The organism is Bartonella sp. AA18HLJMS, assembly GCF_042197245.1.
Lineage (GTDB): Bacteria > Pseudomonadota > Alphaproteobacteria > Rhizobiales > Rhizobiaceae > Bartonella.
In genome coordinates this window covers 76465-134135 of record NZ_JBHIRP010000001.1, presented here as the reverse complement: position 1 = coordinate 134135, position 57671 = coordinate 76465, and the positions used below count along the sequence as shown (strand labels likewise).

At 39.1% G+C, this 57671-nt stretch carries 35 protein-coding genes and 2 pseudogenes; 26 read left to right on the top strand and 11 right to left on the bottom strand.

The window, feature by feature from the left end; translation table 11 throughout:
* Positions 1-1214: 1214 nt before the first annotated feature.
* Positions 1215-2492, bottom strand: coding sequence for a ubiquinone biosynthesis hydroxylase (locus ACFINW_RS00540; RefSeq protein ID WP_375640652.1), 1278 nt, complete (start codon positions 2490-2492; stop codon positions 1215-1217).
* Between the two features lie 742 nt (positions 2493-3234).
* Here ACFINW_RS00540 and ACFINW_RS00535 point away from each other — a divergent pair.
* The 7 genes and pseudogenes from ACFINW_RS00535 (at position 3235) to ACFINW_RS00505 (ending at position 12996) form a co-directional block, all read left to right on the top strand.
* Complete coding sequence (locus tag ACFINW_RS00535) at positions 3235-5676, top strand: DNA translocase FtsK 4TM domain-containing protein (RefSeq protein ID WP_375640648.1); 2442 nt, start codon at positions 3235-3237, stop codon at positions 5674-5676.
* A 722-nt stretch (positions 5677-6398) separates the two neighbouring features.
* Positions 6399-6659, top strand: a pseudogene (locus tag ACFINW_RS00530) (DNA translocase FtsK); the annotation flags it as partial.
* A 121-nt stretch (positions 6660-6780) separates the two neighbouring features.
* On the top strand, positions 6781-7389 hold the full coding sequence (locus ACFINW_RS00525; protein ID WP_375621033.1) for an outer membrane lipoprotein carrier protein LolA: 609 nt from the start codon (positions 6781-6783) through the stop codon (positions 7387-7389).
* A gap of 33 nt (positions 7390-7422) precedes the next feature.
* Complete coding sequence (locus tag ACFINW_RS00520) at positions 7423-8238, top strand: exodeoxyribonuclease III (RefSeq protein ID WP_375621032.1); 816 nt, start codon at positions 7423-7425, stop codon at positions 8236-8238.
* Positions 8239-8299: 61 nt separating this feature from the next.
* Positions 8300-9781 (top strand): efflux transporter outer membrane subunit, encoded by a 1482-nt coding sequence (locus ACFINW_RS00515; protein ID WP_375621031.1) that lies wholly within the window; start codon positions 8300-8302, stop codon positions 9779-9781.
* A complete protein-coding gene (locus tag ACFINW_RS00510) occupies positions 9778-11004 on the top strand; it encodes an efflux RND transporter periplasmic adaptor subunit (protein ID WP_375621030.1) in 1227 nt (408 codons plus the stop codon). Before ACFINW_RS00515 ends, ACFINW_RS00510 begins: the two co-directional genes overlap by 4 nt.
* 3 nt (positions 11005-11007) lie before the next feature.
* Positions 11008-12996, top strand: a complete 1989-nt coding sequence (locus ACFINW_RS00505; RefSeq protein ID WP_375621029.1) for a MacB family efflux pump subunit — start codon at positions 11008-11010, stop codon at positions 12994-12996.
* 991 nt (positions 12997-13987) lie between these two features.
* Here the strand turns inward: ACFINW_RS00505 and ACFINW_RS00500 are convergent.
* On the bottom strand, positions 13988-14173 hold the full coding sequence (locus ACFINW_RS00500; protein WP_375640640.1) for a hypothetical protein: 186 nt from the start codon (positions 14171-14173) through the stop codon (positions 13988-13990).
* A gap of 917 nt (positions 14174-15090) precedes the next feature.
* Here ACFINW_RS00500 and ACFINW_RS00495 point away from each other — a divergent pair.
* Entirely contained in the window at positions 15091-20043 is a 4953-nt protein-coding gene (locus ACFINW_RS00495) for a DEAD/DEAH box helicase (protein ID WP_375673642.1), read from the top strand.
* A 1188-nt stretch (positions 20044-21231) separates the two neighbouring features.
* The gene (locus ACFINW_RS00490) at positions 21232-21366 is read left to right on the top strand and encodes a hypothetical protein (RefSeq protein ID WP_375611713.1); all 135 of its coding nucleotides are present in this window, start codon (positions 21232-21234) and stop codon (positions 21364-21366) included.
* Between the two features lie 19 nt (positions 21367-21385).
* Here ACFINW_RS00490 and ACFINW_RS00485 read toward each other — a convergent pair whose 3' ends face one another.
* The 4 genes from ACFINW_RS00485 to acs all read right to left on the bottom strand — a co-directional run bounded on the left by ACFINW_RS00485 (position 21386) and on the right by acs (position 26141).
* Positions 21386-22054 carry a YdcF family protein gene (locus ACFINW_RS00485; protein WP_375621027.1) on the bottom strand — a complete coding sequence of 223 codons (669 nt, stop codon included), beginning with the start codon at positions 22052-22054 and terminating at the stop codon, positions 21386-21388.
* Positions 22055-22058: 4 nt separating this feature from the next.
* Positions 22059-23012 (bottom strand): cell division protein FtsX, encoded by a 954-nt coding sequence (locus tag ACFINW_RS00480; RefSeq protein WP_375652466.1) that lies wholly within the window; start codon positions 23010-23012, stop codon positions 22059-22061.
* Positions 23005-23664, bottom strand: coding sequence for a cell division ATP-binding protein FtsE (gene ftsE / locus ACFINW_RS00475; RefSeq protein WP_273723097.1), 660 nt, complete (start codon positions 23662-23664; stop codon positions 23005-23007). Before ftsE ends, ACFINW_RS00480 begins: the two co-directional genes overlap by 8 nt.
* Before the next feature lie 533 nt (positions 23665-24197).
* Entirely contained in the window at positions 24198-26141 is a 1944-nt protein-coding gene (acs, locus tag ACFINW_RS00470) for an acetate--CoA ligase (protein WP_375673641.1), read from the bottom strand.
* A 1321-nt stretch (positions 26142-27462) separates the two neighbouring features.
* On the opposite strand from acs, the gene ACFINW_RS00465 reads away from it, so the two are divergent.
* Positions 27463-27786, top strand: coding sequence for a hypothetical protein (locus ACFINW_RS00465; protein WP_375621024.1), 324 nt, complete (start codon positions 27463-27465; stop codon positions 27784-27786).
* A gap of 131 nt (positions 27787-27917) precedes the next feature.
* Here the strand turns inward: ACFINW_RS00465 and ACFINW_RS00460 are convergent, their stop codons facing one another.
* The gene (locus tag ACFINW_RS00460; RefSeq protein WP_375621023.1) at positions 27918-28607 is read right to left on the bottom strand and encodes a YggS family pyridoxal phosphate-dependent enzyme; all 690 of its coding nucleotides are present in this window, start codon (positions 28605-28607) and stop codon (positions 27918-27920) included.
* A gap of 166 nt (positions 28608-28773) precedes the next feature.
* On the opposite strand from ACFINW_RS00460, the gene leuS reads away from it, so the two are divergent.
* Together leuS and lptE are read left to right on the top strand one after the other, a co-directional pair.
* Entirely contained in the window at positions 28774-31416 is a 2643-nt protein-coding gene (gene leuS / locus ACFINW_RS00455) for a leucine--tRNA ligase (protein WP_375621052.1), read from the top strand.
* A complete protein-coding gene (lptE, locus tag ACFINW_RS00450; protein ID WP_375621022.1) occupies positions 31403-31999 on the top strand; it encodes an LPS assembly lipoprotein LptE in 597 nt (198 codons plus the stop codon). The genes leuS and lptE overlap by 14 nt, the downstream gene beginning before the upstream one ends.
* On the opposite strand, the gene fsa is transcribed toward lptE, so the two are convergent.
* The gene (gene fsa, locus ACFINW_RS00445; RefSeq protein ID WP_375621021.1) at positions 31996-32649 is read right to left on the bottom strand and encodes a fructose-6-phosphate aldolase; all 654 of its coding nucleotides are present in this window, start codon (positions 32647-32649) and stop codon (positions 31996-31998) included. The genes lptE and fsa overlap by 4 nt on opposite strands.
* A gap of 1150 nt (positions 32650-33799) precedes the next feature.
* On the opposite strand from fsa, the gene ACFINW_RS00440 reads away from it, so the two are divergent.
* From ACFINW_RS00440 to ACFINW_RS00405, 8 genes are all read left to right on the top strand, one after another.
* Positions 33800-35995 (top strand): primosomal protein N', encoded by a 2196-nt coding sequence (locus tag ACFINW_RS00440; RefSeq protein WP_375621020.1) that lies wholly within the window; start codon positions 33800-33802, stop codon positions 35993-35995.
* Positions 35996-37015: 1020 nt separating this feature from the next.
* Positions 37016-37597 carry an ATP synthase F1 subunit delta gene (gene atpH / locus ACFINW_RS00435; protein WP_375621019.1) on the top strand — a complete coding sequence of 194 codons (582 nt, stop codon included), beginning with the start codon at positions 37016-37018 and terminating at the stop codon, positions 37595-37597.
* The gene (atpA, locus tag ACFINW_RS00430; RefSeq protein ID WP_273790513.1) at positions 37597-39132 is read left to right on the top strand and encodes a F0F1 ATP synthase subunit alpha; all 1536 of its coding nucleotides are present in this window, start codon (positions 37597-37599) and stop codon (positions 39130-39132) included. The genes atpH and atpA overlap by 1 nt, the downstream gene beginning before the upstream one ends.
* 20 nt (positions 39133-39152) lie before the next feature.
* Positions 39153-40064 carry a F0F1 ATP synthase subunit gamma gene (locus ACFINW_RS00425; RefSeq protein ID WP_375613175.1) on the top strand — a complete coding sequence of 304 codons (912 nt, stop codon included), beginning with the start codon at positions 39153-39155 and terminating at the stop codon, positions 40062-40064.
* Between the two features lie 19 nt (positions 40065-40083).
* Positions 40084-41709 carry a F0F1 ATP synthase subunit beta gene (gene atpD, locus ACFINW_RS00420; RefSeq protein WP_375613176.1) on the top strand — a complete coding sequence of 542 codons (1626 nt, stop codon included), beginning with the start codon at positions 40084-40086 and terminating at the stop codon, positions 41707-41709.
* Positions 41710-41817: 108 nt separating this feature from the next.
* Positions 41818-42234 carry an ATP synthase F1 subunit epsilon gene (atpC, locus tag ACFINW_RS00415; RefSeq protein WP_375611725.1) on the top strand — a complete coding sequence of 139 codons (417 nt, stop codon included), beginning with the start codon at positions 41818-41820 and terminating at the stop codon, positions 42232-42234.
* 23 nt (positions 42235-42257) lie between these two features.
* Positions 42258-43886 (top strand): MFS transporter, encoded by a 1629-nt coding sequence (locus ACFINW_RS00410; protein ID WP_375673639.1) that lies wholly within the window; start codon positions 42258-42260, stop codon positions 43884-43886.
* A 31-nt stretch (positions 43887-43917) separates the two neighbouring features.
* A complete protein-coding gene (locus tag ACFINW_RS00405; protein ID WP_375611727.1) occupies positions 43918-44925 on the top strand; it encodes an HlyD family secretion protein in 1008 nt (335 codons plus the stop codon).
* Positions 44926-45393: 468 nt separating this feature from the next.
* Here the strand turns inward: ACFINW_RS00405 and ACFINW_RS00400 are convergent, their stop codons facing one another.
* Positions 45394-45678 (bottom strand): hypothetical protein, encoded by a 285-nt coding sequence (locus ACFINW_RS00400; RefSeq protein ID WP_375673637.1) that lies wholly within the window; start codon positions 45676-45678, stop codon positions 45394-45396.
* 850 nt (positions 45679-46528) lie between these two features.
* Here ACFINW_RS00400 and ispG point away from each other — a divergent pair.
* The 4 genes from ispG to ACFINW_RS00380 all read left to right on the top strand — a co-directional run bounded on the left by ispG (position 46529) and on the right by ACFINW_RS00380 (position 51228).
* Complete coding sequence (gene ispG, locus ACFINW_RS00395) at positions 46529-47770, top strand: flavodoxin-dependent (E)-4-hydroxy-3-methylbut-2-enyl-diphosphate synthase (protein ID WP_375621015.1); 1242 nt, start codon at positions 46529-46531, stop codon at positions 47768-47770.
* A gap of 503 nt (positions 47771-48273) precedes the next feature.
* Complete coding sequence (locus ACFINW_RS00390) at positions 48274-49425, top strand: MFS transporter (RefSeq protein WP_375621014.1); 1152 nt, start codon at positions 48274-48276, stop codon at positions 49423-49425.
* A gap of 862 nt (positions 49426-50287) precedes the next feature.
* Positions 50288-50827, top strand: coding sequence for a hypothetical protein (locus ACFINW_RS00385; protein ID WP_375673636.1), 540 nt, complete (start codon positions 50288-50290; stop codon positions 50825-50827).
* Positions 50828-50862: 35 nt separating this feature from the next.
* A complete protein-coding gene (locus tag ACFINW_RS00380; protein ID WP_375673634.1) occupies positions 50863-51228 on the top strand; it encodes a hypothetical protein in 366 nt (121 codons plus the stop codon).
* A 1320-nt stretch (positions 51229-52548) separates the two neighbouring features.
* Here ACFINW_RS00380 and ACFINW_RS00375 read toward each other — a convergent pair.
* The gene (locus ACFINW_RS00375) at positions 52549-53451 is read right to left on the bottom strand and encodes a polyprenyl synthetase family protein (protein ID WP_375621012.1); all 903 of its coding nucleotides are present in this window, start codon (positions 53449-53451) and stop codon (positions 52549-52551) included.
* A gap of 424 nt (positions 53452-53875) precedes the next feature.
* On the opposite strand from ACFINW_RS00375, the gene rpmF reads away from it, so the two are divergent.
* Together rpmF and ACFINW_RS00365 are read left to right on the top strand one after the other, a co-directional pair.
* Positions 53876-54055 (top strand): 50S ribosomal protein L32, encoded by a 180-nt coding sequence (rpmF, locus tag ACFINW_RS00370; RefSeq protein WP_005774555.1) that lies wholly within the window; start codon positions 53876-53878, stop codon positions 54053-54055.
* Between the two features lie 1388 nt (positions 54056-55443).
* Positions 55444-56193, top strand: a pseudogene (locus tag ACFINW_RS00365) (tyrosine-type recombinase/integrase); the annotation flags it as partial.
* Between the two features lie 818 nt (positions 56194-57011).
* Here ACFINW_RS00365 and ACFINW_RS00360 read toward each other — a convergent pair.
* Positions 57012-57596, bottom strand: coding sequence for a CarD family transcriptional regulator (locus ACFINW_RS00360; RefSeq protein ID WP_273790499.1), 585 nt, complete (start codon positions 57594-57596; stop codon positions 57012-57014).
* Positions 57597-57671 lie beyond the last annotated feature (75 nt).

Below are 57671 nucleotides of genomic sequence, written 5' to 3'. Positions count from 1 at the left end.
AGGGATTTTAACTCAATATGTAAAATGATAATTTTATCAATTAATATGTTAATAAATTAGCATACTTATATTTTTGAAATACTGTTCTGTAGAACAAGCCTGATGTTATAGATTTTGTTTGGTCTTTTTTCTGTGAGATTATATATGAGGCATTTACTTTATTTATCGTTCGTTTAGTTGAGATGAGTGAGTATGTAGAAAAATGGAAAATTTCTATGGCTGTTATGGGTTTTATAGAATTTATGACATATTTCTGAGCGTTTGTGATTAAAATTCATTTATGAGCGTTTATGAATAATGAATAAAGAGCGTATTTGAAAATAAAAGGATTGGATTATTTCTATTGCAGTTTATCTTCTTTTATGGTGTGAAATAGGGGGATGATATGCGGTTTTACAATTGTGTGTGATGGTATAGAGTACGGAATACTTTGTTATATATTGGAATATTTTTTCTAAAGTCGTGTGGTATTCCACAATAAGTTAAAGAGTTTGTCTGAGAAGCAGAATGCCCCAAACGGAATACATTTATGTTTCCAATTTACGCGCTTTTTTAAAAGAAAAATTTTTCAATGCAACTAAGCTTATTTTATAGCGCTTCTCGTGAATAGTATAACGTAAAAGTCTCTATGAGCATATAAAATCCATTGTACACCACCATTTTTACTTCAATAAAAAGTATAAGCCGGTGCCATTATATACTTTACTCGCCTCCAATATTGCTAAAGTCCTTAGTTCTTGAGAGAGGGAGGCTTTTGTCGCTTTGTTTAATTGTTTTATTTATACGACACTTTCGCTTGTGATGTGCAAGCGAATGATTTTGATTGCTTCAACATGAGAGAGATTTGAAATAAGGGTATTTTATGATCTTTAGATTTCTCACTCAGTATGAGAATAATGAATTTATTATTTATAAAGAAAAGTGTTGTGTGCTAAAATGTCTTGTTTATTTTATTATGCTGTGAAATGGCTCCTTTAAAGGTGTGGTGATATAAGGCAACCTCTTTGAGACATTAAATGTTTTTTTCAGTGTATGGTGAGTATTCTTAAAATGTAGCTTGCTTGTCGAGTCTTATGTGGAGTGAAATATGGGGGGAGGAAGGCAAGAGAAAATTACTCGACAGGAATCCGGTTTGCAAACAGATTAGATGAGATAGGAATTTTTTGTTCTTTGAAGGAGGGAGGCAAAGGTTATAAAATAGTATGAATTTTTGTTTAAAGTGGGAAGCCGTGTAGAAGACGTGGGGCATTTGGAGTGAGTCCGGCAGCTTCTTGAATGAAGTATTTTTTTATTTTTGGTGCTTGATTAATGATTCCAAGGCCGGTATCGCGGAGCATCCGTAAAAGAAGGTTATCATTAGAAAAGAGTTTATTAAGCCAATCATTGCTTAAAGCCATACGGACAATTTCAAAACGTCTCCAGCTTTGATAGCGCTCTAAAGCTATGAGGGAGCCAATATCAAGACCTAGTCGTGCTGTTTCAATAATCACTTCAGCCAGCGCAGCGCTATCGCGTAATCCTAAATTGAGTCCTTGTCCTGCAATGGGGTGGATGGTATGGGCGGCATCGCCAACAAGAGCAAAACGTGGTTTAATGCATTGACGTGTTAAAGAAAGGCTCAAAGGAAAAGCTTGACGTTCGCCATCCCAAGAGAGTTTACCTAATCGATGGCCAATGCGTCTTTCGAGTTCTGTTTCAAAAATAAGTGCATCAGCTTTGAGATAATATTGCGCAGTTCTATGATCTTCATTCCACACAATAGCGGATCGGTTGCCTTTGAGAGGGAGAAGAGCGAAAGGGCCAGCAGGTAAAAAATGTTGAATTGCTTGACCATTATGGGGTTTTTCATGTTCAACTGTGCAGATGATTGCTGTTTGTTTATAGGGATGAGAAAAATTTTTCAGACCAGCTTTTTGGCGTAATTTCGAATGGGCTCCGTCAGCTGCAATAAGCAATTTTGTTTGCCAAACCTCTTCATTATTTAAAGTGACGGTTGTATGTTGATCTTCTTGATGAAAATCAATGACACGGGTGTTTGTAATAACAGGGATATTGAGACCTTTGACACGTTTTTTTAAAGTGTTGATGAGTTCTCTATGCTCTACCATAGCAGCAAAGGGTTCACCCGGGTTAATGTCGCCTTCAAAGGTTAAAAGAGTGGGTTTGACAGGATCATTTGTGCTTGTATCTGTGATGATCATTGAATGAATGGGTTGCGCATAGAGTTTTATAGGTTCCCAACATTGTAATTGTTTTAACATACGAATAGAAGCAGCAGCAAGGGCAATGGTTCGTATGTTAGAAGCAGGGGTATCTCCTTGTGGCGCAGCATCAACGATTTTTATTTTCAGATTAGGGGCTGTTTGCTTGAGTGCTATCGCTAGGGTTAAACCGACAGCTGCCCCCCCTGCAATGAGCAGATCACATTGTTTAGTTTTATGAGATTTAATTTTTTTATTGGGTTGTACGTTTTTATTGCGATTAGAACACACAATACTTCTTCCATTGTTTATAGTTTGCTTTCTTTTAAAAAGAATATCTTTTTACATTGCCTAAAATATCTTAACCTTTACTTTTCTCTCTGCTTTACAAAAACGAGGTTTCTTTTTAGCGCCAATCTGATGACAGATTGGTTTTTCAGAGTTTTTCTGCTTAATCATTTATGTGATTCATCTTACAGATTTATCGGATAAGCTTTTTTTAATATCTTCTTCAATTCTTTTTACACTTGGTTGATAAAAAAGAAAACTAAAAATAAACAAAGATGGTCGTGTATTTTTTAAGTTGTGTGAGTTACTTCAGTATGCTTGTCCTGAAGGGGGCTATTTCGTTAGTATGATAGATAAAAATAGATAAAAATTGTGGTCATTCGTGATGGTTAAAACAGTATTCATATTTTGCCGTTATCATGGTGTAGCGTAAAAAATATTATTTGTTTAGGAAGGTGCTTATAGCACCCATGTAACACTTTACACATGAGGTGTTTTTTGGTTGATCGTGTGATAAATATTCAGGGAGAGCTTTTTGTGCGCCTTATGAAGGATTGTCTCTTAGGGTGGTGGGTATATGAATGATATAAAGTGGTTAGAGGTAGAACACGCTAGATAAGAAGTCAGATTGTTTACAGGCGATTTGTTTACAAATCGGCACAGAGTTTAAGCTTCATGCTTTTTTAAGAGAGAGAGGGAGTTATAACTCTTTAAAATATGAAAGTTTTGTATTTGGAATTGATAGATGCACCGAGGTTCTTCTCCTTATGATTCATTAGAAGTGCGAAATTCTCAAGGTTCGCGTCTTATTGAGATGTTTTTACGTCAGATAGGAGTATTTATTGGGCTCGGGCTTTTGGGCTTTATTATTTTTTGTGTGTTTGCTTTGGCGACGTGGAATGTTGCGGACCCATCTTTAACCCATGCAAGTACAAATGAGGTTACAAACCTTATGGGGTGGATGGGGGCAATTTTTTCAGATTTTATTATGCAGTTTTTTGGCTTGGCCAGTCTTTCTGTTTTGTTGCCACCGTTATTTTGGTCTTTTCTCTTGTTGGCGCAAAAGAATATCTACAATTTGACTTTGCGCTTTTTTTTATGGGTGCTATCAACGATTTGTTTTTTAATTGCTTTTGCCCTTATGTCACCTGTTGCTTCTTTTACTTATTGGCCATTGCCAATGGGATTGGGAGGGGTTTTAGGAGATAAAGTTTTAAGTGTTGCTTCTTCAGTCTTTCCTCTTTTTCTTTCTCCTCCTTACACGGTGTTTTTCAGTGTTGTTTTTATTCTTTTAGGTTTTTTCACCGCTGCTTTTGCTGGTAATGTGATATGGCGGCGTCGAACAAAGAAAAGAAAAGAAAAAAGCATTCCAAAAGACGAAATCATTAATCCAGTCTTTGAGTTGGAAGAAGATACGGAATATGCCGCAGAGGAGGATCGTGAAAATCATGGTTTTTTTGCGACAACTTGTGGCGCTCTTTTGCATCTTTTTTATTTTTTACAAGCGCGTTTTTTTCGTTTATTCTGTTTCAAAAGGCGTTTTCAGAGTAAAGGGCAAGGAAAGCCATTTGATCGGATTGAGCCAACTTTTTTAGGTGAAAAAGTAAAGTGTGAGGAAAATCAAAATAAAGCCTATGTTTCTCCTGTTAAAAATCGAAAGTTTTTAACAGCTTCTTCAAAGGGTGGTTTTGTTCTTCCTCTTGTAGATTATCTTTCGGTTCCACCACCGTCTGTTAAGGATGCAAAACTTTCTCCTGCTGTTTTAAGAGCAAATTCTCAGGAGCTTGAAGGGGTTTTGTTAGATTTTGGGGTCAAAGGAAAAATTATAGATGCTTGTCCTGGACCGGTGGTAACTTTGTATGAATTTGAACCGGCTGCAGGCATTAAGTCTTCCCGTATCATTGGTTTGGCAGATGATATTGCACGCTCGATGCGTGCGATTTCGGCGCGTGTTGCGGTGGTTCCAGGACGTAATGTTATTGGAATAGAACTGCCTAATGCAAAGCGTGAGATGGTTTATTTACGAGAAATGTTGCAGGCGCAAGAATTTATTGACAGCAAAGCCAAGCTAGGACTTGCTTTGGGTAAGACAATCGGGGGGGAAGCTGTTGTTGCAGATTTAGCAAAAATGCCCCATCTTTTGGTTGCTGGTACAACAGGATCGGGAAAGTCTGTTGCTATCAATACAATGATTTTATCATTGCTTTATCGTATGACACCTGAACAATGTCGTCTCATTATGGTGGACCCGAAAATGCTTGAGCTTTCGGTTTACGATGGCATTCCCCATTTATTAACACCCGTGGTGACGGATCCTAAAAAAGCCGTGATTGCTTTAAAGTGGGCTGTTCGTGAAATGGAAGAGCGCTATAGTAAAATGTCAAAACTAGGCGTTCGTAATATTGATGGGTTTAATGCACGTCTTAGGGAAGCTGCAAGTCAGGGAGAGACAATGGTGCGGACAATTCAAGTTGGATTTGATCGTGAGACTGGTGAGCCTCTTTATGAAACGGAAACACTTGATTTTAGTCCTATGCCCTATATTGTTGTCATTATTGATGAAATGGCTGATTTGATGATGGTTGCTGGTAAAGATATTGAAGGAGCGGTTCAACGTTTAGCACAAATGGCACGTGCTGCCGGTATCCATGTAATTATGGCGACACAGCGTCCTTCCGTCGATGTTATTACTGGGACGATCAAAGCCAATTTTCCTACACGTATTTCTTTTTCTGTGAGTTCAAAAATTGATAGCCGAACAATTTTAGGCGAACAGGGGGCCGAGCAATTATTGGGACAAGGAGATATGCTCTTTATGATGGGAGGAGGACGTATTCAGCGTGTGCATGGGCCTTTTGTTGCGGATGATGAAGTGGAGCAGGTTGTTGCGCATCTCAAAGAGCAAGCACGACCTGATTATTTAGAAACAATTACGCAAGAAGTTGAAGAGGATGGTGCTGATGTTTCTTTGTCTTCTCCTTCAGAAGATGATCCCTATAGTCAAGCTGTTGCTATTGTGCTTCGTGATCGTAAGGCTTCAACCTCTTATATTCAACGCCGTTTAGGCATTGGTTATAACCGCGCTGCGACATTGATTGAGAGGATGGAAGAAGAAGGTATTATTAGTCCAGCAAATCACGCAGGGAAACGAGAAATTTTAGTGCCTGCTGAAGAAGAGCGCTTTTGAAAAATCTTTATAGTTGTTTTTTATAATACCTTATAAAATAAGTGTTTATCCTATTGTATCGTAGAAAGTCTGCATTTTCATATACCAGCTCTCAATTTGCGATAGCTCCTTGGTACTTAAGACTCCTTATGAGGGGATTCTTTATCTTATATAACTTTTATCCATACACCAACCTTGCTTGTAATGTGCAAGCAAATGATTTGAATTGATTTAATATGAGAGAGTATGTGATGAGAGAATCTTATTGTATTTGGCGTTATGATTTAAGTTAAAAAGATAAATTGTTATAAATCAATATCTTGGTATAAAATAATGTCATTGCGAGTGTAGAGGGGGTAAAAGCATGTAAGGTTTGGTATTTAAGTGTCTTTTTAAGTGCGCTCTAAATATTTAGGGCAAGGCTGATCTGTCGAGTCTTAATATAAATGAATTATATGGGGTGGGAAGCTAAGTGAAATTTGCTAAACTCCAAACTGTTTACAGAGTGGTTCGGATGAAGATTTTTATTCTTTTGGGTGGGAAGGAAGTCAAAAAAGCATTTTTGACACTTAAAAGAGCTTTCAGGTTCGCGAGTAATATGTTTAGTCCTTAATCCATTATGTCTTGACTATAATTTATGTTGCTTCATAGATTAGGGGTGGGAAAGAATATATTATGCGTTTAGAAAATCAGCAGAAAAGCAGGAAAATTTGATGATTTCGGAAACTTAAACGCAGACTGGTTATTTGGAAACGATACCGCAAGAAATAAAAAAGGATGTTTCTTTAGCTTTTTCTTTAGCAGATGATTCCTATTGTCAAGCTGTTGCTATTATGCTTCGTGATCGTAAGGCTTCAACTTCTTATATTCAATGTTGTTTAGGCATTGGTTATAATCGTGCCGCCACATTGATCGAAAGGATGGAAGAAGAAGGCACCATTAGTCCAGCTAATGATATAGGTAAGCGAAAAGTTTTGGAGACTGTCGAAGAAGAATACTTTTAAAAATCTTTTGATATTTTTTTCAAACAATATCTTTATCTTATAAAGAAGGGTATTTATTCGTCGTTGATCACTTAAGTTATGAATTATAAAGTCAATTAAGTATTGCTTGGGAGCATTTTTTATGAAAACGTCTTTTTTACTGCAAAGAAGAGTCTTTGGGTTGGTGGGAATTATTGTCTTTTGGTGTTTAACTTTTCCTGTTTTTTCGCAAGCATCTAATAAAGTGATAAAGGCGCAAAATGTTGTGAATCACTTTGCGGCAATCAAAACAATGACAGGTGATTTTATTCAGTTTAGTCCAAAGGGAAAAATGTCTCAGGGGACATTTTATTTAGAGCGCCCAGGGAAAATTCGTTTCATTTACAAAAAAATGCCTTTACAGATTATTTCAGATGGCCAATTTGTGGGTATTAACAATCGGGCTTTGAATACTTGGAACTTTTCACAACTTTCGCAAACGCCAATGAAATTTTTGTTGGATGATAAAATTGATGTATCTTCTGGGCGCTTGTTCGCATTTCGCGAAGATCCAGGGGCTGTAACGATTGTTCTGCGTGATAAAACGATTGGGGCAGGGCAAATAAGGATGGTTTTTGATTCTAAAGGCTCTGCTTTGCGACAGTGGACAATTGTTGACCAACAAAATTTGGAAACTACTGTGCAGATTATGAATGTGCGGACAGACGTCCGGTTCGCTAATGGGATGTTTGCACTTCCTTCGAAGAAATGAAGAAAGAGTGTTACGTCATTGGGATTAAAACAAATGTTCTTTCGTATTGCGACTTGGAATATTAATTCTATTCGTTTGCGTCTTGCACAGGTTTTTCAGTATTTGGAACTCTTTTCCACAGATGTTTTGTGTCTACAGGAAACAAAATGTCCAGATGCTTTATTTCCAGTGGAGGCTTTTGAAGCAGCGGGTTATAAGCATATCGCATTGAGTGGACAAAAATCTTATAACGGGGTGGCTATTGTTTCTCGTTTGCCTTTTAAAAAGGTAGAAAAACGTTTTTTTTGTCAAAACCAAGATTGCCGTTATATCTCAGTTATTGTGGAAGCCCATGGGAGAAGCTTGCGGATTCATAATTTTTATGTTCCTGCTGGGGGAGATATCCCTGATGCTGATGTGAATGAAAAGTTTCGTCATAAGCTTGATTTTTTAGAAGGAATGTCCTCCATTCGTGCGGATCAAGGCGATGGTCTTTCTTCTCTTTTGGTGGGAGATTTAAATATTGCTCCTTTGGCAGAGGATGTTTGGTCTCATCAGCAATTGTTGAAGGTTGTAAGCCATACTCCCATTGAAACCGAGCGTTTACAGGATTTGTGTTGTCAAGGTGGATGGGTTGATCTGATGCGGTTGCATATTCCTGTTCCTACCAAGCTTTACACATGGTGGAGTTATCGTGCTCGCGATTGGGCATTTACCGATTATGGGCGGCGGCTTGACCATGTTTGGTCTTCTCAAGATTTAGCCCCTTTTGTTGTAGATCTTTCGATTTTTCGTGATGCGCGCGGATGGGAACGTCCTTCAGATCATATTCCTGTGCAAACTGTATTTGATTTTTCACGTCAAGTTTGAAATAAGAGGTAAATAAAGTATTAATATTAAATAATGATTCTGAAAGAATGCGGGAGACTGGATGTATATCAGAAATCTCAAATGGGGCGCTTCTCGTGGATTATTTTTTAGTGTCTTGTTGTGTTTGCTTTTGTCAGGATGTATGGTTGGTCCTAATTACCAGAAAACATCTTTTCGTGTTCCAGCAGTTTGGGGAGAAAAATCTGCACAGACTGCAGGGCAGCCCATTGCGCTTGCCGGATGGTGGCGGCATTTGAATGATCCTGTTCTAGATGCGTTAATGGATTACGCGATTTCTGGAAATAATAATGTTGCTGTTGCCAAAGCTCGGGTACGTGAGGCGCGTGCGGGTTTAGGACAGGTTGTGGGAACTCTTTTGCCAAATGTGTCCAATTCAATTTCAGGAACCCGTAGTCGTTCTGGACAGTCTGATGCATTGTTCAACCAGTATAGTAGTGGTTTTGATGCAAGCTGGGAGCTTGATTTTTTTGGTGGGCATAAACGTGCGGTTGAAGCGGCGCGTTATGGCCTTGATGCGGCTGTGGAAGATATGCGCGCTACCATGGTGACATTACTAGGAGATGTGGCAACAAATTATGTGCAAATGCGTGGCTGGCAACAAAAGTTGTTTATTGTGCGGCAAATTGCTGTATCACAACGTAAAACTTATGAACTGATGCGCGCTAGATTAACAGCTGGTGATGTTTCTGAGCTTGATGTTTCAAATGCGCAAGCACAAATGGCAAATACAGAAGCAGATATATCACAGATGGAAGCGAATTTAGCAATGAGCGTTCATCGCCTTTCTGTCTTAACTGGTCGTGTGCCTACGGCATTGAAGGATCTTTTACAAAAAAATGCTAAGCATGCAAAGATTCCACAACCACGCTGGCCGATACCAGCAGGAATTCCAGCCGATATTTTGTTAACACGTCCAGATTTGCGACGGGCAGAGCGTCAATATGCGCAAGCGACAGCACGGATTGGTCAACGTGAAGCAGATCGTTATCCATCACTTACTTTAACAGGTAATATTTCGACAGCAGCAACGGCAATTGATCAATTATGGAAAAATTCAACGATTGGCTGGTCTTTTGGACCTGGTCTTCGTTTTCCTCTTTTTAATGGAGGTCAGGTCGAGGCTTCTATTGCGGTAGCGCGCGCGCAGCGTGATCAAGCTTTTATTACTTATCGAGCTGCTGTGTTGGAAGCTTTAGAAGATGTAGAAAATGCGCTTGTAAGATTAACGAAGGAACATCAACGCTTAGAAAAGCTAATCGTTGCGAATAAAGCTTCTCTTCATTCCTTAAAACTTTCACGGAACCTTTTTGAGAATGGAAATACTAGTTTTCTTGAATTGTTAAATGCTGATCGCTCTTATTATTCTGCACAAATGGCGCTTAAAGATAGCCGTGTTTCTTTGGTTACGCAATATATCACGTTGATGAAAGCATTGGGGGGGGGCTGGGATGGCGTTGTTGATGTATCGCGTCCAGAAGTCGTTGATAATGCACCTCGTTCGCGTGCAAAGGTAGGGAAATGAAAAAAAACTTACTCAAAAATTTCATTACAAAACACAAAAAACTTTCCTTCTTTTTAACTGCTATATTTCTCATTCTCTTGCTGTTATGGTTACGTTCTGTTTTTTTTGGAACATCTACTCCAACTTATATAACAGCGGTGGTGAAACGTGGGGATATTGAGGAAAGTGTTTTAGCTTCTGGTCTTGTACGTCCTTACCGGTTGGTGGCTGTTGGTGCGCGAGCAACAGGGCGTGTGGTGTCAATGCATGTTTCCCCTGGAAGTGTTGTGAAAGAAGGCGATCTCTTGGCAGAAATTGATCCTACAGATCAGGAAAATGATTTAAAAAGAAAAAAAGCAGCATTATCGCATTATTATGCGAGTTTGGTAGAACAAGAAGCCTATCTTTCTCTTGCACAGAAAAATTTAGAGCGTCAGAAAAAAATGATTGAAACACGGGCGATTTCACGGGCGAACCTCGATGAGGCTGCGACACAGGTGAAAATACGCGAGGCGCAAATTGAACAACTTCGTCAGCAGATTGTGCAAGCACAAATTGATGTGGAGAGTGCAGAGGTTAATTTAGGTTATACACGCATCACTGCCCCTGCAGCGGGAACGGTTTTGGCAACAGTTGTGGAAGAAGGGCAGAATGTGAATGCGGTTCAGTCGGCGCCAACAATTGTTATTTTGGGTGATTTATCAAAGATGACGATTAAGGCGCAAATCTCAGAAGCAGATATTCTTAAAGTCCGAGCTGGACAACCACTTTATTTTACAGTTTTAGGTAATTCACAGCGTCGTTATGAAGGCGTTTTAGAAAAAGTAGAGCCGGCTCCTGAAACAATTCGTGCTGATGTGAGTATTAATCCTGGTATGGTGAGTGGTTCTAGTGCTTTAATATCATCGGCTATCTATTACAATGGAATTCTACATGTTGATAATGCGGACAATTTTTTGCGAACCTATATGACTGCTCAAGTTCATATTATCTTAGGGCGCGCACAGAATGTCTTGTTGGTTCCAAGTAATGCTTTACGCGATGAGACAAGAGAGCGTAAAGCATGGGTTTCTGTTTTGGTGGGGGAAAATAAGTTGGTTACTAAACAGGTGAGCGTTGGGTTGAATAATAAGGTTATGGCAGAGATTATTTCAGGACTTAACGAGGGTGATGTCGTCGTCACCAGTTCGTCTGATGGATTGATGCCCGAGTCTTCTAACATGCATAGCGAAGACGAGAGTTAAAGCATGAGCACAAATCAAGCAGATGCTGTCTTCGTCTTGGAAAATATTGTGCGCAAATTTCCTGCGGGCGAAGCGTTTGTTACCGTTTTGAAAAACATCAATCTTACCATTAAACGTGGTGAAATGGTGGCAATTGTAGGTGCTTCCGGTTCAGGTAAATCTACCTTGATGAATATTTTAGGCTGTCTTGACCGCCCAACTTCTGGCCGTTATTGGATCTCTGGTAAAGAAATAGCTTCCCTTTCTGCGGATGAATTGTCGGCTTTGCGACGTAATCATTTTGGTTTTATTTTTCAGCGTTACCATTTGTTGAATGAATTGACAGCTCTTGGTAATGTTGAAATTCCGGCTATTTATGCGGGAAGTGCCGTGGAAGCAAGGAAACAGCGGGCACAGGATCTTTTAACACGTTTGGGCATGGGTGATCGGATAAATCATCGTCCAAATCAGCTGTCCGGTGGTCAGCAACAACGTGTTTCTATTGCTCGGGCGCTCATGAATAATGCGGAGGTCATTCTTGCAGATGAACCAACTGGTGCATTGGACAAAAAGAGTGGGCAAGAAGTATTGCATATTTTGGATGAACTTCATCAAGAGGGACGTACTATTATCATTGTAACCCATGATATGCAGGTGGCTGAAAGAGCAGAGCGTATTATCGAAATCAGTGATGGGGAAATTATTGCTGATAAGCGGTCAAGGGTTGCAAAAACAAAAGTTGGTGGAAAATCTCTTCAGGAACAACAAAATCTAAAAGGCCAACAAAAACTGGGCTTTTTTCGTTCTTTTGTTGAGCGATTCCGTGAGGCGTTTGTGATGGCTCTGTTGGCAATGAATGCACATCGCATGCGGACTTTTCTAACAATGCTTGGGGTGATTATCGGTATTGGGGCGATTATTGCTATGGTGGCTTTAGGGAATGGTACACGAGAGAAAATTCTGGAAAATTTTAAAAGTTTGGGTGCTAATACATTAACCATTTTTCCTGGCAAAAGTTTTTCTGATCCACAAGCAGAAAAAATAACCAGTTTGGTTGAAGCTGATGCAGAAGCCTTGTCTGGGTTACCTTATGTTTCTGGTGTAACACCTCAGATTTCAACAAGCTCAAAAGTGCGTTTTGGTGCAGTTGAAGTCAATGCTGTCATTGTGGGGGTGGGAGAACAATTCTTTCAGATACAGGGGCTTAAAGTTTTCAAAGGACAGTTTTTTGATCAAAAAAGTGTCCATGATCGGGCGGTTGATCTCGTGATTGAAAAAGAAGCATTGTCTGTTCTTTTTCCCCATAGCCATGAAAGCCCTCTTGGCAAAGTGGTGCATGTGGGTAATGTTCCAGCGCGTATTATTGGTGTTGTTGATTCGCAAAATCACGCAAATGGAAATGCATCAAATACATTACAGCTTTATTTGCCCTATACAACAGTGCAAACGCGTTTTCTTGGTACAACAGAAGTTCGTGCAATTACTGTTAGGATTGCTGATGATGTCGATTCACATTTAGCGGAAAACATGGTGAAACGTTTTCTCATTATGCGGCATGGTGGAGAAGATTTTTTCATTAGAAATTCAGAATTCTTTCGTGAACGTATCATGGAGAGTACACATATCTTAACACTTTTAATTTCTTCAATTGCAGCGATTTCCCTGATTGTAGGTGGTATTGGGGTGATGAATATTATGCTGGTCACCGTTTCTGAGCGGATCAATGAAATTGGTGTGCGTATGGCAGTTGGTGCACGCCAAAGTGATATTTTGCAGCAGTTTCTCATTGAAGCGGTGTTGGTTTGTGTCATTGGTGGTGGTTTGGGGATCTTGCTTGGGCTTTCTATCGGTGGCTTGTTTCTTCTGTTTAAGGCACCTATCCATCTTATCTATACCATTGAATCGATCATTATGTCTCTTACTTTTTCAACCCTCATAGGAATATGTTTTGGCTTTTCTCCAGCGCGGCAAGCTTCACGGCTTGACCCTGTTGTCGCTCTTTCACGCGATTAAGCTTTATCAATTGGGGCATGTTTGTTCGTGATGCTTTCCACTGGATGAAGCATTTATGAAGCGAAACATGAATGGAAAAAGTTTAGCATTATTTGCTGCTCTATTTTAGAAAACGCTTTGTTCATTAAGTGGAGCGTACCACTAGAGGTGAACGTTTTATAGGGCACCCTATCATGTGAGATATGGTAGGCATATAAGCCTTATTGAGGCATTAAATGTTTTGAGAATGCATGATGAATATTTTTAAATCTTTCTTGTCGAGTCTTATGGAAGTAAATCCTATTAAGGAGAAGTTAAATGGAACCCGTTAGAATGAGATTGCTTGCAGACTGAATTTTGTTAAAAATTCTCGTCTTCTGAGATGTGAAGAGGAGAACAAATGAAATATACTGCGCGACGATTCTTAAGATTTAATCTAAAAAGAGGCGGGGGAAGTGAATAGTATATTTGCTAACAAACAAAAGAACAAAAAAGAAGGTTGATGCCAAAAACAGCTTAAACCTCCGTTCTTCCAAAAAAATGAACTGATATCGAGATAGTTGAGCAGTTTAAGAGGTTTCGTTTAGTCTTTTTAAGATTTTCGGAAAAGAGGTTATGAGGATTTCTCACTTTTAGTTTTGCAGAGGGTGGTGCAAATTATAGGTGTTTAGGTTTATGCAAATAAATTATGATCGTGCTCAAGTTTTAAAATGTGACCTAAGACACAGCCATTTTCTGTTCCTTTATGCGAGTAACTTAGCTTTCTTTAGAATATTTTGTTTAAGGCATCGCTTTTTTCTGCCTTATCTCATGATTTTGAAGCTGAAGGATAAACAAGCCATTTGAGTTTCTAGGGTAAGGATGCCGTCAGATACTCGGTAGGGGGCGTGATCTTAAGAACTAATACCGTGAGATGCGGGTTTGATTTCATGAGTTTGGTGAGGAAGACAAAAAGTTTGAGAGGCGGATGGCTTCTTATGTTGAATGATGTATGAATGAAAAGGGCTTTCATTTATTGAAAAAGAATAAGCTCATATTCAGCAGGTGTGAGATGAAGTAAGAGAACACCGTAATACCAAGCTGCAGTTATGTTGCTAAAGAACATAATGGCGCTAGTGATGAGCAATGGTATGTCTAGTTGGTATGGTATTCTTCCTCCTGCTACAAGTCCGATACAGAGCGCCATTGTGTTGCACATTGACACTCTTGTTTTAAAGAAAGATTTCTCAAGGTATCCAAGCCTATTTTGCGACGCTGTTCATGGTAAATCTATTGAGCACCTCCATCTTTACGCTTATGAAGTAATAAGCCGGGCACCATCATTATATTTGCCAGCTCGTGGGTGTTGCGATAGACCTTGCATTAAGACGGTTCATAAGAGCCATTTTTAGTCATTTCTTGTACAGTTTTTCTCCACACACTCATTCCGCTTGTGATGTGCAAGCGGGTGGTTTTGATTGATTCAAGATAAACAGATTTGAAATGAGAAAATCTTACGTTATTCAGAGTTCTAATTTAATATGAATGATGCTATATTATCATTATAAATCAATATATTGTACATATAAAAAAGAATTCTAAAACCACCCGCTATAAAGTATAAGAAGCGAATAATTAGTCTACGAAAGAACAAAAGACAAAGAAATATTTCAAAAATCAATATTTTGAATATCACAACTAATATTTTGCGTATTTATAGTGAAATTATATGCATGATCGTTCGTAAAATGCGCTGTTTTGTGTGTGGAGTTTCTTCCTTGGTATCTTGTGTGTTCGCAGGTGTCCTATCCATTTCCTCCTCTCATTCTTAAGCTAAATCCTAAAATTATTGCGCACTTTATTGTGTATTCTTAACAAAAGGCAAAAAATATTTTCAAAATCATCACGCCTTACCGTTTATTTCCATAGGGATATAGACATCAATAAATGCATCATATGATTTGGGGGATACTCAAAAAGATCAAAAGATTCTCTCTTGTTGATTTAATTAAGCATAGAAGAAATGTCTTAAAATCAAGCAATTTTAAGCTTTTTTAAGTTTTTTGGGTAGAACAAGAGGCATTGACGAATTGGTTTAGATTCGATAGTTGAAGGTATTTTTCATTGGGGAGAAGCATGACGCTGCAATCGCTTTTACAGACATATCGTGATGAAGCGCGTACCGAACGAGATAAAGGTACATATTTTGAGCGTTTTGCTCTTGCTTATCTGATACATGATCCTCTTCAGTCTGGGTGTTATGAGAAGGTTCAAACCTTTAAAGATTGGGCTCGTGAAAATGCTTGGGATGGTCGGGATACCGGTATTGATCTTGTGGCAAAGCTTCGTGATGAAGAGGGATTTGCAGCAATCCAATGTAAATTTTATGATGCAGCTTATCGGATTAGAAAAGCAGATATTGATAGTTTTATTTCGGCATCAGGGAAAGCTCCATTCAAGCGGCGTGTTATTATAGATAGTACTGAAAGTACTTGGAGTGATAACGCTGAAACAATGATACGGGGGCAGGATATTCCTGTTATACGGATTAATCTTTCCGATATACAACAAAGTCCGATCCGTTGGGAAACTTTTGCAGCCCAGGGCAAAGTTGTTTTGGAGGATAAAAAGAAGTTGCGTCCACATCAATTGGAAGCATTGCGTGATGTGCGTGCTGGGCTTGCTCAAGCAGATCGGGGGAAGCTTATTATGGCTTGTGGTACTGGTAAGACATTTACCAGTCTTAAAATTGCTGAGGATTTGGCGGGTGAAGGCAAGTTTGTTTTGTTTCTTGTTCCTTCCTTGGCACTGATGTCACAGACGGTTCGTGAATGGACAACGGATGCAGGAATCGGATTGAGATCTTTTGCTGTTTGTTCCGATACACAAGTGGGAAAGCGTCGTAAAAATAGTGATGATGTTGCTGAAATTGATGTGTTTGATCTTGCTTTTCCGGCGACAACCGATGCTGCTAAACTTGCAGAACAGGTGGCGAAGAGTGTTGCAGATAAGATGACCGTGGTGTTTGCAACCTATCAATCTATTCAGGTGATTGCTGATGCTCAGAAAAACTATGGTTTGCCAACATTTGATCTTATCATTTGTGATGAAGCGCACCGTACAACAGGGGCAACGCTGGTGGGCGAGGATGAATCCAATTTTGTTAAGGTGCATTCTAATGATGTTATTTGCGCCAAGAAACGCCTTTATATGACAGCGACACCACGCATTTTTGGTGATAACGCAAAAAGTCGTGCGAATGAAGTTAATGCCGTTCTTGCTTCGATGGATGATGAAAAGCTTTTTGGTAAAACACTTTTTTATCGGGGTTTTTCATGGGCAGTACAAAATGATCTTTTAACAGATTATAAGGTTATTGTCTTAGCAATGGACGAAAAATTGGTTAGTTCCGCTGTTCAGAAGCGCCTTAGTGATAGCGATACTGAGCTTATTCTTGATGATGCAACAAAGATTATTGGCTGTTATAAGGCTTTGACAAAACAAAATATGAAGGCTGATGTTGGTGCGGATTTATATCCTATGCATCGTGCTTTAGCGTTTTGTAAAACTATTAAAAGTTCTGAACTTGTGCGTGATGAGTTTTCTACGGTTGTTAGAGAATATCTTGATTATACGAAAGAGGATACAGAAAATGAGCATTTTCTGAAGTGTGAAATTGAGCATGTTGATGGCACTTTTAATGCGAAGGATCGTGGTGCATTACTTGACTGGTTGAAAGCTGATAGTGGTGAGGATGTTTGTCGTATTTTGACCAATGCTCGGTGTTTGTCTGAGGGGGTGGATGTTCCGGCTCTTGATGCGATCATGTTTTTAAATCCACGCAAAAGCCAGATTGATGTTGTGCAAGCGGTTGGGCGGGTGATGCGTCGCTCTGAAGGTAAAAAGATGGGATATGTCATTTTGCCAATTGGTATTCCTCCTGATACTCCAGTGGAACAGGCTTTGAACAACAATGATAAATATCGGGTTATCTGGCAAATTTTAAATGCTTTGCGTGCGCATGATGATCGTTTTGATGCGACGATTAATAAGGCATCCCTCGGGCAAGATATCAGCAATGTGATTGAGATTATTGGTGTCACGCAGAGCACTGAGTTACAGGCTGTTACGGCTGTTGTAGACAATCTTCCGGTTCGCTCACAGCCTGCACGAGCGGGAATTGGAAGTCTGGAGCATGATTGCTTTCTTACAGAGCAGGTAAACGAGGAGTTTTCTTTCTTCGTAGATGAACTTTCTCGTGCGATTTTGGCAAAGATCGTTAAGAAATGTGGGACACGTGATTATTGGGAGGATTGGGCGAGCAATATTGCTGAAATTGCTAAGAATCATATCACGCGCTTAACAGGCATTCTGGCAGAGCCAAATACTGAGGCGCGTCAAGCCTTTGACAGGTTTGTGGCAGAACTGCGTGATGACTTAAATGATGCTGTTACAGAAGCTGATGCGATTGAGATGTTGGCACAGCATATTATCACGCGTCCTGTCTTTCAGGTGTTGTTTGAAGGCTATCAGTTCACACGTGAGAATCCTGTCTCGCGTGCTATGCAGCGTATGCTTGATGTGCTTGATGAGGCAAATCTTGATAAGGAATCCAAAGATCTGGAAAAATTTTACGCAAGTGTAAAATTACGAGCCAGTGGCATTACGGATCCAAAAGCAAAACAGAGGTTGATTGTAGAGCTTTATGATAAGTTTTTTCGTTATGCTTTTCCACGCACTGTAGAAAAACTAGGCATTGTTTATACCCCCGTCGAGGTTGTGGATTTTATTTTGCACTCTGTCAATGATGTCTTAGAGCAAGAATTTGGGCAAACGCTTGGCTCACCGGGTGTGCACATCATGGATCCTTTTACTGGAACGGGTACTTTTATCACGCGGCTTTTACAATCGGGTCTGATAAAGCCAGAAGAAGTGAAACACAAATTTTGTCGTGAAATTCATGCCAATGAAATTGTGCTTTTAGCCTATTATATTGCAGCCATTAATATTGAGACGACCTATCATGGTCTGATGGGGGGCGATTATGTTCCGTTTGAGGGAATTTGTTTGACCGATACATTCCAGCTTTATGAGCAAGAAAAAGACCTGATCAGTGATTTGCTGGTGGATAACAGTACACGTCGGGCGCACCAGAAGGAACTGGATATTCGTGTTATTGTTGGCAACCCCCCTTATTCTTCTGGACAAAAAAGTGAAAACGACAATGCGCAGAATATTGGCTATCCTAAATTGGATCGTCGCATTCGTGAAACCTATGCCGCTCAATCTAAAGCAAGCAATGTTAATGGACTTTATGACAGTTATATTCGTGCCATTCGTTGGGCAAGTGACCGTATAAAAGACTGTGGTGTTATTGGTTTTGTGACAAATGCAGGTTTTATCAGTAGTTACTCTACGGATGGTTTACGAAAATGTTTAATCGAGGAATTTAGCAGCCTTTATATTTTCCATTTGCGGGGGAATCAACGAACTTCTGGAGAGCTCTCTCGAAAGGAGGGGGGAAAGATTTTTGGTTCTGGGTCTCGCGCACCTATTGCGATTTCCATTTTGGTTAAAAATCCGGATGCACAACAGCATGGGAAAATATATTTTCGTGATATTGGAGATTATCTCACAGCAAAAGAAAAGCTCCGTGAACTTCAGAGGTTGGGGAGTATTAGTGGTATCACACGTGAACACAGCTGGCAGATGATTACACCTGATGAGCATGGCGATTGGCTGAATCAGCGCAATAATGATTTTGAAAAATTTCTAGCCTTAGGTGACAAGAAAGGCAGTGATAAAAGGCTCTTTGAAAATTTTTCTGGCGGTATACAAACTAGTCGTGATGCTTGGACATATAACTCAAGTCGTGAAGCTTTAGCAAAGAATATGAGCAATATGATTGCTTTTTATAACAGTGAAGTAGAGCGTTTTAATGCTGCGTATCTACATTCTGATCGCAAAGCACGTGCAAATGCTGTGAACGATTTTGTCAATACAGATTCTAGAAAGATTAGTTGGAGTAGTAGCCTTAAAGAAGAATTAATAAGGGGGAAAGCTTTTAAATTTAAAGATACGTATATTACCCAGAGCCTTTATCGTCCTTTTACACAACAGTGGCTCTATTACAATCGTGTTTTTAACCATAGAGTTTTACAAATGCCACGTATTTTTCCTCTGGAACAAGCGGCTGAAAATAAGGTGATACAAGTTACGGGAATTGGAGCAAGCAGTGGCTTTTCTGTTCTGATGACTAAGAATTTATCTAATCTTCATGCAATGGATACTGGTCAATGTTTTCCACGGTATGTTTATGAAGATGCTGTGTCCTTGAAAAATAAGGAGGGGGATCAGGTTCATTTGTTTGCAAATTTTGCAGAGGAAAGCAAAGAAACTGGTTTAGAGCGGCGTGATGCTCTTACGGACGAAGGGTTGGCTTATTTTAAGGCAGCTTATCCTGGTGAAATGATAACAAAGGATGATTTGTTTTATTATGTTTATGGGATTTTGCATTCTGAAGATTATCGTGCTCGTTATGCGCATAATCTGTCTAAACAATTGCCGCGTATTCCAACAGTTAAAAAGGTAGAGGATTTTTGGGCTTTTGTTACAGCGGGGCGCAAGCTTGGTGATTTGCATATGAATTATGAAGAGGTTGAACCCTATCCCGTTACCTATAAACAGGGTGATCCAAGAACTTGGGTGATTTCTGATGAGAAGGGTTTTTATCGTGTTGAAGCAATGAAATTTGCTGGTAAGCGTGGTGCTATTGACAAAACCACCGTGGTTTATAATGCGAATATCACGATGCAGAATATTCCTCTTGAAGCTTATGAGTATGTGATCAATGGCAGGCCTGCTCTTGAATGGGTTATGGAGCGGCAGGTTGTCAAAACGGATAAAGCGAGTGGGATTGTGAATGATGCCAATCGCTATGCTGTTGAAACGGTGGGTAATCCAGCTTATCCATTGGAATTGTTTCAGCGGGTTATTACTGTAAGCTTGGAAACAATGAAAATTGTGCGCAACCTGCCAAAATTGGAAGTGAGAGAAACTGAAAAGGTTAAATTATCCATTGTGCGGTAAAATAGCGCTGTGTCGTAACAAACTGGCACTATCACACACCTTGTCAGCTCGTGGGTATTGCGACAGCCCTTGGCACTTGAGACAAGTCCATAAGAGGCATGTCTTTCTTGTACAGTTTTACGCTGCGCAGGCTCTCTTCCTTTGTGATGTGCAAGTCCTATGTGATGTGCAAGAAAATGGTTTTGATTGATTTAATAGAGAGCAGATTTGAAATGAGAGAATCTGATGATATTGAGAGCTCTCATTCAAGTTGTAGCGTAATAAATTTTCATTATAAATCAATATATTGTATGTGATAAAGCACCTTAGGCAGTGAGGTCGCTAAAATTATGACGCATGAGCTTTAGCGGTAGTGATGAATATTCTCAGGCAGGGTTTTCTTGTCTAGCTTTATGTGAGTAAACCATATAAATGGGGAAGCTGAGTGGAACCTGTCCAGAGAAAGTGGATTGTTTACAAATCGTTGCTAATAAGAATCGTCGCCTTTTGAGATGTTGAGAGGAAATGAAAATTCTCATGAAATCTGTCTTTTGAGGTGTTCTGATATTGAAGTGAGCAGGTGGAACGCGTTAGACAAGAAGCTGAGTTATTATTGTTTACAGATCAATAGAGTTTAAAAATTTTCGTTCTTTTTGGGGATGAAACCAGACAAAAGGTGATCTTAGAGAGCGAAATGATTTCAAAAAAGATTGCGATAAAAAACGTAGGGTATTTGTCGCGGTGTGCGTTTTGAGCTTATTCCTATCTGTGATCTAAAATGCTCTTATGAAGACGCTTTGTATAATGAAGAGATTGTTTCTAATGTATTGATTTATAATGATAGTTTAACCTTCTCTCTGTTGAATGAGAAATCTAACTATTATAAATTTTCTTATTTTAAATCTATTAAAATTATTTTTTTGCATGTCATACAAGGTTGGTATGTTCGTGTTTAAGAAAGGGGTAATGCATGCCTCTTACCAATCATCCCAAGAGGTTTAAGAGCTATCGTAATACTTGGGGGGTGGCAAAATATAGGGTGAGGCGGTTTGCATTTTTTATGAAGGGTAAGACAGTGGTATAAATAGATTTTTATGACAAGTCTGGAAATCTTATGGCTGTCTGGGGGCTCTATTTACAAGAGCTTATATATTGGGATGGTATGTACAGATCCGCGCTGTGAGATATGTTTGGGATGTAAGAGATGTTTTGGGTGAACGTGCAAATACAGTGACACGTGCATTGGGATGTTCTGCGTTGTATGAGGGTAAGCTCTGTCGAGCTTTTATAGAGGCAACTCGTGTGGAAGGGTATGAAGCGGTTCGTGGGTGGCAAGGTTTTTAAAAAGTCAGAAGGATAAAGATTAGAATGCGGTTCTGATATAGACTTGGAGCGTTTTAATATATTGGAATATAAGAATGCGGATTTGATTGATCTGTTGTATTGCGCTTTCAGCATTGTTCTTTTTAACAGGATAGGCAATGAAATGGATATCAGGCATTAAATATTTAAGTTCTCGCATTGAGCGCCACACATGGTAATCATGGGTGACGATATAAAGGGTTCTATAGTGGTGTTTTTTGATCCAAGCGGCGCTTTCTTCGGCGTTTCCTCTGGTGTTAATCGCTTGATGCCCAATGTCAATACAACAGGAGATAAGCCGTGGGGTAATATGCATGTTGTGCATGAGACTTTTCAGATTGGTTGTGGTGTTTACGCCACTGATGAGGAGACGTGAACCAAACCCCCTTTGTAAGAGATTAAGTCCTGTCTCTATTCGGTTTTCTCCACCTGTAAGCACGATAATGGCATCCGCTTTGGGGAGAGGTGTTGGGGGAGAAAGTCGTTCAGTTTTTTCAGAAAAAATGATAAAACCGCTCCAGAAAATGAAAACAATGATTGAAAGAGTAAGGGTTGTCGGTGGAAAATAGCGAAATAAAAAGCAGGGAGACCAACTATTATAGTGGGGCCGTTTTGGAAGAGGACGTTCTAAATTTTTTTGCATCAATGAGTTGGGGCTGTTGTGAGTCATAAAATTAAAATAAACCGTTTTCACATTGATCGATTTTTTTCAGTTGCGCTAAAATAGTCATGCGGTTGGTAAGGGTGGTGAGAAAAGAAACGAAAATAATAAGCAGAGTGATTTTTCCGTAGGGGATGGAACTTATGGAAAGATGTCCAAACAAAGCTGTTACTTGGCTAGCTTCTACTCTTCCCAAGTTATAATTCGTCCAGAAGCAAAAGGCTGAAAACAGAAATATGCTTGTAAGACCACCATATAAAGCACCACGCAGCGCAGTTTTAAAAAAATGCCAGTCAAATTGGCGCGCAATGAAAAGAGTTTCAGTACCAAGGAAATATAAGACATTGATAATATGTGTATTTTCTGCCAATGCATTGCGGGTGGCAAAAATGATGGTGAGGATAAGAGAGCCTAAAACCAATGCTAAAATTGAAAAACCAATGAAAACAGTGGTGTGTGCCATGGTCGCAAAACGATGAACCCAAACACGGTGATCATCAAATTGACCTCCTGGAATTTGGGTTTTAATGGCGTGATTAATGGCTGAAAAATTGATTTTTTCATCCCCATTCAGGGTCACAATGATGAGGCGGGGAAGGGGTAGTTCATTGACATTGAAGCCTGTTCCAAGCCATGGCTCCAGTAACTTTTCTGTAGCTTTTTGGTCAACAATTTTTGCATCTTGTACACCAGAAAATGTTTTAACCAATTGTACGGCATCACGGAGTGCTTTGTTGATATCAACATTGTCAATGGGGCGTATTTGTATTGTTGCTTCATAGCTAATCTGATTACTCCAATTTTGGGCGGCACGTTGGACCAAATCAACACCGATTAAGGTGAGGCTTGAAAGAAATGTCATAATAGCAATCACGGCAACTAATGCTTTTCCAGAAATATTACCACTGGGAATAATCGCTGTTGTATTTTTTTTATTGCTTGTAAAAATGGGGAAAGACTTATTCATGAATCGTCATCCGTCCGTTATGGAGAAGCATACGTCGTGCTGCAACTTGTTCCATTAAGGCAATATCATGGGTAGCAATGATAACAGCTGTTCCAAAACGATTTAATTCAATAAACAAACGCAGTAGGCGTTTTGCCAAGGGCGGATCGACATTTCCGGTGGGTTCATCGGCAAGTAGAATTTCAGGTTGATCAATGAGTGCGCGTGCAATGGCTACCCTTTGTTTTTCCCCACCGGAAAGAACCGGTGGTAAAACATGAATATGATCTCCAAGACCTACCCAACAGAGAAGATCTTCCACTTCACTGCGATAGGTTGCTTCTTCTTGTCCTTTAATGCGTAAAGGTAAGGAGACATTTTCATAAGTGGTCATGTGGTCGAGTAAACGAAAATCTTGAAAAACCACCCCGATACGTTGTCGCAGCGCAGGGAGCTCTTGTCGTTTGAGTAATGCTGTGTCTGTTCCAAAGAGATCAATATGACCGCGGGTGGGTTTGAGTGCCAAAAACATAAGACGCATCAGCGACGTTTTCCCTGCTCCAGAGGCACCTGTGAGAAATTGAAATGATCCAGGAGGAATATGAAAGCTAATATCACGAAGGACCTCAGGGCCCATTCCATAGCGTAGGCCGACATTTTCAAAATGAATCACTTTTTATTATTACTCCTGATTTTATATTGCATCATTTATTCTAAAAACTCTTACTTTCATTGCTTTAGATTTTTGTTGTAAGCTTGTTTATTTTAGATTTCATGGTTTTCAATATTTTTTATACACCCTCGTTATAGATAAATATTTTTGCTCAAGAATATTATCACTTATACTTTCTTTTTTTAGCCTTATTTATGATTTTAGCAGGAATTTCAAAGGGATTCTAGCATAAACATCAGAACTATTTTTCCTTCTTACTCAGAGGTTTTTTTGCACTGAGTGGACATTGGGTGATTTTAAAAAGCTATGTTGCTCTTTTTATCTTACTTTCTTATTCTTGTTCGTATCCCAATCCTGAGGTTTTTGCTTAAATTATTTCTTACCTGTTATGAAAAAAAGCGTTTGTTGTTAGAATGATTGAGCTTCTCATGAATTGTTTTGTTTTTTATTCTCCTCAGTGGTTTTCGTAATAATGCTGAGATAATTTTAGCAAAAAAACAAAAACCACCGTATGTTGTATTGCGTCGTGTTTTTTAGTTTTGTCGGTTGGCAATCAGATCTTCAACAACTTGCGGTTCGGCAAGGGTTGAAATATCTCCGAGAGTATCAAAATCGTTTTCAGCGATTTTTCGTAAAATACGTCTCATAATTTTCCCTGATCGCGTTTTGGGAAGCTGTGGAGCAAACTGAATTTTATCCAATATGGCAATAGAACCTATTTCTTGTCTCACATGCTTGATAAGGTCTTTTTGCAATTCTTCACTTGGCGCTGTTCCTTCCATGAGGGTCACAAAACTATAAATTCCTTGTCCTTTAATGGGATGCGGGTAACCCACAATGGCTGCTTCTGATACAGCGGGATGAGAAACAAGGGCTGATTCAATTTCAGCAGTTCCTAACCTGTGCCCCGAGACATTGAGAATGTCATCAACCCGCCCTGTAATCCAGTAATAGCCGTCACTATCGCGCCTACAACCATCGCCTGTAAAATATCTTCCTTTATAGGAGGAAAAATAAGTTTGAATAAAGCGCTCATGATCTTTATAAAGCGTGCGCATTTGTCCTGGCCATGAATCACTGATACAAAGATTGCCTTCTGCTTCACCTTCTAAAATATTGCCTTGGGCATCAACAATTTGGGGTTGAACACCAAAAAAAGGACGTGTGGCTGATCCTGCTTTAAGGGGGGTTGCACCAGGCAAGGGTGTGATCATATGCCCTCCTGTTTCTGTTTGCCACCATGTATCGAGAATCGGACAACGGTCATTTCCAACTGTATGATAAAACCATTCCCATGCTTCTGGGTTAATAGGTTCGCCTACCGTTCCTAAAAGACGTAACGACGTCCTGTTTGAGTGTTCAACAAACGAATTTCCTGCTCCCATTAAGGCGCGGATAGCTGTTGGTGCGGTATAGAGTGTATTGACTTGATGCTTGTCGACAATTTCCCAGAATCTGCCTTTGTCAGGAAAGGTTGGTGTGCCTTCAAACATTAAAGTGGTCGCACCATTGCATAAAGGTCCATAAACCAAGTAAGAATGACCGGTAATCCACCCAATATCAGCTGTGCACCAGTAAACTTCATTGGGGTGGTAATCAAAAACATATTGGTGAGTCATCGAGGCAAAAACAAGATAGCCCGCTGTGGTATGCAAAACACCTTTAGGTTTGCCGGTTGAGCCTGAAGTATAAAGAATAAAAAGTGGATCTTCAGCATTCATTGGTTCTGCTGGACAAGCTGTTTTGGTATGAGCTATCTCTTCGTGGTACCAAAAATCACGCCCCTCTACCCATTGAATGGGTCCACAAGTCCGCCGTATAACCATGACTTGGTCCACCTGCACGTTTTGGCGTGCTGCTATCTCAATAGCATGGTCAACGTTGTCTTTTAAGTTGATCCGTTTGCCGCCACGCAAGCCGTGATCAGCGGTAATCATAAAGGTTGATTCACAATCGACAAGGCGTCCTGCTATTGCTTCAGCAGAAAAGCCAGCAAAAATAACCGAATGAATAGCTCCAATGCGAGCACAAGCAAGCATGGCATAGGCTGCTTCGGGAATCATAGGAAGATAAATGGTTACTTTATCGCCTTTCTTAATGCCACGACTTTTCAAAAGATTAGCAAAACGACAAACATGTTCATAAAGCTCGTTATAGGTTATTTTTTTATCATGATAAGGATTATCTCCTTCCCAAATGAGCGCGATTTTGTCTCCATGGGTTTTCAGGTGGCGATCAATGCAATTATAGGTAACATTTGTTATCCCATCTTCGTACCATTGAATGGAGACATCTCCGTTAAAAGAAGTGTTTTTTACTTTTGTAAAAGGTTTAAACCATTCAATGCGTTGACCATGTTTGGCCCAGAAGCTTTCTGGATCATTGATGCTTTCTCGATACCATTGTTGATAAGTTTCCTCATCGAGTAAAGTATTTTTTTTGATCTCTTCTGATATTGGATAAATTTTTTCAGTCATGTTTCCCTCTTTTTATTGTTTGGAAAAATCTGCCTCTGTATTTTTGTATGGTTATATTTGTGGCAGAGTTTTCCCAAAAGCTTTTCATTATGAGGTTAGACTAAATGACAAAGATTAGAATAGTCAATTTTTAAATCTGATACGTTTTTCTTAAAAAGGTATTTTATGCTTTTAGGATATTCAAATATGGCAAAGACTATTGCGGTATAGAGCTTTTTATAAACGCACAAAGGCACTAAAAAATATCATATAAAAAGGGAGATGAAGGTGCTTTATTGATTATCGCTTTAAATGTTTTTTATTTTGTATTCCCTTATTTAAAAAAGAATAAGTTTATTAATAATTAATTAAACCAAAATATCAGAAATAATGAAAAGAATTACTGTATATAAAGTTTATTTTATATTTACTTTCCAACTGTAACTACCACTTTTAAAAACCAATAGCATATATAGGGATAAAGACAATGAGAATACAAAACATTCTTACGATTTCATAACAAATATTCATTATAAAAAAATCCTGATTATAAGATGTGATCCACAATAGATATCTCTGAAAATTATTTTATGCACAGATGTAGATATTTAATTTTGGTATATTCTTACAAATATACTTACAAAATTATTTAACTTCAGAGATATCTTTGTCGCCATATGACCGAATGTGTTGAATGAACCAAACATATTAATTCTCCTTAATTATCCACATTAAAAGTAGTATCACAATGATACATTTCAAATGGTTATTACGTATTTTAGATCATTGTCAAAGATAAATTTTAAAAATGGAAATAAAAATACTATATAAATCATATATATGTTATGTATATATTAATATTTTTCTTAAAAAGATAATAATATTATTTACAATATTTTAAAATATAAGAAATACCCCATGGTTTTTCTTAATTAAAGTTTAAAATCAGAAAAATTGCGCATATGAAAAGTTGAAGTTTTTCTCTTTGTTTACGAGAAAGATAAAGAAATAATGATAAAGAAATATCGTTATTGGGATCGATCTCATTGCCATTGTTTTGCCTACATGTATTATGCGCATATGCATGGGATTCGTTCTTTTATTTTTCAGGCGAATATTAACCGTATTTTATGCTTTGTAGAGCATGGAAAGCCTCTATGCTATCGTTGATCTTATAGATTGCTAGCATGTTGTTTAGCGCGGCTCTTGGTGCTCTATTGGGTATTTGAGATGTTTATTTTGCTCAAGTGACTTACATGAAAGAGTTTTGTTACTGTATTATGCAGCCATAAGCCTCTTTTGCCTGCTTTACGCCATTGGCATGCGGGGAAATTGTTTACGCATGTTGGAGAAGTTAAGAGAATGCGTGATTTTCAATGAAAATCATTGCGATAATCGTATTCAATATTCTTTTGCTATTAGTGATTTTGCGACAGTTTTTTCATTCATGCTCAACGCCCCTCTTATCATTTTGCTTTTATATAAGGATTTATTTTTTATGTTGCTTTTGCTGGAGAGGCGGTCAGAGGGGAGTAAAGTAGAAGCAATGTGCGATAATATGAGAGCAAAATTGCAATGCTATCTTGAAGCTATTGTATGTGTTGTGGATGTGCCGGTGAGAAATTTGAGAAGACCAGCTTTTTTGCTTATTTTGCTAACAGGATGAAAGAAGGACTGAAATCTTTTTTGCTAGAATTGCTCTTTTATTGATATTGAAGGAAATATTTTTTCTCATTTCTGCTGTTTTTGGCTTGTTCGTAGAATTTTCAATGGGAATTTATATGAGGGGAAATTGCTTTACACAGGGCGTTTTCCAAATAAAGCGGAGCCAATGCGAAGGACATTAGAGCCAAACTGTAGAGCGGTTTTGAAGTCACTGGACATACCCATGGAAAGCTTTGGAAGACCTGCTTGTTTTGCTAATTTTGCTAAGAGCGCGAAATAGGGGCCGGGGTTTTCGTCGACAGGGGGAATGCCCATAAGTCCGATGATATCAAGTCCATAATTGTTTTTGCATTGAGAAACAAAAGGGATCACTTCTTGTGGTGCGATACCACTTTTTTGCGGTTCTAAGCCAATATTGACTTGAACATAGCAGGGAAGATGCCTTTTTTGCTTTTGCATTTCTTCCATCAAAACTTTGGCTATTTTTTCACGATCAACCGTTTGGATGACATCAAAAAGTTTGACAGCTTCAGCGGCTTTATTCGATTGTAGGGGACCGATGAGATGGAGTTTAATATTTTCAAATTGTTGACGTAACCCGAGCCATTTTTGTGCTGCTTCTTGTACGCGGTTTTCTGCAAACAAAGATTGGCCTGCTTGCAAAAGGGGTCGTATATCAATAGCAGAAACAGTTTTTGAAACAGCGATAAGTTCAATTTCTTCTACAGGGCGTTGTAACTCTTGACATGTTTCAGCAATGTCTTTTTGAAGGTTTTGCCATGCTTCAATGGAAGGGGCATCGAGGGGCGTTTGTGTATTCATGTTTTTGTGCTTTACCTTTTTTGTTCAAGAGTTGGTCGTTTTTTTTAAAGTTTTATAAAATACTTAGGGAAATATTTCACGAAAATGTTGACGATGAGGTTAATCCATGGTCAAGCATAATAAAACAAGTTTTTTGGTTCAGTTTTATTAAAAGAGTATAATGGGAATGACGATTGAGCATTATAAGATAGGCGAACGCTATAATCCACGTGCGAGAGAAAAAAAATGGCAAGAAATTTGGGATGAAAAGAAAATTTTTCAGACTGTCCAAGAAGATGCTCGTGAAAAATATTATGTTTTAGAGATGTTTCCTTACCCTTCTGGGCGCATTCACATGGGGCATGTGCGCAATTATGCCATGGGGGATGTGGTTGCACGCTATAAACGCGCCAAGGGGTTTAATGTCCTTCATCCCATGGGGTGGGACGCTTTTGGGATGCCGGCTGAAAATGCTGCTATGCAAAATAAAGTGCACCCTAAAACTTGGACTTATCAAAATATTGCGGTGATGCGTGGGCAATTAAAGCAATTAGGGCTCTCGATAGATTGGACTCGGGAATTTGCGACTTGTGATGTGGAATATTACCACCGCCAACAAATGTTGTTCCTTGATTTCTATCAAAAGGGGTTGGTAGCACGTAAAGTGGCTAAGGTGAATTGGGATCCTGTTGATCATACTGTTTTGGCCAATGAACAGGTTGTTGATGGGCGGGGATGGCGTTCTGGTGCGTTGGTGGAACAACGTGAGTTGACGCAGTGGTTTTTCAAAATTAGCGACTTTAGTGAAGATCTCTTGGCAGGGCTTGAAGAGCTGAACCAATGGCCGGAAAAAGTTCGCACCATGCAAAAAAATTGGATTGGAAAATCACAAGGTTTGCTGATTCGTTGGGCTTTAAAGTCGGCGGGTGATGCTGATGATGTTTGTGAGAAATTTGATGAGGTTGTTTGTTATTCAACGCGTCCTGATACACTGTTTGGCGCTTCCTTTTTGGCTCTGTCTGTTGATCATCCTATTGCACAAGCTTTGGCAAAAAAAGACAAAGCGTTGAGTGCTTTTATTGAAAATTGTCGGTGTGGTGGAACGACAACGGCAGCACTTGAAACAGCTGAAAAACAAGGGTTTCTCACGCCCCTTTTGGCTGTTCATCCTTTCGATTCAACAGTACATATTCCCGTTTATATCGCGAATTTTGTGCTTATGGATTATGGAACAGGGGTTGTTTTTGGTTGTCCAGCTCATGATCAGAGAGATTTCGATTTTGCGCGTAAATATGATCTTCCAATAAAACCCGTGGTTTTGCCAAAAGGAGAGCAAGCAGAAGATTTTGTTATTACTGAAACACCTTATACGGGTGATGGGGTGATGATCAATTCTAGTTTTTTGGATGGTTTGACACCCCGACAAGCTTTTGAAGAAGCTGCTAAAAAGCTTGAAAAACAAATGCTCAATGGGCAACCGCAAGGGAAGAAAACAGTGCAATTTCGTTTGCGTGATTGGGGGATTTCGCGTCAACGTTATTGGGGGTGCCCCATTCCGATGATCCATTGTACAACTTGTGGGGTTGTTCCTGTTCCACGTGCTAATTTACCGGTTGTGTTGCCTGATGATGTTACTTTTGATCAACCAGGAAATCCTCTTGCACGACATGAAACATGGCAGAATGTTACTTGTCCTTCCTGTGGTCAACCTGCCAAACGCGAAACCGATACCATGGATACATTTGTTGACTCTTCTTGGTATTATGCACGCTTTACGGCTCCTTTTGCGCAGGGACCTGTTGACAAACAAGCAACAGCTGAATGGTTGCCTGTGCAACAATATATTGGTGGAATTGAGCATGCCATTTTGCATCTTCTTTATGCACGCTTTTTTATGCGTGCTATGAAATTGGTCGGTCATGTGACGGTAGATGAGCCTTTTAAGGGGCTTTTTACCCAAGGTATGGTGGTGCATGAAACCTATCGAGATGGTAAAGGGTGGGTTTCTCCAGCAGAAATTTCGATTGTTGAAAAAGATGGAAAGCGGTGTGCTTATAAATTAACCGATCAAAGTGAAGTGACGATTGGTTTGATTGAGAAAATGTCAAAATCAAAAAAGAATGTCGTTGATCCTGATGATATTATTGCATCTTATGGCGCTGATACTGTGCGTTGGTTTGTGTTGTCAGATTCTCCTCCCGAGCGGGATGTCATTTGGACAGAATCTGGTGTTGAAGGTGCACATCGCTTTGTACAGCGTGTTTGGCGCCATGTGGCTGTGAGTGCTTCTATTTTAAAGGATGTGGCGCCTTGTGCAGGGCATCAGGGAGCGGCTTTGGAACTCTCAAAGGTCGCACATCGCACGCTTTGCGCTGTAGAAGATGATTTGGAAAAATTCGCTTTTAATCGGGCTATTGCACGCCTTTATGAATTCTTGAATATTATGGCGCCGTTGTTAAATAGGATAGAAAGTGTTGACGATGAAATGAAAGCTTCTTTACGTCAAGCTATGGATTTTTTTCTTGCTATGATTGCACCCATGATGCCCCATTTAGCAGAAGAATGTCATGCTGCTTTAGGGGGAAAAAATTTAATATCTGCGCTTGCTTGGCCTATTTATGATCCCACGTTAACCGTTGCGGAATGCTATACTTTGCCAGTACAAATTAATGGTAAAAAACGTGGTGAGGTGAGCGTTGCAGCAACTGCTGATGAGGTGATGATTAAAGAAGCGGTTTTGGCGTTAGATTTTGTAAAGGCGCAGCTGATTGAAAAGCCTGTGAAAAAAATCATTGTTGTTCCACAAAGGATTGTGAATGTCGTTTTTTAGAAGTTCTATTCTTGTCATTTTAGCTGGTGTATTCACACTGTTGTGTGGATGCAAAGTTGAACCGCTTTACCGTCAAGAGTTGCAGAGTGCAATGACAATGGATTCTGCTTCTTATGGGAATCCTGCTTCTGGACAAGCTTCTTTGGGATTAGCGCAAAAGCTTGCTTCTATTGTTGTGGAAGAACCTTCGGATCGTTTTGGACAAATGGTGCGCAATCATCTTCTATTTCTTTTGTATGGAAATGGTGCTAAACCTTCTCTACCTGCTTATCAATTGGCATTGCAGATATCCGTCTTTACCAGAGAATCGATGCAGATAGAGGTTGATTTCGAGAAAAAGAGAAAGGGACGACCTTCTGTTGGAACTGTTATGAGCAGAGCTTCTTACACTTTGCAGGATATGAAAAATACTCTTGTTGCAAAAGGAACAGCAATGATGAATGCATCTTTTGAGCGACTTCGTCAAGAATATGCAACGCTGCAAGCAGAAGAAGATGCAAAAAAACGTGTTGCGGAAGAGTTGGCTGAACAGATCTTTTTGTTACTTTCAAAAGATCTTTCCAATAAAAATTCTAGATATTAAGCAATATTTTGTCCTGTTTTTTTCCAGTCGTCGAGGAATATTTGCAACCCTTTGTCGGTGAGAGGGTGTTTGACCAGTGCTTTTAAGATTGCTGGTGGAACTGTTGCAATGTCAGCACCACTGAGTGCTGCTTCTTTGACATGATTAACGGTGCGGATTGAAGCGGCCAAGATTTGTGTTTCAAAGTTATAGTTATCATAAATTGTGCGAATTTCATGAAGCAGTTCACTTCCATCATTTCCACAATCATCAAGTCTACCAATAAAAGGTGAAACGAATGTTGCGCCTGCTTTGGCGGCTAATAAGGCTTGATTGGCAGAAAAACAAAGTGTGAGATTTGTTTTTAGTCCTGCTGCTGTGAGGGCTTTACAGGCTTTTAATCCATCGAGTGTTAAAGGAAGCTTGATACAAATATTGTCGGCAACCTTTGCTAAAACAGCTGCTTCTTTCATCATGTTTTCAAATTCTGTTGCTGCAACTTCAGCAGAAACAGGTCCGCTAACGAGAGCACAAATTTCTTTTGTAACATCAAGAATATTGCGTCCTGATTTTAGGATAAGAGAGGGATTGGTTGTGACACCATCAACAAGGCTTAAATTCTGTAACTCTTGAATTTCTTCAATATTGGCGCTATCCACAAAAAATTTCATCTCTAACCTCTTCTTTTTAGCTTTATCCTATTTTTTGTTATGCGCTATTGTTGACTGCAAAAGCAAGAGAAAGAATTAATATCTGTGTAAAGAACAAGAATGCTATGGTGTTAATCATGTACCCGTTTTCGGTAAAGAAATATGATTTATCGTTTCCACACCTATTTCATAGTGTTGCTCGTGATAAGGCATAGAATTCATTGCGTACCAACATTTTTGCGTATTGGCATCTTTGCGTAGCGGTGTTTTTATATTTATGGAAATAAGCTAGCATTATCAAACACTTTGCTCATTTCCTATTTGCGATTGCTCTTGATATTTGAGAGTGCATCATAAGATACCTTCCTTTTTTAGGGGGTATGTTTAACTTTGTTTTTGATGAAAGCGGATGGATTTATTTTGTCGTAAAACACTGTTGAAGAACGCCTGTAAAATTTTACGCATGAAGGGTTTTTTATGGTCAATTACATTGATTTATTCTGTGTTCTCCATTCTTCAACAATACGCTTTTGTGCTGCTTGTATTGTTGCTTGATTCTCAATCAAGCTGAAAGATGTATACACGTGTTTTCACGTTTTGGCACAAAGCCAAGGTGAATATTGTAACGGCTCCATTTGCAATATTATTCTCCCTATAATTAAAATCATGGGATACTCTTTACATCAATAAGGATTTACAAATGTTCCTCGATGGGGTTGAAATGAGAAAAATTCATCGTATTGAGGGTTTTATTACAATAGGTAAAATGATGATTATATCTTTATAAATCAGTTTGTTGAAGATAAATTGAGATATGAGGCGGTAAAAAAATAAACGTGTGTGTTGGGAAGAGGTCACACTATGGGATCGCTTTGTTGAAGGATGCACTTAACCGATAGCATGTTGAATGCTTAATAGTGATGCGCTTTATTTACACAAAAGAATGGCGCTGGTTTTTTTGCTATAGAGTTTTTTGTTATAGACGATGAGATTGGTTCTTTTACTGGCACTTTGGTGATGAAATGAGTATTAAAAAGAATTTTTGTTAGAAAAGTGTTGTAATCGGGGGGATTGAATCCTGCAATGAATTTTATAAGAGTGTTTAAAGATTAAGGTTTAGGCCTGTTGGTGCTCAATAGGTCGTAGATTGGTTTAAAAGATGAATTCAAACATGATAGAGGAAAAGATTGTATCCGTATTGGTTCCTCTTCCTGTTGCTCACGCTTATAGTTATAAAGTTCCATCTTCTATGGAGGTGAACGTTGGTTCCTTTGTTCGGGTTCCGTTGATGGGGCGTGAGCTTTGCGGTTTTGTTGTGGATGTTGGAGAGCAGACAGCCGATGGGCAAAAGTCTGCTCCTGTGGCGCGTGAAAAATTACGCTTTCTTCTTCATGTTTTTGATTGTCCCCCATTAAAGGCAGAAATGATCACATTTTTGCGTTTTGTTAGTCGCTATACAATGGCACCTTTTGGTCTTGTAGCACGATTGGTTTTGTCGGTACCGGCTGCTTTAGAGCCGGAAGCGCAGATGCTGGGTTTGCGATATTGTGGTGGAAATGTAGAACGTCTCACACCAGCGCGGTCACGGGTTTTGGAATTGGTGCGTAATGAGAAGATATGGACAGGTTCTGGTCTGGCACATGCGGCTGGAACTTCGGTTTCTGTTGTTGAAGGTTTAAAAGCGCTAGGAATTTTTGAAGATGTTAAGGTTCCTGCTCCTGATCTTGTGGCAATGCCTGATCCTGATTTTTGTCCCCCTCAGTTGCAGGGAGCGCAAAGTGAAGCAGCAACATTATTGCGGGAAGGTGTTTTATCTTCTCAGTTTCAAGTTTTTTTGCTTGATGGTGTTACGGGATCAGGAAAGACAGAAGTTTATTTTGAAGCGGTCGCTCAAGCTTTCAAAGGGGGCAAGCAGGTTTTAATTTTATTGCCGGAAATTGCTTTAACACAGCAGTTTTTAGATCGTTTTTATGCACGTTTTGGCGCTGTGGCAGCAGAATGGCATTCTGATTTGACGCCACGTCGTAGAGAACGCGTCTGGCGGCAAGTTGCAGAAGGGCGGGTGCGTGTCGTTGCGGGGGCTCGTTCAGCACTTTTTCTTCCCTTTCATGAGCTTGGCTTGATTGTTGTCGATGAAGAGCACGATAGCGCTTATAAACAAGAAGAGCGCATTTTTTATCATGCGCGTGATATGGCTGTTGCACGGGGCTCTTTTGAGCATTTTCCTGTTATTTTATCTTCAGCCACACCGTCGATTGAAAGCCAAGCCAATGTTTTAAAAGGGCGTTATCAAAAGGTGCATTTACCTTCCCGTTTTAAAGAAGCTGCACTTCCACAGTTGCGGGTGGTTGATATGCGCCAAGGGGGGGTGCAAAAGGGGCGCTTTATTTCCTTTGCTCTTGAAAGGGCTTTAAAACAAACGCTTGATAAGGGCGAACAAGCTCTTCTTTTTCTTAATCGTCGTGGTTATGCACCTTTGACTTTATGCCGAATTTGCGGACATCGTTTTCATTGTACCGATTGTTCAAGTTGGTTGGTAGAACATCGTGCGCAAGGGCAACTGAAATGTCATCATTGTGGATATCATGAACCACTTCCTGAAGCCTGTCCTGAATGCGGAACCTTAGATCATCTTGTGGCTTGCGGACCAGGTGTGGAAAGAATTGCCGAAGAAACACAAATGCTTTTTCCTCAAGCGCGATCATTGATCCTTTCAACAGATCTCAAAGGAGGGATTGGGAAGTTGCGAAGCGAATTACAAGCCATTGCCAATGGCGATGTGGACATTATTATTGGAACACAGTTGGTCGCTAAAGGACATCATTTTCCCAAGCTCTCTCTGGTTGGTGTTATTGATGCTGATCTTGGTCTTGCCAATGGCGATTTACGCGCAAGTGAACGTACCTATCAGCTGCTTTCTCAAGTTACCGGAAGAGCAGGGCGTGTGGGATTGAAAAGTTTAGGATTATTGCAAACTTATCAACCAGATCATCCGGTCATCAAAGCCTTACTTGCATGCCAGCCAGAAGATTTTTACACACGTGAGATTGCAGCGCGTCAGCATTATCATTTGCCCCCCTATGGGCGGCTTGCCTCTTTGATTGTGTCTGCACAACAGCGCCAAGCAGCAGAATATTATGCGCGCGCATTGCGTCAGGCAGCGCCACGGGAAAAAAATATCTCGGTTATGGGACCAGCAGAAGCGCCTTTGGCTTTGGTTCGGGGGCGTTATCGTTTTCGGCTTTTGCTGCAAGGACAGCGTTCTTTTGATATACAAGGGTTTATACGTGCAATGCTTAGCGGTACACCCAAAATGCCCAGTTCCGTTCGGGTTCAAATTGATATTGATCCGCAAAGTTTTTTCTAAAACCAGTATCGCATAAAGTGAAGGTCTCTTTGCTTAAGGTGCTTTACTTGAACTCTTATATTATTCAGAATAAGCATCTAGGCAGCAAAATATGATACATGTCCATTGCATTAAGTGGAGCCACGGGAAAAAATATCTTTGTTATAGAACCAGCAGAAGGGCCTCTCTTCTTCGAGGGCACTATCATTTCGGCTTTTACTTCTTTTTTGTATGAGGGACAGTATTCTTTTGATAGGCGGATTATAAGGGCTGAAAATGCTTAGTTGTACACCCAAAATACCCAATTCTATTCGCGTTCAAATTGATATTGATCTATGTTTCTTCTAAAATCAGTGCAATATAGTGCCATATAAAGTGAAGCTACGCGGGCTTAATGAAGGGCGTGATTTTGATAAAAAAATTTGAAAAGAGAGAATTTGTCGATATTTGAAGCTTATCCGGTATGAAAAATGATATATTATCATTATAAATCAATGTTTTGTATATTTAAAGAGTGTGCTTACAAGAAAATATTACTTGGTGAAATTTTTTAAAAGGAGTGGGTATTTGAAGAAAAAAGAGCAATGTTTTCTTTAATTTTTAGGAGGATATTCATTGTTTTTTCTTTCTTATCAGTTTGAAATAATAGACTTTTTCAATCGCAGCTGCATCTCATTAAAGGTCTTGTGGTGATAAAGGGAGTGTTTTTTTATGGTGACAAGAGCGTTTGGTGGCAAGGGCATTTGAAGAAAAATCAAAGAGAGTGAAAAAATCGCTCAGAGAATGTCAAAAAGAGGCATAAAAAAACTGTGATGCCATCCTGTATATCTAAAAAAAATGCTTTTCAAAAATATTTTGAATATTTTATTAAAATTTTTAAAAAGCAGCGATTTGTGGTGTTGCGAGTCGGCTATGTCTATGCTAGAAACCAAGTGATTTTTGTTCTAGGTTTTAAGAAAAAGATTCTTAAGATTGAGAATGTCTGTTTCATTTCATCTGATAACTATCAGAGAGTCGCTCAAGGGAAAGAGGCGGTATTTCGTGTCGGATTCATTTTCTCTCATACCGCTGCCGTTGGTAGATCAACGCTATGCGCAAGCGCTTTTTGATTGCGTTCAAGAAGCCGGAAACGTTGAAAAGGTTGAAAAGGCAGTAGAGGATCTTTTACTTGTTTTGGAGCATAAGGATTTAAAACGCTTTGTGCTTAGTCCATTCTTTTCAGTTAAAGAGCAAATTAAGGTGATGCAATCTGTTTGTGCAAACATCAAATTTGCTGATAAAAACGCAGGGCAGGTCATTGGTAATTTTTTACGCGTTATTGCAACAAACCGTAGGCTTAGTGCCGTATTTGGTATTTTACGTGCTTTCCAGCATTGTGTTGCACGCGCTCGTAGGCAGGTTACTGCGCAAATTGTTTCTGCGCGCCCCTTAAGTTCTCAACAAAGACAAGAGTTGTGTGAGGCTTTGGAAGGTGTTGTTGGAGGAAAAGTCTTGCTGCACATCATTGTGGATCCAACAATTCTTGGTGGATTAATCGTTCGTGTGGGGTCGTCTCAAATTGATACGTCTCTTCTCACAAAATTGTCTTCACTTAAGCTTGCATTGAAAAAAGAGGTCAGCTGATGGATATTAGACCATCTGAAATTTCAAAAATTCTAAAAGAGCAAATCAAAAACTTTGACCAAAAGGCTGAGGTTTCAGAAATTGGTTGGGTTCTCTCTGTAGGGGATGGTATTGCTCGCGTTTATGGTTTGGATAATGTCCAAGCAGGGGAAATGGTCGCCTTTCCAAACGGTGTGCGTGGTATGGCACTCAATTTGGAAGTTGATAATGTTGGTGTGGTCATTTTTGGCTCAGATCGTGATATTCGTGAAGGTGATTGTGTAAAGCGGTTAGGTGCTATCGTCGATGTTCCTGTGGGTCCCGCTTTGTTGGGGCGTGTGGTTGATGCGTTGGGAAACCCTATCGATGGTAAGGGGCCCATTAAAGCAACAGAGCGTCGTCGTGTCGATGTTAAGGCTCCTGGAATTATTCCGCGTCAGTCTGTCCATGAACCGATGTCGACCGGATTGAAAGCGATTGACGCACTCATCCCTATTGGACGGGGGCAGCGTGAATTGGTGATTGGTGATCGCCAAACAGGAAAAACAGCAATTTTGCTCGATACATTTTTAAACCAAAAACCTTTTCATGAAAAAGGGGCTGGACGAGAGCAAGATAAAGTTTATTGTATTTATGTGGCTATCGGTCAAAAACGTTCGACGGTGGCACAGTTCGTTAAAGTTTTAGAAGAACGTGGAGCGCTGGAATATTCTATTATTGTTGCAGCGACTGCTTCTGATCCAGCACCACTGCAATTTATTGCACCTCTTGCTGGGTGTGCTATGGGTGAGTATTTCCGTGATAATGGGCAACATGCTTTGATTGGTTATGATGACTTGTCAAAACAGGCGGTGGCGTATCGTCAAATGTCTCTTTTATTGCGTCGTCCTCCAGGTCGTGAAGCTTATCCGGGAGATGTTTTCTATCTGCACTCGCGTCTTTTAGAGCGGGCTGCGAAGTTGAATGCGGAAAATGGATCTGGGTCGTTGACAGCTTTGCCAGTTATTGAAACGCAAGCAAATGATGTTTCTGCCTATATTCCTACAAATGTGATTTCGATTACTGATGGGCAAATTTTTCTAGAGACTAATTTGTTTTATCAAGGAATTCGTCCTGCTGTAAATGTTGGTCTTTCTGTATCACGTGTTGGTTCTGCTGCACAAATTAAGGCAATGAAGCAAGTTGCTGGCTCGATTAAAGGTGAATTGGCGCAATATCGTGAAATGGCAGCTTTTGCGCAGTTTGGCTCTGATTTGGATGCGTCAACCCAGCGTCTGTTAAATCGGGGTGCGCGTTTGACAGAGCTGTTGAAGCAGCCGCAATTTTCTCCACTCAAAACAGAAGAACAGGTGGTGGTTATTTTTGCGGGTGTGAATGGCTATCTTGATGCTTTGGCGGTTTCTGATGTTGCGCGGTTTGAGCAGGGACTTTTAGTGCTGTTGCGTAGTGATTATCAAGATCTCTTAAAGGCAATTGCTGAGCAAAAGCAAATAACAGATGAGCTGAAAGATAAGTTGATAACTGTTCTTGATACTTATGCGAAAAATTTCTCGTGATGAATTGATGGAATGCTTGAATGGCTTCACTAAAAGATCTTAGAGACCGTATCGCTTCGGTTAAAGCAACACAAAAGATTACCAAAGCTATGCAAATGGTTGCAGCGGCAAGGTTGCATCGTGCTCAAGAGGCAGCGCAGTCTGCACGCCCTTATGCGAAGAGAATGGCTGATATTTTGACCAGTGTTGCTGCTGATGTAGATGGTGTTGATGCGCCTACTCTTATGCGTGGTACGGGGCGCGATGATGTGCATCTTTTGGTGGTGTGTACTGCTGAGCGCGGTTTGTGTGGTGCTTTTAACGTGCAAATTGCTCGTCGTGCACGTGAACAGATTAAGGCATTGTTGGCGACTGATAAAATAGTAAAAATTATCACTGTGGGTAAAAAAGGCGCGGATATTTTATCGCGTGATTACAAAGGCTTGATAATTGATCATATCGATTTGCATGCTGTAAAGCGAATTGGTTTTGCAGAGGCAGTGATGATTAGTCAACGGATTGTTGATTTATTCAATGAAGGTGCTTTCGATGTTTGTACGCTGTTTTATTCTGAATTTGTTTCCGTAATTAATCAGCGTCCAACAGCCTTGGATTTGATTCCAATGGTTGCTCCAAAAGCAGCTGTTGGGGCAATAGATATTGTGGAGCAAACCGATCATAACAAAGGTTCACAATCGATTGTTTATGAATATGAACCTGATGCTGCGTCTCTTTTAGAGGCCCTTGTACCACGTAATCTTTCGGTGCAAATCTTTCGGGCTTTGCTAGAAAATGTTGCTGGTGAAATGGGCGCCAAGATGACAGCTATGGATAATGCATCGCGCAATGCGGGTGAAATGATTAGTAAATTGACGGTGGCTTATAATCGTCAACGTCAAGCACAGATTACGACAGAATTGATCGAAATTATTGCGGGCGCTGAAGCGCTTTAAATGGAGAAGGTAAAGATTGATGGTAAAAGCAGTAACCTCAAGCAAAGGAACAGAAAAAGGTGAAAAAAAGAAACCAGCTGCTCGTTCCAGCGTGAAAAAAGCCGCTTCGAAATCTCAAGTGGATGTAAAGGCTTCCTCTGTACCTGCGCGTGATGCAGCTAAAGATACACCTGTAAAAAAAGATACATCCGCAAAAAAAGAAGAGCATGCAAAAGGCGCTGTTGGTGAAATCAAGCAGATTATTGGTGCTGTCGTTGATGTGCAATTTGAAGGTGAATTGCCAAAAATTCTCAACGCTTTGGAAACAGAGAATTTAGGCAATCGCTTGGTATTAGAAGTTGCGCAGCATTTGGGTGAAAATACTGTGCGTACGATTGCTATGGATACGACTGATGGTTTGATGCGGGGCCAAAAGGTTGTGGATACAGGCACACAAATTAGCGTTCCTGTAGGAGAAGCAACGTTGGGACGTATTATGAATGTGATTGGGGAACCGGTGGATAATGTGGGACCAATCGCTTCAACCAAAACACGTTCTATTCACCAAGAGGCACCTGAATATGTTGAACAATCGACTGTTTCGGAAATTCTCGTAACCGGTATTAAAGTCGTGGATTTGTTAGCCCCTTATTCTAAAGGGGGTAAAATTGGCTTGTTTGGTGGTGCTGGTGTTGGAAAAACCGTTCTCATTATGGAGCTTATAAACAATATTGCAAAGGCACATGGTGGCTATTCTGTATTTGCTGGTGTGGGAGAACGTACACGTGAAGGAAATGATCTTTATTATGAAATGATCGAAAGCCGCGTGAATGTGAATCCAAAAGAGAATAATGGTTCAACGGAAGGGTCAAAGTGTGCCCTTGTTTACGGGCAAATGAATGAACCACCAGGAGCGCGTGCGCGTGTGGCTCTTTCAGGATTGACAATTGCAGAAAGTTTCCGTGATGAAGGACAAGATGTTCTCTTCTTTGTGGATAATATTTTCCGTTTCACGCAAGCAGGAGCTGAGGTATCTGCTCTTTTAGGGCGTATTCCTTCTGCTGTTGGGTATCAGCCGACTTTGGCAACAGATATGGGGGCGTTGCAAGAACGTATTACCAGTACAAAAACAGGCTCTATTACTTCCGTTCAGGCAATTTATGTTCCGGCAGATGACTTGACGGATCCGGCGCCGGCAGCGTCTTTTGCTCATTTGGATGCAACAACTGTTCTTTCGCGCTCTATTGCGGAAAAGGGGATTTATCCAGCGGTTGATCCGCTTGACTCTTTCTCGCGTATGTTGGATCCATTGATTGTGGGGGAAGAGCATTACACGGTTGCTTGTCAAGTGCAAACCATTTTACAACGTTATAGAGCGCTTCAGGATATTATTGCTATTCTTGGAATGGATGAACTTTCTGAAGATGACAAATTGCTGGTGGGGCGGGCACGTAAAATTGAACGTTTCCTTTCGCAACCTTTCCATGTTGCGGAAGCCTTTACTGGTTCGCCGGGGAAACTCGTTCCTTTGGAAGAGACAATCAAAGGCTTTAAGGGGCTTTGTGCTGGCGATTACGATGATTTGCCAGAAGCTGCTTTTTATATGGTTGGTTCGATTGATGAAGCACTTGAAAAAGGAAAGCGTCTCATGGCAGAGGCTTCTTAGTAAGAAGCTTCTTATTCAAGAGAAAACTGTCATGGGTATTTTTCGTTAAAAAGGACGAGTCGTTGGAGAAAACGGAGAGTCCTTATATCGGGTATTTTGGAGACTTTTGTGGAAAACAATAGAGAAGAGCATTTTTTATTTGAGCTTGTATCGCCTGAAAAAATTGTGTTTTCAGAGCAGGTAGTGTCTGTTGTTCTTCCTTCAGCCTCAGGTTATTTGACAGTTATGGCGCATCATGCGCCATTGGTGGCAAGTATTGTGTTGGGCAGTGTTCGTGTTCGCACCTCTGTGGGTGAAAAATTATTTGTTGTATGCGGGGGTGTTGCAAATATTACCTTTTCAGGCTGCTCTTTATTGGTAGAGCACGTTGTAGCTGTAGAGAATCTTTCTTTTGATGTATTAGAACAGCAGATTTTGCAGATTCAAGCGACGTTAGAAGGAGGGACAAGTGATGAGGACAATCATAAAATAGAGGCTTTTTTCCAGCAGTTGTCAGCTGATGGTGCTGTGTTGATAGAAGCGTAGCAGAGTATACAGGAAAAGATGACATGAGCGGAAAAAAGAGTACGGTTGTGTCTGCTAAAAGGAGTGCAAAACCTTTTCCTCGTCCTGGTCGTGTCTTTGCGGGACCTTTGCCAAAGTGCTTTGTTTATATTTTTGCTTCTCTTATTTTGCAATGGGCTTATGGTTTAGGGGCTAATATTGTTCAGTCTAACATTGTCCATCTTACGGGTGATTTTCATGCAACTTTGGCCGAGACGACATGGCTGGTAGCGGCTTATATGGCGCCAAATGTGAGTGTAGCGATTATGTTGATCAAAATCCGCTATCAATTTGGGCTGCGCGCTTTTGCTGAATTATCAATTCTTGGCTTTGTTTTGGTTTGCGTGTTGCAGCTCTTTGTTACGGATTTGCGTTCTGCATTGATTATTCGCTTTTTTGCTGGGATTGCTGCTGCTCCTTTGGCTTCGCTTGCACTGCTTTATATGATGGAGGCTTTTGCTCCAGCAAAGAAGTTTACTGTTGGTCTTAGTTTGAATTATATGAATGCGGCTTTAGCGGCACCTTTATCACGTTTGATTTCTCCTGATTTGCTGGAAAATGGTGGTTTTTCCAGTCTTTCCGCTCTGGAAATGGGGTTGGTTCTTATCAGCTTGGTCTGTATCTATACTTTGCCTCTTACTCCTGTTGTGCGTAGTAAGGTTATTCAAAAATTAGATTGGATAAGCTATGGTTTGATTGCTCTTGGTCTTGGATTAAATGCTGTGATCATGTCTGTTGGCATATTGTATTGGTGGTATGAAGCACCATGGATTGGTTGGGGGCTCGCACTTGCTATTTTCTCGTTGGCTATTGCTATTATTATTGAGCTTAATAGAGAAAAACCGTTGATTGATCTCCGTTGGATTTTCAGTAAAGAAATGGTCCAATCTGTTTTTATTTTATTTATTTTTCATGTTTTTTTATTGGAGCGGTCAAATTTGCCCGTAGGGTTTTTTAATCTTTTTGGTTTGCTCAATCGTGAGATGGCGCCCATGTATCTTGCGGTGACATTAGGGATTCTGTTAGGGGGGGCTGTTTGTGTCTTTTTTTTACGGGCGGGGCGTGAGGATTATTTTTATTTGTTGTCTTTGGGTTGTTTGGCGTTAGGAGCTTATTTAGATAGTCATGTAAACCATTTAACGCGCCCACAAGATATGATGTTGAGCCAAGGGTTGGTGAGTTTTAGTTATGCACTTTTTTTGCCTCCGGCTCTTTTCAAAGGGTTTGTGATCGCTGGTGAGCGAGGACCGCGTTACGTTTTAAGTTTTATTGCTGTTTTTTTGCTAACGCAAGTGACAGGGGGATTGATGGGGTCGGCTTTTTTTGGCAGCCTTCAGTTTTATTTTGCCCATAAGAACTTTGAGTCCTTAACACAAAATATTATTATTACTGATCCGCTTATTTCTGGTGAGATGAATACTTTATTTTCGCCTTCTTATGGTGTTTCTGTTCTCAATGGCTTGAGAAGTGAGCAGGGTACTTCTATGTTGATAGAGAAATTTAAGTTAACAGCAAATATTTTTGCTTATGATGACGTTTTTCGGCTTTATTTTTATATTTCAATGGTTGTATTCGTTATTTTTCTTGTCACAATGATTGTTAAGTCATGCTCTTTGCGTGCATTAGAAAAGTAGAGTAATGTCATAGAAAGAGGGGTGCAAAAAAATGATAAAAAAATTACGGTCAAAAGCTACGATTGTTGCATTCCTATCGGGCATTACGGGTGTTTTGCTGATTTTGTGGGCTTGGAGGCTTCCTCCTTTTGTGAGTAACATTCAAATAACGGATAATGCTTCTATTAAGGGCAATGTTACTCTGGTTAGTTCACAGATCTCTGGGGTGATTGCACGGATTTATGTGCAAGATTATCAACGTGTTGAAAAGGGAATGCTGCTTTTTGAGCTCGATGATTCTCTTTTTCGGCAGCAGCTTGCACGGGCACAGGCTGTTCTCGATTCAAAAAATGCAAAACTGGCAAGTATTGAATTACAAGCACAGCTTTTGCAGGGCGAAATTAATACAGCAGAGGTGGAATTGGCGCGTTCACGAGCATTTTCCAATGTTGTTCCAGATAGTAAAAAGTTAGGTTTTGGTGATGCGGCAAGTTCTGTTTCTCGTCCTCTTTCACAACTCTTGACAGCTCTCGAAACAAAACGCCAATTGCAAAAACAATTGGATCTTGAACGGCAAAGTTTACAGTCAGAAATTGCGGGAGCGAAGGTGAGTGTTGAGTTGGCAAAACTTAATCTCGATCACACAAAGATTTTATCTCCTCGAACAGGCTATATTGGATTAGTTGGAGCGCGGGTAGGGCAATATGTTATGCCGGGGACACAATTGGTCTCTGTTATTTCTGATGATATTTGGATTATTGCTAATTATAAGGAAACGCAACTTTCTCAGATGCGTGTGGGACAACCGGTTGTTTTTTCTGTTGATGCATTGAACAACAAAAAGTTAACAGGGCGTGTGGTTCGTTTTGCACCTGCTACAGGCTCAGAGTTTTCATTGTTAAAAACGGATACGACAATTGGTAATTTTATCAAAATTGCGCAACGTATTTCAGTACGGATTGCTTTAGATCCTGGGCAGGAAGGAATTGAAAAACTCATTCCTGGCATGTCCGTGGTTACCTATGTAGATACTTCGCAGCGAGTCGATTCTGGAGGATGAAATTTTGGGTTTTTTCAGTTTAATTTTTGCGTCATTTACTTATAGCAAGTGGTTGTTTACATTGGAAGATTTCGTTTGGTTTGCTATACTACATGTTTTAAAGCTCTTAGGCTTCTTATACTTTTATGTCATGATGTAAAATAATGTTCCTTAGAATATTAAAGCGCATGCATCTTTACTCACTTCCATTTCTTTTGAACTAACTCAGTAGGGGGGGAGTATTGGAAGCTTTGCCTGTGGTTTTGCACAACACTGTCCTTTGAGGTGTGGTGTCACCGCATGTTTGGAAGATGGGGGTAGGGGGGGATGCCAGATAAAAAACTGGATTATAGACTGGGTCGGATGGGAAACTTATCCTTTTGGGAGAGGGCGTAAAGTTAGGAGGAAGACGTAAAGTTTATATTTTGTAAACCATAAAAATGCCCGTTTTGAGGCGGGCATTAAAAGGGAAGGTTATTGGTTGTGTTATTAATTTTTACGGATCAGTAAGAAGCTTACTAAAACGACTCCTGCTGCTAATGCGAGGGTTTTTTTAGGATTTTCTTTCGCTTTTTTCTTTAATTCTGTAGCATGTTCGTTGAGGTGATAAAGTGCGTGACGGCCTTTTTGTTTCCATGTGTTAAACAGCTCAGAAATGTTTTCAAAGCTATCATTTTGAAAACTCCAATGATTTACGGGGACCAGCTCTCTTTTTAAGAGTGCTATACGTTTTTTAATTTTAGCATTTTTTCTATGGGGTGAAAATAGACACATTTATTGACTCCTTCATGTGTTAAATTGTTGCGTGACAGTTGGAATTGTGTTTGGGGTTTTGCTATAACGGCTTGAACATTGAAAGGTTGCATTGATAATGTCGCGCGTGGGTGAGATAAGAATTAAAAGTTTGGGTTTAATGAGGCATTTCTTAATGTACTTGAGTTCATTTCGTGATGGTGTTTGTTAAGGATGTAAGGTAAAAATTTTTACAAAATGGTGTAAGATTCATTCATAAAGATGGTGGGCGATGTCTTCATTTTTTTGTTTGTTTAAAGTGTTGGGATAGCTTTTGGCACTTGAAATAGTTTATAAGGAGTTTTTATCTATCTATTCTCTTGTGGCTGTAGGGAGTGGTATTGATTGATTCAATTAAGAAGATTTAAAATGAGGAAATCTTACGATATTTGGGGTTGCTATTCAAATTTGTAAAAAATAGATTATTATAAATCAATATGTTGGATTAATTTGGCGATGTCTTTCATGCATTTTTAAAAATTGCGCTTTGATAGGCGTTATCTGTTGTGTTGTAAAACATTGTTTTGTGGTGACGTTGATTAAGGTATCGGCATGCAACTTAAAAATACAGTATTGTCTCTGTTTTGTTTCAGTTTCTTTTTGAAGCAACCAAGTGTAGAAGTATAAACTTGAACAGAAGTAGTAGAACTTATCCGGTGCGTTTATAGAATGAATCTACCTATGAATTGTATTGCATCAGTGTTAGTAGGTAGAACCTTTTGAGAGCAATCTGTTAAGATTGGTGGGCGGTGTAATTTTCGTCCTTTGAAGCGCGGAGGAAGTCAATGTAAATAATGATTGATAGCGCAGGTTTTAAAAATTTGAGGACTTGATGAGTACGACCTATTTTTTATCTAAACCACTTGAGCGTCGTCGATCTGTTGGTGTTGCTGTTGGTGATGTGATTATTGGGGGGCAGAGCCCGATAGTTGTACAGTCAATGACCAATACAGATACCGCTGATGTTGATGCAACTGTTTCTCAAGTAGCTGCTCTTTGGCAAGCGGGTTCACAATTGGTTCGAATTACTGTTGATCGCGATGAAGCGGCGGCAGCTGTACCAAAAATACGGGAGCGATTGGAGAGGTTAGGATTTTTTATCCCATTGGTGGGGGATTTTCATTATATTGGCCATAAGCTTTTATCAGAGCATCCTGCGTGTGCTGAGGCGCTTGCAAAATATCGCATCAATCCTGGAAATGTTGGTTTTGGCGCAAAAAAAGATCGTCAATTTGCAGAAATTATTGAGATTGCTTGTCGGTATCATAAACCTATTCGCATTGGCGTGAATTGGGGCTCTCTTGATAATGCGTTGTTAACACGGCTTATGAATGAAAATGCACAGCAAGAAAATCCTTTATCGGTTGCTGAAGTGATGCGGGAAACTGTTGTGCAGTCTGCTCTGCAATCGGCTCTTTGGGCTGAAGAGATGGGATTGGGACGTGATAAAATTATTCTTTCTGCTAAAGTGAGTGATGTCCAAGATCTTATTGCTGTTTATACCACCTTGGCGGCGCGTTGTGATTATGCTCTTCATTTGGGATTAACGGAAGCTGGGATGGGAACAAAGGGCATTGTTGCTTCTTCGGTGGCTTTGGGTATTTTATTACAGCAAGGGATTGGTGATACGATACGAATTTCCTTAACACCAAAACCTGGTGGTGATCGGACACGAGAAGTAAAGGTGGGGCAAGAACTTTTGCAAGTGATGGGGTTTCGGCAATTTTTGCCTGTTGTTGCGGCTTGTCCTGGTTGTGGGCGCACAACCTCAACGGTCTTTCAACAATTGGCACAAAAAATTGAAGCAGATTTATACAAAAATATGCCTGTTTGGCGTGAAAAATACCCTGGCGTTGAAAGCTTGAAGGTTGCTGTGATGGGATGTATCGTCAATGGACCGGGGGAGTCAAAGCATGCGGATATTGGAATCTCTTTGCCTGGAGTGGGGGAAAGTCCTGCGGCACCTGTTTTTATTGAGGGACAAAAGGTAAAAATTTTACGGGGTGATCACATTGCTGAAGAATTTGAAGCGCTTTTGAGTGATTATATTCATACACGCTTTGGGCAAGGTTGAGGTAAAAATCGCATAAGGTTGAAGTAAAAAGGGTGTGTCGTTTTTTTTAAAAACAAGCTGTCTTCAATGTGAAGATGGTGCTGTTGTATGCTGCTTTAGCTATGGTCAATACTGTTGTTGGTTGCTTATTATTTTAGGTAAAACCAGATGATATGCCTGTTTTAGAATCAGAAGCTTATGAAGGATATTAATGAGTTTGAGTGTGTTAAGACTATTAAGCAAAACGATATGAATACTTTAAATAGATCCGTAAATGTTGTTGCTGGTTTTTTGGCTGCTCTTGAGACAGTAAAATATTTAACGGATTCTTCAAATATCAAATTATAGAAAGAACATTGTTTATTGATTTTTCAGGCATTTTCCCAGCATTTTTTGGGGTATCAAATTGATAGGATGGGAAATCCTTATAGCGATTATAGTCCTATTTGTCGTAAAATGTAAGCTTTTATATTGATATAAAATGATGTATACGGGTGCCTTTTTTGGCGTTATTGGGGGAGTGCATGACAAGTATATTAGCGTTTGGCTTTTTATTTAACGGTATAAGGATTTTAACTGGCGCCTTTATTGTCTTTTATATGCTTGAAAAAGGCTTAACGCTTATTGATATAGGTGTCATTAAGTCGTTTCAGGCTTTTATTATGATGGTTACCGATATTCCTCTGGGATATTTTGCTGATCGAAAAAGTTATAAAATATCGATCGTTTTGGCAGCGGCTTTTGCTGCCACATGGCTCTTTCTCATGGGATTTTCTACAAGCTTTTATGGTTTTCTTTTGGCAGAAACTTTTAATGCCTTATCGCTGACATTAATTGCTGGAGCCTATAATGCTTTACTTGTTCAATATGCAAAAGAAAAATTGACATCCACTAAAAAAGTGCTTGGTTCCAGCTCTCAATATAATTACATCGGCATGTTTATATTCAGTTTGATCGGTGCTTATTTTGCTGATTATTCGAGCCAATATATATGGTATATCGCGGCGTTTTTAATGTTGATGACAACACTATTTGGTTTGTTTTTTCTTGATGACTTGAAGGGGGAGAAAAAACCAAATAAAGCGAATTCTCTCATTTGTGAAGCTAAGGAGATGTTATCTATTTTTATTAAAGTTCCTTATATCTCTTTATGCTTTTATTTTTCATTGATTTTTTTCAATATATTCTCGCAGTATTGGCAGTGGATATTTAAAGATCATAATATTAATGTCACTTATTTTGATCTTGGTGTGACATTTTCATTGATATTGCTCTCTCAGCTCTTGGCTAGTTTTCTCTTTACAAAACTAAGTGAAAGAGTGAATTTTATTTTACTGTTGTTTCTTTCGGCTTTACTGATTTCTACAGTCGCTTTCTTTGAACCAAGAAAAGAAATGGCTGTCATTTTAGTCTGTATGATTTTTTATCTCATTAAGTATACATATCTTCGTGTAGAAGTTATCTTGCACGATAGTATTAGTGATCATTTCAGGGCTACATATGAATCTTTCTTGTCAACCGTTGGGAGATTTAGCTTATTGGTATTTTTTTACATGAGTGCGTATATGGTCAATATATTTGGCTTTTTCTCACTCGTTTATATTTTTGCTATTTATTTATTGATTTACTTGTTGGCGGTATTTTTTTTAGAAGGAACTCTCAAAAAAGTTCAGTGAAAATATTAACTTATTACGATACGTATTTTATAGGGTTTCATAGTGGGGCAAGGCTCTGATTTATTAAGGCGCATCGTTGTTTTTGCATGTTGAATGAGAAAGCTGAATAGTCTCAGTTATTCTTATTTAAAATCTATGTATGTTGAAGCAATCAAAGTCATCTGCTTGTACGTTATAAGTGGGCGTGGCATAATAATCGTTAAAAGGGAAATAAAAATGCTGCTCATGAATATTGCACAAAGAGTTGCTGATAAGATTGGACGCTGATAAAGAAAATGATTGTGCCAGATTATATGCTTATTAAGGAATGGTGATGAAGCAGTTTTCCCCATTTTCATTGGTTCCTTGCTGCTAACCCTTTATCTCATTAGAGCTAATTTAAGCAGTCGGACAATTTATAGCCTGTCCGCATAAGAATTCCCGTATGATCGATTTTGATATTTTGATGATCTATTTTATTGTTGGTATATTTAGCGGATTTTACCATTGCCTCCTTTAAAATATCAATCATCTTGTTGAGATAATTTTTTTACGTTGTACATTCTCATTTTTGAGTATTTTCTCTTTGATTGTGGCGTTAGCTCTGTATTTTCTGATGTTAGAAAATACTCTTATCCAGATAATAAACTTATCTATGGAAACTTTGAATGATATCTCCCCTCGTTGAGAGGGAATAAAACCAAGTACAGAAATATTGTTGAGTACAATTTGCTATAAATAAGCCACAAGAAAACAGCATATATTGATATATTTGATAGGAATCTGTTAAGCCGTACAAATTATGGTCATTAAAAGGTAAAGCGATGAAATCGTTATCCATAACGCGTGTTGTAACATTTATAACTCTTTTTTTGTATCTGTGTTGTTGGGATGTACGCGCGTAGATAGTCTAGAGCAGTATAATAAACTTTACGAAGAATATATAAGTGAAAAATACGAGGCTTTTGAACATTTTCAAAAGCAGGAACAAGCAAGAAATTTCGTCTATAGCCGTGGCTATCAGAATATCGTACCAAAGTTTGACATTATACGGCATCGTCACATACTGATTGTTTTATGTGGACGCTTTGTTAATTTATTACGCGGTGATTATAATGAATGGATATCAGCAGATATGTTACTCAATGTCATAAGCAGTTTGCGTTATGACTATAATTGGAGAGAAAGCGATTTTATCTGGGCTTATAATATGTCTATGAATTCTACCGACCCCATGATTTATTACGCGAAAAAGTTTCTTAATTCTTCAAGTGAAAATGGCATGAGTTTCAAAACACAAATGATTGATCTCGTGTCGAGTATGAGGACCGGTGATGATGAAAATGTTAAACAAATAGCGCGTTTTTGCATAGAGCTAAACACGATATATGACATGATGAAACCAAGAGGAATTTACAAATGACATTTAACGAGCAAAGTTCTCTCGAAGGATATTAAATGGCTATAATAGTCTTAATAATCGCGGCATTTTCTTATCCATGTTGCATATTTGTTCATTATGGCTTCAAAAGGTGGACATATTTTCCAGCTTTGGCAACAGGTATAGGTTCATTTACAATGATGCTTTTCATCTTAATAAGAAAATTGCACTTAAAGGAGGAAATTTGCACTTGGGTTGAAAAAACGACTTATCACAAATTAGATTGCGCTTTTATATATAATAATAAGGACTTTTTTTATCTTTCTGTTGCAATGATCATTCTCTGTTTAATCTTATCAATTCTCTTTTTATGTGATGAATTGAATCAACGAGATAAAGAGCGTGATGAATTAAAGTTGTATAGTGACCATGATTATTATTAAATTGAAGTTATTACACACTTTTGTAAATAAAAATGTTTCTGCTTTTGAAGGAGCGTGCCGACACAATTATTCACTTTGCTAGCTCCTAATGTTGTGGACAGCCCATGGCTTTTAAGCCGGTTCATAAGAGGCATTTTTTAGTTCTTTCTTTGATGTTTTGCTCCACACGGCTTTTCCCGCTTGTGAGGTGCAAGCAAGTGATTTTGATTGATTTAACATACACAGATTTGAAATGAAAGAATCTTACGGTATTTAGGGTTCTTATTCAAGTTGAAAAACATGAATTATCATTATAAATCAAATGTTTTATATCTTTCTTGCTAAGAAAAGAGAGATCGGTAATAATATTTTTTTTTGTCTTTCGTGTTATTGAAATTGATGACTTTATTTATCCTGTTATGCCGTAACATACCGTCATTTGAAGGGTAGTGAAGGTATCCTGTTTGATACATTAAGTATTTTAAGAAGTGCATGGTGAATATTCTTAAGTCTTGTTTATCGCGTCTTTAGTTTAAGTGAATCGCATGCGTGGAAAACGAGAGAAACCTACTCGGTAGGACACTAGACTGTTTACAGAGTAGATTAGGTTAAAAGATTTTGTTCTTTGAGGGTGGCATAAAAATCAAAATAGCCATTATGTTCATTTTTTTCTGATATTTTAAATACGAGTTTCAAAAAAATGATGCTTAAACTAAACAATCAGCACTTTTGTAAAAGTGTTTTTAGAGAGCAAGCAATACACGACTGAATTTACAGAATGTAACCATATTTGATCTTTTACAACAAGATAGCGTGGAAAGGCATAAAAATTACGACTCTTTACTGAGGGCAGTGTACTCCTAGGGTTGGCAATAAACAACAGATGACTTTGATAAGGCTACAAAGCCAATCGGCATTTTTATTGTTTTTTGCGGGTTTATAAAATGCCTTGTTGTATACTTATTCTGTTTATTTTTGCCTTATCGTTAGAAGATTAAAGACATAAAGGAGAAAACGAGTTTTCCTCTTTCCGGTTGTTTTTTATTCTGCTTTAAAGCATCCACTGTAATATCTTTTAAAACATGGTGATTACGCATTGTTTTACATTTTGTTTCTTTTAGTCTTTAATGGAAGGCATTTTTCATGCAAAATAGGATACCTAGAATGCATTTGTGTTATAAATTTACGCGGCTTGTTTTAATGAAATTCCTCTTAAGATTTGTCGCACCCATTTCATGATAAGGACTATAATGGAGATTAATGGTAATGTTTCTTGGAAAAGTCTATTATGCATTCAATAAATATGACGGTGTACACTATGTACAATAGGGTGGATGAAGTTTAATTTTGGCGTATTGCACTAAAGTGTGCTGCTTGTTGGAGGGGGAGTGCTTTAGCGCCAAAAGGATGTAAGAATGCTTCTGCTTTACTGATGAGTGTATCTCGCTTTTTTTGGGTTTCTTTAATGCCGTAAAGGTGAACAAAAGTGGCTTTTTGTGCCGTTTCATCTTTCCCAGCCGTTTTTCCTAGGGTTTGCGTGTTGGCGGTGACATCAAGAAGGTCATCGGTTAATTGAAAAGCTAAACCAAGATAGGTACCAAAATCAGTAAGTTTTTCAGTTAATTCTTTAGATGCATTGCCAATGATGGCACCTGCTTGGCAAGCAAAGCTTATCAGGGCTGCTGTTTTCATGTGTTGTAGAGTGATGATGTCAGTACTTTCTTGCGGTCTTTTTTCAGCTTCAAGGTCCAGCATTTGTCCACCTAACATACCGCCAAGTCCTGCCGATTGTGCAAGAGATGTGATCAGCTTGATTCTAATATCTGTAGATAGATTACTAGCTTTATGGGCAATGATTTCAAAGGCAAATGTTAAGAGGGCATTGCCTGCTAGAATTGCTGTTGCTTCATCAAATGCTATATGGACGGTGGGTTTTCCACGCCGGAGTATATCGTTATCCATAGCGGGAAGATCATCATGAATGAGCGAATAACAATGGATACATTCTAAGGCACACGCAACATCAAGAGAATGTTCTACAGGGACATCAAAAAGTGCAGCACTTTGAATTACAAGAAAAGGACGCAAGCGTTTTCCACCGTTCAGCACACCATAGCGCATGGCTTTGATTAAATTTTTAGGGCGTGAAATTTCACCATTTTGGATTTGATCACTTAACAGGGTATCAAGCCGCTTTTCAACGGTATGTCCATGTTTTGCAAGAAGGGTGGTAAATTCGTGCATTCTTGCTTCCTTTGTTTTTACAAAAATGAAATTATGAAGTTTAAAGAGAAAGGTTGTCGCTTTTTCTTGTTTTCATAAATTGGCGTCGTTTTTTATTAAAAATCAACTTCTCTTTTTATCTGTATCTCTACTGTATGCGCAAATCCCTTTTTAAACCAAATAAAAATTGAATGAAGGGCTTATAAAAAAGCTTTCATTGGTGTATAAAATTCTTAAATTTTGCAGTGTTTTTGATATTCATTTGATTATTGTGACACCATTTTTGATAACAGGAAGGTCATTTTTGGTAAGAGGGGGATCATTTTGACATTGCCTCTTCTTTTTTATCAGTGTATAATATCCTCAAATTTTATGGTGTTTTAAATGAAGCATTGTCATTTTTGACATTGCTTTTTCTGTTTTAATGGATTTGGAGTGTCTTTTTATGGCTGTACCTAAACGAAAAACCTCTCCAGCGAAGAGGGGCATGCGCCGTTCGGCTGATGCTCTGAAGGCGCCGACTTATATCGAAGATAAAAATTCTGGTGAATTACGTCGTCCTCATCACATTGATTTGAAAACGGGAATGTATCGTGGGCGTTCCGTTTTAGTGGTTAAAGACTGAGCGTTTTCTTTCTTTTCCAGAGGTCAACTTCTTTTATTTCATCGATCAATGCACGCTTGGGGCGTGCATTTTCGCTTTAAGATGAATGTTGAGGTTCCCTTGCGTCGTCTTCTATCGATGTGGAATAGGGAATGTATCGTGGATGTTCCGTTTTAGAGGTTATAAAACTTTAGCGTTTTCTTTCTTTTCCAGTGGTGAACTTCTTTTATTTCATTAGTGAATGCATTGGGTAAGATGCGTTTTTCACTTTTTCTTGAGAACATGTGTGGGATAAAGTTTTGCTGTAGAGAAATGATTCTATTGTGGGAGATGATTTTCTTGTTTTCTTGAGAGGCTATAAGGGATTGCTTGTATCAGTGTCTTTTATGATGACTTCGTTAAGAGCTTGGGTATTGATATAAGTTAGCTCAGTAATAAAATCATTTTGTATCGCACTTAATCTTTATTGACTGTAGAGAGAATCCTATTAGACCGTAAAATATCGTCGTTTAAGGCGGTTGATCCATGTAAGGCTTTAAGCATACCGGTGTTTTTTATGAGAATATTTAAGGCAATGGTTTGTCTATAGGCTTATATTGTGACATGTGATTCTCCTTAAAAAAATAGAGATCGACATCACATTGATTTATAAAGATCATTTGTTGTTTTGCGCCTTGAATGGAAGGTCTATCGTAGGATTTTCTCATTTCAAATTTTCCCCCATGTTGAATCAATGACAATCACTTGCTTTTCGGTCACAAGTGGGGCTGGCATGTGGGTGAAAACTCTATAAAAAAGGAAAAATGTTTATAATGAATATTTTCAAATGTAAGAATTGTTGTAACATTGGGGTTAAGTGTATGCTGATGCCAGCGTGCTTTCTTATGAGCAGAAAAGAGAAAACCGTTACAAGACAGAAGGTGTACACATTCAATAACCTTTAGTGCTTTTTATGATAAAGGTATATGAGACTTTTCTATGAATATCACGCTGTATTTTCATGTTTTTGAACTAAGAATTGTCTATATATTTTTCTTATTTTTGTGAATATAAGGGATTTGTTGCGAACAGCTTGTAAAAATAAGTAAACTTAAAACCAAATATGTTATGTGTGGGGGTGAGCAAAGTATTTTATCAAAGCCGGTACGACTCTCCAGTTCATAGCTGGTTTATGAATGATTTTATGGTGTTGCTTACCTAAGTTTATGATTTTTTGTTATCTGTTCATAATTAGACAACATATTGATTTATATATATAATTCACTCATTTCAAATCTCTCTATCTAGAATCAATCAAAACCACTCGTTTGCACGTCACAAGTGGGATGAGTGTGTGGATAAAATTTGTATAAGAAAGAACTAAAAATGGTTCTTATGAAGAGTCTTAAGAGCCAAGGGTTGTCGCAACATTGGGGGCTAGCAAATATAATGATGGTGCCGGCTTGCTTCTTCATAAACGTAAAGATGGTGGTGCTCAATGGCTTTATCGTTATACCATTCATGGTCGGCGCCGTGAAATGGGCTTGGGTGCCTTGCGAGATGTTTTTTTAAAACAAGCCCGTGAATTGGCAACTGGATGGTGGGCTGTTTTACGTGAGGGGCGTGATCCCATTAAAGAACGTGAGAAACAAAAGCGTGAGGCAATGCGCAATCTCCATTATTTAAAAGATATCGTGTTGGATGCTTTTGAAAGCCGTAAAGCTGAATTAAAAAATGATGGTGAGGCTTGTGATTGGTTTTCACCCTTACACCTTTATATTTTCCCCAAATTAGGCTGTCTGCCTGTTTCAGAGATTACGCAAACAGAGATACGCAATACCCTTGCCTCTATTTGGCATACAAAAGCTGCAACAGCAGATAAAGCACTGAAGCGTCTTAATCTTTGTCTCAAACATGCGGTTGCATTGGGTGTGGATGTTGATTTACAAGCAACGATAAAAGCACGCGCGCTCTTAAGGTAAGCAACGTCATAAAACTATTAATAGACTAGCCATGGATTGGAAAGAAGTCACTGCCTTTTATCAGTTACTCTGTAAAACATAACATAACTGGCTTTGCGTTTGCTTGTCCTGATAGGCGTTCGTACTAATCCTTTGCGTCATATTCGTGAAGATCAGATTGAAGATGATAACTGGACAATTCCTGCTGAGAATATCCAATCTTTAGCGGTCTGTTTAAAATAGAGATTGAGACTTTTAAGAGTTCTATGAATCGTTCTAGATTTTTTGTGTTCGATTGGAATAAGAATATTGCGTATATCTCGTAATCTCTGAAATAAGAAACCTCATTTGGGAAAAATATGAAATTGAAAGGGGCAATGCTAACGTTCATTTTTATTGTTATTTTTTAAGTTAGTTTTACAGCTTTCAAAAGTATTTGGAATGCCTTTTACAGAATGGAGATGATGGTTTTAGTTCATGCTTTTTTTAAAAGGAATATTTTTCAATATTTGTGGCATCCATTTTATGACGGTGTTTTTGAATGTTCCAATGGTTTTGTAGAAGGGGGTAAATGGTAAAGTTTCGGTGTAGTGTATAAACGGCACTATGATCTTTACGCTTAATAAAAAAGCAAGCCCTGCCCTTACACATCTTGCCAGATTCCAATGTTGGTATATCCTTTGGTGCTTGAGACAGTGTCTCGCTCTTTTTGTACAGTTTTTACCCACAGATCAGCTCCGCTTGTGATTGACAAGCAAGTGATTTGATTGCTTCAACATGAGAGAAATTTGAAATGAGAAATCTTACCATATTCAAGATTCTAATTTAATAATGAATAATGCTAGATTATGATGATTAATCAGTTTATTATCTATGAAGAAAGAAAATGAGGAAGAGGAATTTGTCGAAAAGTTAGATTGTTTATAGATTGGCGCTGGTTAAGAAACTTTGTCCTTAAGGGCAGAGAGGATGTTAAAAAATAAAACCAGCTTTTCGCTGGTTTTATCGAAATATCATCATTATGATGAAAGAGTGTATTATGCAGCGTAGACAGCTTTACTGTTTTCATCTGTTTCTTCTCTCTCAGTTTTAAACTCGCGTTCCGGCTTGTTGGAGAGATGCATCTCTATGAGATTGATAGCTTCTGTTTCAGAAAGACTATTAATAACCGCAATTTCGCGGGCCATTCTTTCAAGAGCAGCTGTATAAAGTTGGCGCTCAGAGTAAGATTGTTCAGGTTGTAGATTAGAGCGGAAAAGATCACGGACCACTTCAGCGATACAAATAAGATCTCCTGAGTTGATTTTAGCATCATATTCTTGTGCACGACGTGACCACATGGTCCGTTTAACGCGTGCTTTTCCGCGTAAAACTTTTAAGGCACGTTCGACAGAATCACTAGCAGATAATTTACGCATTCCAACGGAAAGGGCTTTTGCAATGGGGACTTTGACATCCATCTTATCTTTCGCGAAATGAATGACAAAAAGTTTTAATTTATGTCCTGCAACTTCTTGATCTTCAATCGCTATAATTTGTCCTACTCCATGCGTAGGGTAGACGATATATTCAGAGGTTGCAAATTCTTTGGTCTTGGAAGACGTTCCATGTTGGGATGCCATATTTTAGTTTACTCCCTTATGATCAACAAATGTATCGGAAAACAGGTTATAAACCTGAGGGTTGAGTTTTCTTTA

Coding starts and splice junctions, on each gene's coding strand:
- ACFINW_RS00425 (WP_375613175.1), top strand. CDS start 39,153: ATGGCTTCACTAAAAGATCTTAGAGACCGTATCGCTTCGGTTAAAGCA.
- ACFINW_RS00400 (WP_375673637.1), bottom strand. CDS start 45,678: ATGTGTCTATTTTCACCCCATAGAAAAAATGCTAAAATTAAAAAACGT.
- acs (WP_375673641.1), bottom strand. CDS start 26,141: ATGACTGAAAAAATTTATCCAATATCAGAAGAGATCAAAAAAAATACT.
- ACFINW_RS00510 (WP_375621030.1), top strand. CDS start 9,778: ATGAAAAAAAACTTACTCAAAAATTTCATTACAAAACACAAAAAACTT.
- ACFINW_RS00440 (WP_375621020.1), top strand. CDS start 33,800: ATGATAGAGGAAAAGATTGTATCCGTATTGGTTCCTCTTCCTGTTGCT.
- ACFINW_RS00525 (WP_375621033.1), top strand. CDS start 6,781: ATGAAAACGTCTTTTTTACTGCAAAGAAGAGTCTTTGGGTTGGTGGGA.
- ACFINW_RS00535 (WP_375640648.1), top strand. CDS start 3,235: ATGCACCGAGGTTCTTCTCCTTATGATTCATTAGAAGTGCGAAATTCT.
- fsa (WP_375621021.1), bottom strand. CDS start 32,649: ATGAAATTTTTTGTGGATAGCGCCAATATTGAAGAAATTCAAGAGTTA.
- ACFINW_RS00500 (WP_375640640.1), bottom strand. CDS start 14,173: ATGTGCAACACAATGGCGCTCTGTATCGGACTTGTAGCAGGAGGAAGA.
- ACFINW_RS00495 (WP_375673642.1), top strand. CDS start 15,091: ATGACGCTGCAATCGCTTTTACAGACATATCGTGATGAAGCGCGTACC.
- ispG (WP_375621015.1), top strand. CDS start 46,529: ATGAGTACGACCTATTTTTTATCTAAACCACTTGAGCGTCGTCGATCT.
- ACFINW_RS00505 (WP_375621029.1), top strand. CDS start 11,008: ATGAGCACAAATCAAGCAGATGCTGTCTTCGTCTTGGAAAATATTGTG.
- ACFINW_RS00375 (WP_375621012.1), bottom strand. CDS start 53,451: ATGCACGAATTTACCACCCTTCTTGCAAAACATGGACATACCGTTGAA.
- ACFINW_RS00460 (WP_375621023.1), bottom strand. CDS start 28,607: ATGAATACACAAACGCCCCTCGATGCCCCTTCCATTGAAGCATGGCAA.
- ACFINW_RS00485 (WP_375621027.1), bottom strand. CDS start 22,054: ATGACTCACAACAGCCCCAACTCATTGATGCAAAAAAATTTAGAACGT.
- atpA (WP_273790513.1), top strand. CDS start 37,597: ATGGATATTAGACCATCTGAAATTTCAAAAATTCTAAAAGAGCAAATC.
- ACFINW_RS00480 (WP_375652466.1), bottom strand. CDS start 23,012: ATGAATAAGTCTTTCCCCATTTTTACAAGCAATAAAAAAAATACAACA.
- ACFINW_RS00405 (WP_375611727.1), top strand. CDS start 43,918: ATGATAAAAAAATTACGGTCAAAAGCTACGATTGTTGCATTCCTATCG.
- rpmF (WP_005774555.1), top strand. CDS start 53,876: ATGGCTGTACCTAAACGAAAAACCTCTCCAGCGAAGAGGGGCATGCGC.
- ACFINW_RS00515 (WP_375621031.1), top strand. CDS start 8,300: ATGTATATCAGAAATCTCAAATGGGGCGCTTCTCGTGGATTATTTTTT.
- atpD (WP_375613176.1), top strand. CDS start 40,084: ATGGTAAAAGCAGTAACCTCAAGCAAAGGAACAGAAAAAGGTGAAAAA.
- ACFINW_RS00520 (WP_375621032.1), top strand. CDS start 7,423: ATGTTCTTTCGTATTGCGACTTGGAATATTAATTCTATTCGTTTGCGT.
- lptE (WP_375621022.1), top strand. CDS start 31,403: ATGTCGTTTTTTAGAAGTTCTATTCTTGTCATTTTAGCTGGTGTATTC.
- ACFINW_RS00360 (WP_273790499.1), bottom strand. CDS start 57,596: ATGGCATCCCAACATGGAACGTCTTCCAAGACCAAAGAATTTGCAACC.
- ACFINW_RS00465 (WP_375621024.1), top strand. CDS start 27,463: ATGTTGGAGAAGTTAAGAGAATGCGTGATTTTCAATGAAAATCATTGC.
- leuS (WP_375621052.1), top strand. CDS start 28,774: ATGACGATTGAGCATTATAAGATAGGCGAACGCTATAATCCACGTGCG.
- ACFINW_RS00380 (WP_375673634.1), top strand. CDS start 50,863: ATGGCTATAATAGTCTTAATAATCGCGGCATTTTCTTATCCATGTTGC.
- ACFINW_RS00410 (WP_375673639.1), top strand. CDS start 42,258: ATGAGCGGAAAAAAGAGTACGGTTGTGTCTGCTAAAAGGAGTGCAAAA.
- ACFINW_RS00390 (WP_375621014.1), top strand. CDS start 48,274: ATGACAAGTATATTAGCGTTTGGCTTTTTATTTAACGGTATAAGGATT.